The 56,254-nt window shown below is 65.5% G+C and carries 51 protein-coding genes, 1 tRNA gene and 2 pseudogenes (2 of these 54 only partly in view); 11 read left to right on the plus strand and 43 right to left on the minus strand.

Annotated elements, in window-relative coordinates; genetic code table 11:
- Together ABGN05_RS06560 and ABGN05_RS06565 are read right to left on the minus strand one after the other, a co-directional pair.
- On the minus strand, positions 1 to 926 hold the 5' portion of the coding sequence (locus ABGN05_RS06560; RefSeq protein ID WP_367953213.1) for a phenylacetate--CoA ligase family protein. The gene continues 511 nt to the left of window position 1, outside the view; only the first 926 of its 1,437 coding nucleotides appear in the window; it begins with the start codon at positions 924 to 926; its stop codon lies off the left edge, out of view.
- A gap of 11 nt (positions 927 to 937) precedes the next feature.
- A complete protein-coding gene (locus ABGN05_RS06565) occupies positions 938 to 1,339 on the minus strand; it encodes a cobalamin B12-binding domain-containing protein (protein ID WP_367953214.1) in 402 nt (133 codons plus the stop codon).
- 117 nt (positions 1,340 to 1,456) lie between these two features.
- On the opposite strand from ABGN05_RS06565, the gene ABGN05_RS06570 reads away from it, so the two are divergent.
- Positions 1,457 to 2,098, plus strand: coding sequence for a GntR family transcriptional regulator (locus tag ABGN05_RS06570; RefSeq protein ID WP_367953215.1), 642 nt, complete (start codon positions 1,457 to 1,459; stop codon positions 2,096 to 2,098).
- A 276-nt stretch (positions 2,099 to 2,374) separates the two neighbouring features.
- On the opposite strand, the gene ABGN05_RS06575 is transcribed toward ABGN05_RS06570, so the two are convergent.
- The 12 genes and pseudogenes from ABGN05_RS06575 to ABGN05_RS06630 form a co-directional block, all read right to left on the minus strand.
- Positions 2,375 to 3,421 carry an IS110 family RNA-guided transposase gene (locus ABGN05_RS06575; RefSeq protein WP_367953216.1) on the minus strand — a complete coding sequence of 349 codons (1,047 nt, stop codon included), beginning with the start codon at positions 3,419 to 3,421 and terminating at the stop codon, positions 2,375 to 2,377.
- 122 nt (positions 3,422 to 3,543) lie between these two features.
- Positions 3,544 to 4,353: pseudogene (locus tag ABGN05_RS06580) on the minus strand (IS5 family transposase).
- A 340-nt stretch (positions 4,354 to 4,693) separates the two neighbouring features.
- Positions 4,694 to 5,777: pseudogene (locus ABGN05_RS06585) on the minus strand (DUF1403 family protein).
- Positions 5,778 to 6,494: 717 nt separating this feature from the next.
- Positions 6,495 to 7,784: a tyrosine-type recombinase/integrase gene (locus tag ABGN05_RS06590; protein ID WP_367953217.1), complete on the minus strand. Its 1,290-nt coding sequence runs from the start codon at positions 7,782 to 7,784 to the stop codon at positions 6,495 to 6,497.
- A 155-nt stretch (positions 7,785 to 7,939) separates the two neighbouring features.
- Positions 7,940 to 8,029 (minus strand) — tRNA-Ser (locus tag ABGN05_RS06595).
- A 351-nt stretch (positions 8,030 to 8,380) separates the two neighbouring features.
- Positions 8,381 to 9,154 (minus strand): enoyl-CoA hydratase, encoded by a 774-nt coding sequence (locus ABGN05_RS06600; RefSeq protein WP_367953218.1) that lies wholly within the window; start codon positions 9,152 to 9,154, stop codon positions 8,381 to 8,383.
- A gap of 97 nt (positions 9,155 to 9,251) precedes the next feature.
- Positions 9,252 to 10,205, minus strand: a complete 954-nt coding sequence (locus ABGN05_RS06605; RefSeq protein WP_367953219.1) for an NAD-dependent epimerase/dehydratase family protein — start codon at positions 10,203 to 10,205, stop codon at positions 9,252 to 9,254.
- Positions 10,206 to 10,320: 115 nt separating this feature from the next.
- Positions 10,321 to 11,307, minus strand: coding sequence for a Gfo/Idh/MocA family protein (locus tag ABGN05_RS06610; protein WP_367953220.1), 987 nt, complete (start codon positions 11,305 to 11,307; stop codon positions 10,321 to 10,323).
- Between the two features lie 58 nt (positions 11,308 to 11,365).
- The gene (locus ABGN05_RS06615; protein ID WP_367953221.1) at positions 11,366 to 12,502 is read right to left on the minus strand and encodes an ABC transporter permease; all 1,137 of its coding nucleotides are present in this window, start codon (positions 12,500 to 12,502) and stop codon (positions 11,366 to 11,368) included.
- Complete coding sequence (locus ABGN05_RS06620; RefSeq protein ID WP_367953222.1) at positions 12,499 to 13,416, minus strand: ABC transporter ATP-binding protein; 918 nt, start codon at positions 13,414 to 13,416, stop codon at positions 12,499 to 12,501. The genes ABGN05_RS06615 and ABGN05_RS06620 overlap by 4 nt, the downstream gene beginning before the upstream one ends.
- Positions 13,417 to 13,611: 195 nt before the next feature.
- Complete coding sequence (locus ABGN05_RS06625) at positions 13,612 to 14,556, minus strand: HlyD family secretion protein (RefSeq protein WP_367953223.1); 945 nt, start codon at positions 14,554 to 14,556, stop codon at positions 13,612 to 13,614.
- Complete coding sequence (locus ABGN05_RS06630; RefSeq protein WP_367953224.1) at positions 14,553 to 15,224, minus strand: CerR family C-terminal domain-containing protein; 672 nt, start codon at positions 15,222 to 15,224, stop codon at positions 14,553 to 14,555. Before ABGN05_RS06630 ends, ABGN05_RS06625 begins: the two co-directional genes overlap by 4 nt.
- Positions 15,225 to 15,385: 161 nt before the next feature.
- On the opposite strand from ABGN05_RS06630, the gene ABGN05_RS06635 reads away from it, so the two are divergent.
- From ABGN05_RS06635 to ABGN05_RS06645, 3 genes are all read left to right on the plus strand, one after another.
- Entirely contained in the window at positions 15,386 to 16,228 is an 843-nt protein-coding gene (locus tag ABGN05_RS06635; protein ID WP_367953225.1) for a YiiX/YebB-like N1pC/P60 family cysteine hydrolase, read from the plus strand.
- Between the two features lie 94 nt (positions 16,229 to 16,322).
- Positions 16,323 to 18,338, plus strand: a complete 2,016-nt coding sequence (locus ABGN05_RS06640; protein WP_367953226.1) for a hydantoinase/oxoprolinase N-terminal domain-containing protein — start codon at positions 16,323 to 16,325, stop codon at positions 18,336 to 18,338.
- 119 nt (positions 18,339 to 18,457) lie between these two features.
- Complete coding sequence (locus ABGN05_RS06645) at positions 18,458 to 19,075, plus strand: 2,3-bisphosphoglycerate-dependent phosphoglycerate mutase (RefSeq protein ID WP_367953227.1); 618 nt, start codon at positions 18,458 to 18,460, stop codon at positions 19,073 to 19,075.
- A 19-nt stretch (positions 19,076 to 19,094) separates the two neighbouring features.
- On the opposite strand, the gene ABGN05_RS06650 is transcribed toward ABGN05_RS06645, so the two are convergent.
- The 6 genes from ABGN05_RS06650 to tlpA form a co-directional block, all read right to left on the minus strand.
- Positions 19,095 to 20,363, minus strand: coding sequence for an alpha-hydroxy-acid oxidizing protein (locus ABGN05_RS06650; RefSeq protein ID WP_367953228.1), 1,269 nt, complete (start codon positions 20,361 to 20,363; stop codon positions 19,095 to 19,097).
- Positions 20,364 to 20,377: 14 nt separating this feature from the next.
- On the minus strand, positions 20,378 to 20,806 hold the full coding sequence (locus tag ABGN05_RS06655; protein ID WP_367953229.1) for a phasin family protein: 429 nt from the start codon (positions 20,804 to 20,806) through the stop codon (positions 20,378 to 20,380).
- A 79-nt stretch (positions 20,807 to 20,885) separates the two neighbouring features.
- Positions 20,886 to 22,196, minus strand: a complete 1,311-nt coding sequence (locus ABGN05_RS06660) for a DUF445 domain-containing protein (RefSeq protein ID WP_367953230.1) — start codon at positions 22,194 to 22,196, stop codon at positions 20,886 to 20,888.
- Between the two features lie 367 nt (positions 22,197 to 22,563).
- Positions 22,564 to 23,046 (minus strand): GNAT family N-acetyltransferase, encoded by a 483-nt coding sequence (locus tag ABGN05_RS06665; RefSeq protein WP_367953231.1) that lies wholly within the window; start codon positions 23,044 to 23,046, stop codon positions 22,564 to 22,566.
- Positions 23,047 to 23,283: 237 nt separating this feature from the next.
- Complete coding sequence (locus tag ABGN05_RS06670; RefSeq protein WP_367953232.1) at positions 23,284 to 23,481, minus strand: hypothetical protein; 198 nt, start codon at positions 23,479 to 23,481, stop codon at positions 23,284 to 23,286.
- A 119-nt stretch (positions 23,482 to 23,600) separates the two neighbouring features.
- Entirely contained in the window at positions 23,601 to 24,290 is a 690-nt protein-coding gene (gene tlpA, locus ABGN05_RS06675) for a thiol:disulfide interchange protein TlpA (protein ID WP_367953233.1), read from the minus strand.
- Positions 24,291 to 24,317: 27 nt separating this feature from the next.
- Here tlpA and argH point away from each other — a divergent pair, with 27 nt between their 5' ends.
- From argH to ABGN05_RS06695, 4 genes are all read left to right on the plus strand, one after another.
- The gene (argH, locus tag ABGN05_RS06680; RefSeq protein WP_367953234.1) at positions 24,318 to 25,718 is read left to right on the plus strand and encodes an argininosuccinate lyase; all 1,401 of its coding nucleotides are present in this window, start codon (positions 24,318 to 24,320) and stop codon (positions 25,716 to 25,718) included.
- 72 nt (positions 25,719 to 25,790) lie between these two features.
- Positions 25,791 to 26,003 carry a lipoprotein gene (locus ABGN05_RS06685; protein ID WP_367953235.1) on the plus strand — a complete coding sequence of 71 codons (213 nt, stop codon included), beginning with the start codon at positions 25,791 to 25,793 and terminating at the stop codon, positions 26,001 to 26,003.
- 38 nt (positions 26,004 to 26,041) lie between these two features.
- On the plus strand, positions 26,042 to 27,310 hold the full coding sequence (lysA, locus tag ABGN05_RS06690; protein WP_367953236.1) for a diaminopimelate decarboxylase: 1,269 nt from the start codon (positions 26,042 to 26,044) through the stop codon (positions 27,308 to 27,310).
- A gap of 123 nt (positions 27,311 to 27,433) precedes the next feature.
- Positions 27,434 to 30,028 (plus strand): TIGR02302 family protein, encoded by a 2,595-nt coding sequence (locus ABGN05_RS06695; RefSeq protein WP_367953237.1) that lies wholly within the window; start codon positions 27,434 to 27,436, stop codon positions 30,026 to 30,028.
- 16 nt (positions 30,029 to 30,044) lie between these two features.
- On the opposite strand, the gene trmB is transcribed toward ABGN05_RS06695, so the two are convergent.
- From trmB to ABGN05_RS06745, 10 genes are all read right to left on the minus strand, one after another.
- Positions 30,045 to 30,743, minus strand: a complete 699-nt coding sequence (gene trmB / locus ABGN05_RS06700; protein ID WP_367953238.1) for a tRNA (guanine(46)-N(7))-methyltransferase TrmB — start codon at positions 30,741 to 30,743, stop codon at positions 30,045 to 30,047.
- Positions 30,744 to 30,773: 30 nt separating this feature from the next.
- On the minus strand, positions 30,774 to 32,039 hold the full coding sequence (gene metK, locus ABGN05_RS06705) for a methionine adenosyltransferase (RefSeq protein ID WP_367953239.1): 1,266 nt from the start codon (positions 32,037 to 32,039) through the stop codon (positions 30,774 to 30,776).
- A gap of 196 nt (positions 32,040 to 32,235) precedes the next feature.
- Positions 32,236 to 32,649, minus strand: coding sequence for a helix-turn-helix domain-containing protein (locus ABGN05_RS06710; protein WP_367954328.1), 414 nt, complete (start codon positions 32,647 to 32,649; stop codon positions 32,236 to 32,238).
- A 135-nt stretch (positions 32,650 to 32,784) separates the two neighbouring features.
- Complete coding sequence (gene lnt / locus ABGN05_RS06715) at positions 32,785 to 34,359, minus strand: apolipoprotein N-acyltransferase (protein ID WP_367953240.1); 1,575 nt, start codon at positions 34,357 to 34,359, stop codon at positions 32,785 to 32,787.
- Between the two features lie 116 nt (positions 34,360 to 34,475).
- Complete coding sequence (locus tag ABGN05_RS06720) at positions 34,476 to 35,378, minus strand: NAD-dependent epimerase/dehydratase family protein (protein WP_367953241.1); 903 nt, start codon at positions 35,376 to 35,378, stop codon at positions 34,476 to 34,478.
- 50 nt (positions 35,379 to 35,428) lie between these two features.
- Positions 35,429 to 36,484, minus strand: coding sequence for a hemolysin family protein (locus ABGN05_RS06725; protein ID WP_367953242.1), 1,056 nt, complete (start codon positions 36,482 to 36,484; stop codon positions 35,429 to 35,431).
- A gap of 14 nt (positions 36,485 to 36,498) precedes the next feature.
- A complete protein-coding gene (gene ybeY / locus ABGN05_RS06730; RefSeq protein WP_367954329.1) occupies positions 36,499 to 37,008 on the minus strand; it encodes an rRNA maturation RNase YbeY in 510 nt (169 codons plus the stop codon).
- 20 nt (positions 37,009 to 37,028) lie between these two features.
- Positions 37,029 to 38,018 (minus strand): PhoH family protein, encoded by a 990-nt coding sequence (locus ABGN05_RS06735; protein WP_373695919.1) that lies wholly within the window; start codon positions 38,016 to 38,018, stop codon positions 37,029 to 37,031.
- A gap of 78 nt (positions 38,019 to 38,096) precedes the next feature.
- Entirely contained in the window at positions 38,097 to 39,494 is a 1,398-nt protein-coding gene (miaB, locus tag ABGN05_RS06740; RefSeq protein ID WP_367953244.1) for a tRNA (N6-isopentenyl adenosine(37)-C2)-methylthiotransferase MiaB, read from the minus strand.
- A gap of 117 nt (positions 39,495 to 39,611) precedes the next feature.
- Positions 39,612 to 41,540: a methyl-accepting chemotaxis protein gene (locus tag ABGN05_RS06745; protein WP_367953245.1), complete on the minus strand. Its 1,929-nt coding sequence runs from the start codon at positions 41,538 to 41,540 to the stop codon at positions 39,612 to 39,614.
- Between ABGN05_RS06745 and ABGN05_RS06750 the strand changes: the two genes are divergently transcribed.
- A complete protein-coding gene (locus ABGN05_RS06750; protein ID WP_367953246.1) occupies positions 41,527 to 41,763 on the plus strand; it encodes a hypothetical protein in 237 nt (78 codons plus the stop codon). The two genes, ABGN05_RS06745 and ABGN05_RS06750, sit on opposite strands and share 14 nt — an antisense overlap.
- Here the strand turns inward: ABGN05_RS06750 and olsA are convergent.
- From olsA to tsaB, 3 genes are read right to left on the minus strand one after another with little or no spacing between them, the layout of a single operon-like run.
- Positions 41,757 to 42,563, minus strand: a complete 807-nt coding sequence (gene olsA / locus ABGN05_RS06755; protein ID WP_367953247.1) for a lyso-ornithine lipid O-acyltransferase — start codon at positions 42,561 to 42,563, stop codon at positions 41,757 to 41,759. The two genes, ABGN05_RS06750 and olsA, sit on opposite strands and share 7 nt — an antisense overlap.
- A 48-nt stretch (positions 42,564 to 42,611) precedes the next feature.
- Positions 42,612 to 43,106 (minus strand): GNAT family N-acetyltransferase, encoded by a 495-nt coding sequence (locus ABGN05_RS06760; protein WP_367953248.1) that lies wholly within the window; start codon positions 43,104 to 43,106, stop codon positions 42,612 to 42,614.
- Positions 43,106 to 43,786 carry a tRNA (adenosine(37)-N6)-threonylcarbamoyltransferase complex dimerization subunit type 1 TsaB gene (gene tsaB, locus ABGN05_RS06765; protein ID WP_367953249.1) on the minus strand — a complete coding sequence of 227 codons (681 nt, stop codon included), beginning with the start codon at positions 43,784 to 43,786 and terminating at the stop codon, positions 43,106 to 43,108. Before tsaB ends, ABGN05_RS06760 begins: the two co-directional genes overlap by 1 nt.
- 136 nt (positions 43,787 to 43,922) lie before the next feature.
- On the opposite strand from tsaB, the gene ABGN05_RS06770 reads away from it, so the two are divergent.
- Positions 43,923 to 44,357 carry a DsrE family protein gene (locus ABGN05_RS06770; protein ID WP_367953250.1) on the plus strand — a complete coding sequence of 145 codons (435 nt, stop codon included), beginning with the start codon at positions 43,923 to 43,925 and terminating at the stop codon, positions 44,355 to 44,357.
- Positions 44,358 to 44,405: 48 nt separating this feature from the next.
- Here the strand turns inward: ABGN05_RS06770 and ABGN05_RS06775 are convergent, their stop codons facing one another.
- The 9 genes from ABGN05_RS06775 to ABGN05_RS06815 all read right to left on the minus strand — a co-directional run bounded on the left by ABGN05_RS06775 (position 44,406) and on the right by ABGN05_RS06815 (position 54,963).
- The gene (locus ABGN05_RS06775; RefSeq protein ID WP_367953251.1) at positions 44,406 to 46,595 is read right to left on the minus strand and encodes a malate synthase G; all 2,190 of its coding nucleotides are present in this window, start codon (positions 46,593 to 46,595) and stop codon (positions 44,406 to 44,408) included.
- A 136-nt stretch (positions 46,596 to 46,731) separates the two neighbouring features.
- A complete protein-coding gene (gene dapB, locus ABGN05_RS06780) occupies positions 46,732 to 47,547 on the minus strand; it encodes a 4-hydroxy-tetrahydrodipicolinate reductase (RefSeq protein ID WP_367953252.1) in 816 nt (271 codons plus the stop codon).
- Complete coding sequence (locus ABGN05_RS06785) at positions 47,544 to 49,325, minus strand: ABC transporter ATP-binding protein (RefSeq protein WP_367954330.1); 1,782 nt, start codon at positions 49,323 to 49,325, stop codon at positions 47,544 to 47,546. The genes dapB and ABGN05_RS06785 overlap by 4 nt, the downstream gene beginning before the upstream one ends.
- 185 nt (positions 49,326 to 49,510) lie before the next feature.
- Positions 49,511 to 50,551, minus strand: coding sequence for a glucokinase (locus tag ABGN05_RS06790; RefSeq protein ID WP_367953253.1), 1,041 nt, complete (start codon positions 50,549 to 50,551; stop codon positions 49,511 to 49,513).
- A gap of 5 nt (positions 50,552 to 50,556) precedes the next feature.
- Positions 50,557 to 50,976 carry a methylglyoxal synthase gene (locus ABGN05_RS06795; protein ID WP_367953254.1) on the minus strand — a complete coding sequence of 140 codons (420 nt, stop codon included), beginning with the start codon at positions 50,974 to 50,976 and terminating at the stop codon, positions 50,557 to 50,559.
- 101 nt (positions 50,977 to 51,077) lie between these two features.
- Entirely contained in the window at positions 51,078 to 52,082 is a 1,005-nt protein-coding gene (mepA, locus tag ABGN05_RS06800; RefSeq protein ID WP_367953255.1) for a penicillin-insensitive murein endopeptidase, read from the minus strand.
- Between the two features lie 141 nt (positions 52,083 to 52,223).
- Complete coding sequence (locus tag ABGN05_RS06805; protein WP_367953256.1) at positions 52,224 to 53,102, minus strand: SDR family oxidoreductase; 879 nt, start codon at positions 53,100 to 53,102, stop codon at positions 52,224 to 52,226.
- Entirely contained in the window at positions 53,099 to 54,271 is a 1,173-nt protein-coding gene (gene queG / locus ABGN05_RS06810) for a tRNA epoxyqueuosine(34) reductase QueG (RefSeq protein ID WP_367953257.1), read from the minus strand. The genes ABGN05_RS06805 and queG overlap by 4 nt, the downstream gene beginning before the upstream one ends.
- Positions 54,271 to 54,963 carry a glutathione S-transferase family protein gene (locus ABGN05_RS06815; protein WP_367954331.1) on the minus strand — a complete coding sequence of 231 codons (693 nt, stop codon included), beginning with the start codon at positions 54,961 to 54,963 and terminating at the stop codon, positions 54,271 to 54,273. Before ABGN05_RS06815 ends, queG begins: the two co-directional genes overlap by 1 nt.
- 173 nt (positions 54,964 to 55,136) lie before the next feature.
- Between ABGN05_RS06815 and ABGN05_RS06820 the strand changes: the two genes are divergently transcribed.
- Positions 55,137 to 55,943 carry an undecaprenyl-diphosphate phosphatase gene (locus tag ABGN05_RS06820; RefSeq protein WP_367953258.1) on the plus strand — a complete coding sequence of 269 codons (807 nt, stop codon included), beginning with the start codon at positions 55,137 to 55,139 and terminating at the stop codon, positions 55,941 to 55,943.
- 16 nt (positions 55,944 to 55,959) lie between these two features.
- On the opposite strand, the gene ABGN05_RS06825 is transcribed toward ABGN05_RS06820, so the two are convergent.
- Positions 55,960 to 56,254, minus strand: the 3' end of a protein-coding gene (locus ABGN05_RS06825) for a complex I NDUFA9 subunit family protein (protein WP_367953259.1). The gene runs 683 nt beyond the window's last position; the window shows 295 of its 978 coding nt (coding positions 684-978); its start codon lies beyond the right edge, outside the window — the gene reads right to left on this strand; it ends in the stop codon at positions 55,960 to 55,962.

Consider the following 56,254-nt stretch of genomic DNA (forward strand, 5'->3'; position numbering starts at 1 on the left):
TGCCCGTAGGAGACGCGGTGGAAGTTCGAAGGATCGCAGACTTCGGTATAGACCACGTCCTGCCAGCAAAGCATGCCGTCGGTCTCGGCCGAACCGGCGACGTTCATCCACGGCGTCATTTCGCCCATCGAGCCGGAGTCGAAGACGCGGGCGCCGTAGAGCTCCTCGATCTTTCCCTTGACGGCGGGAATCGACGCCCCCGGTTCGCCGGAGAAGAACATTGTCCTGAGTCCAAGCTGCTTCGGATCGAGACCGTTGTCGATCGCCGTCTGCGCCAGATGCAGCGCATAGGTCGGCGTGCCGTAGAAGGCCGCGGGCTTCAAAAGGTCGAGCCATTGCGCGCATCGCGCGCTCATGCCGGCAGCGCCGGCGCCGAACGGGAACGCCTTGGCGCCAAGGCGCTCGGCCCCCGCCAACGCGCCCCAGCTGCCGACATAGAGGCTGAAGATCGCCGCCACGCAGATCGTGTCGCCCGGCCGCATGCCCATGGCCCACATGATACGTGCATGTGCGTTGGAGATTGCGCGCCAGTCATTGCGGCCGATGGCGAAGGCGGTCGGTCGGCCCGTCGTGCCGCTGGTGCCGTGGATGTGGAAGATTTCAGACTCGGGCACGCAGAGATAGTCGCCGAAGGGCGGTTGAGCGGCCTGCGAGGCGCGCAACTCCGCCTTGGCGACGACGGGGACTCGGGCTTCGAAATCCTCGAGCGACTTCAGCTGCGCGGGATGGAAGCCGGCCTGGTCCCATTTGCGTTTGTAGAAGGGTGCATGCTCGTAGGCGTAGGCGCAGACCTCTTGTAGCCGCTTCAGGACCGCGGCTTCACGGTCGCCGGCGGGCATGGTCTCGCGCGTGGGAAACCAGTAGCGGCTGTCGGCCGGGGGCAGGTAGGAATCGTCATATGACGGCGGAAAGCTCCAATTCTCCATCGGCTGACCCCTCACCGCGCGCCGCGCTGTTCGACGAGGCGGTTGAGCGTCTCGACGATCGCCTGGGGCGGCGTGTCCTGCAGCAGGATCTCGGCCACGCCCATCTGCTTGAGCTCGGCCACGTCCTCGTCCGGCATAACCCCGCCCGCGACCACAATCATGTCGTGCACCCCCTTCTCCTTGAGCAGGGCGAAGATCTTGGGGAACACGGTCATCTGCACGCCCGACAGAAGGCTGACGCCGAGAATGTCGACATCCTCCTGGACCGCCGCCGTCACCACCTCCTCCGGCGACCGGTGCAGGCCGGAATAGACGACGTCCATGCCGGCGTCGCGTAACGTGCGCGCCACCACCTTGACGCCGCGGTCGTGCCCGTCGAGGCCGACTTTTGCCAACAGCACACGAATAGGCATTCGACATTCCTCCCTGCATCTACTACTTGCATTTCGTATACGAATGTGCTGGCCTCATCAACCTATCATTCCAGAGAATGAGAAGCAGGGTGGGAGCAGTCGGACGGGGAGAAATTCATGGAGTCCATCGCGCCCTCGAAATCGCTGGTCGAGCGGACCTATGATGCACTGTTGGACGCCATCTGCACCGGTGTCTTCCGGCCCGGCGAACGTTTAGGCCAGGATGATATCGCTGAGCGGCTCAACGTCTCGCGCCAGCCGGTCAACAGCGCCATCACCATGCTCAAGTCGCAGCGCTTCGTCACCGATACGGGACGGCGTGGCGTCGTCGTGGCACCGGTTGACCGGGAGCTATTCGAGGCGATCTACCAGTTCCGCTCGGTCGTCGAGCCTCTAGCGGCCGAATTGGCGACGGCTCGCATGGATGCGGCCGCTATCACGCGCGGACGCGAGATCGTGGCGCGTGGCACCCGTCTGATGCAAGCGGGCGACGCCAAGGCAGTCCTGAAGGCGGACATTGACTTCCATAGCTTGATCTATGAATTGAGCGGCAATCCGATCATCGCAGAGACGATGCGGCTAAACTGGCTACATTTGCGCCGCTCCATGGGTGAAGTGCTGAGGTTCCCCGGCATGACAATCCAAGTCTGGAAGGAGCACAAGATAATCTTCGAGGCGATGGTGGCGGGTGATGCGGCAGTCGCCGCGGCCGAAATGCTGAGCCATATCGTGCAAGCGCCGCAGCGAGTGATCGGATAGCTTTCGGCCCTAAGAGTCCTCTCTGATTGGGGTCGGTGAGGTCAAGCTTCTCCTGCCACTTTCATTCCGGACAATGACGCTCCGTGGGTCACTCGCTTCTCTTCGCGGTCGGCGCGGGGCCGCCGCATGATGGGGTCAGGAGAGCGAGGCGTCTCAATCGTATCACGACCTTGCAAGCTATAGACCTGCGGGTTCCGGACTCTCAACGAGATCGTCTCGCCTATCGTCCCCACGGAACGATCCGGGATCGCCCTTTCGGGCGGAAGCTGCCTCTGATCAGTTTCGGTTCACATCGCCAGTGCGGCTGGCTCCTTTCCAAAGCGGAATTCGGTTGCGTCGGCCCACATGCGGTGCAGGATGACGCCCAGTTTGCGGGCCACCGCTATACGCGCTCGCGCCATGCCGCGCCTTTTGGCGATGCTCATGCCCCACGCCCTCAGGATCGACCATTTCTTCGAGCGCACGAGCAGCGAATGAGCCGCCTCGTAGAGCGCGGTGCGGGCGAGTTCGTCGCCGCAGCGGCTGATCTTGCCCTGAATGTCGGTTTCGCCGGACTGGTAGCGCCGGCGTGAGCCCCAGATGCGGCCCCACCGCTCGGCTGGAGCCGAACCGCTCCGGCCGGTCGATTGTGGCGCGGAAGGCGAGCGCCGTGATCGGTCCGACACCGGGCGCGCTCATCAGCCGCCGGCAAACTTCCTCCTTGCCCACGATGTCGAGAACCTGCTTGGTCAAGCGACCGAATTCCTTCAGCATCGCGCCGAGGATCGTTAGCAGCGGCTCAACCATCGCCATAGTCTCGGCGTCGCCGTCGGCCAACTCGCGGACCCGCCCCGCGAAGGCGGTGCGCGAGGGCGTGCCGAGCTTGATGCCGGCCTCGCGCGGGATGGCGCGCACCACGTTCTCGATCGAACGCATCTCGTTCAGCACCGTGCGGCGGGCAACCAGCAGCGAGCGCCACAGGCGACATTGCCGGCTCTTCACATGCACCTGCCGATACCAGCCGGTGCGCATGATCTGGGCCAACGCACGCGCATCGTTGCGATCGGTCTTGTTGGGCATCGTCTTCATCGCGGCGTTGGCCTGACGCGTCTCGATGCAGATCGCTGGCAGGCCCTCGGCGTGCAGGGCGTCGTGAAGCCAGGCCGTCAGCGAGCACGCCTCCAGCCCGATCCGCTCCAGCTGCAGATCGACTTTCCGCAACGCGTCGCTCAACGCCTCCGGCTCGCTCGCCGCGCGCGCCTCCCTGACGATCCGGCCGCCCTCGTCAACGATGCAGATGGTGGTCTCTTCCAATGAAACGTCCAGTCCGGCAAAATACTTCATGGCTGCTCCTTCCCGATAGTTGTGGCGCTCCAAAGCGACCACGTTCTAACATCCCGACAGGAGCAGCCGCCCGCATCTGGGCTCGGGCGAGACCCCAATCACCCCATCTGTGCCGAAACTTCTCATGAGGCTCGGGCAATGCGCCTGACGAGGATCATGACGGCGGCGGCGTAGAGGAATGCGGCGGCGGATTCGATGGTTGCCTCCGCGTCCTTCCAGAGGCGTCGGTTGCGACTGATCCACGCGAAGAAGCGCTCGACGACCCAGCGCCTCGGCTGGACGGCGAAGCCGACCTGATCGGGCTTGCGCTTGACGATCTCGACGGCGATGGAGGTGGCTTCGGCTACCCGCGGACCTGATAGCCGGCATCGGCGAAGAACTTGTGGATGAAGGGGAACGGCCGCCGTGAGGCTTGCAGCACGGGGCCTGCACCGTCGCGGTCCTGAATGCTGGCGGGGTGCGGGAACAGCACCAGCGCCCGGCCGTCGGTGTCGACAAGGGCGTGGCGCTTGCGGCCCTTGATCTTCTTGCCGGCATCATAGCCGCACGGCCCGCCGCTCTCGCACGTCTTTACACTCTGACTATCGATGATCGAGGCCGTGGGCGAGGCTTCCCGGCCGCAGCGCTCGCGGTCCAGCATCAGCAGTCGATGATTGATCTTCTCGAACAGGCACTCGTCGCGGAAGCGGCGGAACCAGCGGAACACCGTGCTTCTGGGCGGAAGTCCGACGGCAGAAGCCGCCAGCCGATACCGCCGCGCATGACGTAGAAGATCGCGTTCATGATCTTGCGTAGCGGCCATCGGCGCGGCCGCCCCGTCTTCCCGCACCCGGCATCATGGGCGCGATCAAACTCCACTCCAGATCCGTCAGGTCGGTTTCGTAGCGCAGGCTTTCACGGTTATGCTGGCAACGGGTAGCTGGCGTCCACATCAGGTCTCTCCGAGTAGGCTTCGACACCCAATTCGGAATCACGACCGCGCCAGCTACTCAACCCTTCTCTATTCGGCGTGTTCAGGTCAAGCGCTTCGAGCCTTTCCATGTGCCCGACGTCGACGTCTTTCGCAGGCCCTTGCTTCTCTACGGGATCGGCGCATTGCCCTCCCAGCATAGGATTAGGAGAATGAGGCAGTCCCATCTTTTGGGCGTCCTGACCGACATCGAGTGCGGTCGGCACGGAGTTGAGTTCGAACTTACCTCATCCATCGTCCTGCGAAGGACGCTTGTCCGCCGGGGCGGAACTTTCTGTCTCTCTCCTTCCTGGCCGTCCGGATCAGATGATCGGTGCCGTAGCTTCCCGCGTCCAGCGGAACCCCGCGCCATCCAGCCACATGCAATGCATGATGACCGCCAGGCGACGTGCGAGGGCGACGATGGCCTTGCGCGTCCCGCGTCGCTTCGCGACGTTCATTGCCCAGGCTTTCAACCATGACCATTTCGTCACGCGCGTCAGCAGCGTCTGTGCGGCCTCATAGAGCAGCGTTCTCATCATGCCGTCCCCACATAGGGAGATGCGGCCCACGCGCTTGCTCTCGCCGGACTCGTTGAGCTTCGGCGTCAGGCCGAGGATGGGACCCACCGCCTTGGAGCTTTTGAATCGCTGCGGAATGTCGATGGTTGCGGTATAGGCCAGCGCCGTAACGGCACCGACACCGGGGATCGTCATCAAGCGCTTGCAGGTCGCATCCTCCTCCGCGGACGCCAGCACCATCTTGTGAAGGCGAGCAAATCGGCGCGCAGCTTGTTTCGGGCAGAAAGCAGCGCCTCCATGAGTTCCTCGAGACCGGGCATTCCTTCACGAGTTCCCGAATACGCTCCTCGAATTTCACTGTTCCCACAACACCAACCTTGAGCCCGAAGTTGCGCAGAAGATCGCTCACGCTCTCATCGTCACGTGCGAGACCGAGATCATTCAGGATCGCGCCGATGTTCGATTCCGTCAGCAGCTTCGCCGCGGGAGTGCCGGCAAGCCTGCGCCAACCCATGAACATCCGGCCGGCGGGGCCGGCATCGCCGCCGGGCTTCGTCAACAGCACGGCGTCGCGCAGCGCCCTTTCATCCTCGAGGCGGCCGGCCTGCCTCGCCGTTGCAGCGGCCGCGGCAAGTGCCAGTCGCTGCCGCCAGGCGCCGGACCACCGCGCCTGCTGGCGGACCACCGCATCGAGCGCGCCGATGGCGGCGCCGGCGGCGAGCGCGACATCCTCAAGGGCAATTGGCCTTGCGTCTTTTCCCGCAAGGCTTTGCGCATCCGGGATGGCCCGGCGCAGCCAGGCCGGCACTGGTGCCATCGGGGCGGTCGAAGCAGCACCGCAAAGCGTGACGTGCTGGCTTGGGGTGGGTTGCGGACGTAGAATCATTAGCGGCAGCATGATTCAACGCGGCGCTTCTAGCAACGGATAAGGCAACGAACCGCCGCACCTGTCGTCACTCGATAATGAATGATAATGTTGCACTAACATTCGTTCTCATATCTCAGCATATACGACCTGATGATATTTGCGCTCTACAAATTATTTACCTTGGCGTCAGTGGCTGAGGTGCTCGAATTGCAGCAACCCTTGAACAACTTTCCGATGCACAATCTCTGAACCGGAGATGTTTTTCATCCCGCCAAGCCATGCGTGAATCACTTGGGCGGAGCGGCGGTCGCATACTGCATTGGCCTTTGAGACGGTACTGACGCTGACCCTCGCATCATGCGAGTAAGTAATTGTTTTTTATGCGTCTTCTTCGAGTGCTGGCTTGACTCACCGATGTGCTGTCGCTATGCGGCGGCTTGGGAGTTAAGGAATGAGTGCAGTTCAGTTCCGCGCAGCGGGTCCGGCCCGCCCAGTGCCGCACAGTGGTGTGAGGTCACAGGAAACGGTGCGGCCGCCATCCCGAGATCCTGAGTTGGCAAGGCTCCAGAAGGCACACGCGACCGTGGCTCAGCTCGTCGTGAGCGATCTCATCTATTCGCCCATCTTTGAGCGTCTCGAAGCCGAGATCGCAACCGAGGAAGCAAAGCGAACGGCCTCGGATCCCATCTCAGCTGCAAGAGCGATTGTAGCAGCGCGCCGCTCGCTCCGGCGCGACTAATAGGCGAATGCCTCGAGGAGATCGCGAGCTTCCTTGAGTGAAGCGCCATCTCCATACCGCTCCCGCCCCCCAAGGCTGTGGCCCATCAGATCGCGACGAATTCGTTCGTCAATCTTGGCATGCAACATCCGGTCCTCGAACGAATGCCGGAGGCTATAAAGCGTGTGCCTGTCGGTCTCGAGAAGCCCGTTCTCGCGCAGATAGCTGTTTGCCGTAGCGCTGATGCGGTCTTTGAACCGATAGTTCGGGAATCCATCCGGGTGTCGCCGCATGGCGTCGAGGCTGATGCCGACCAGCGGCATGGTTCGCTTCGAGGAGCCCGCCTTCAAGTGCTTTCCTTCCGGCAAAATCGAAATGTGTGGAACTGAATGGTTGAGGCAGATATGGGCAGGCAGGAGACTCGCAATCTCGCTCGGGCGGCAGCCCGTATTGACCATTGTGAGGATAATGTCCCGCGCCTCCTCGTTCATTCCGTCCAGCGCGCCAGCGGCAAGCAGTTTGGTGCGGATCCATTCTTCAGAGAAGGGAGGACGCTTATTGTCATCACCTTCCTCGAAGGTGAGATCATCGAGCGGCAATAGGAGGCCAAGCCTCTTCAGCCGATTGACCAATCGGAACGTGCTCCCAATGTATCCGATATCCTTGTTGGCGCTGTTGGGAGTGAGACCTTCCTTGATCAGCCGATCCATCCACCATTGCCGGAAGTTCAACATGTCGTCACCGGTGATGGAAGCCAGCTTTTTGTCGCCGACAACCTTGATGAAGTTGTTGATGGCCTTGATGCGGGGATTTCTCCATCGCCGGACCTGGTCCTCGCTCTTGCCGATTGCCTTGTCGGCAGCGAGCTCCCAGTAGAGTTCCAGCGCACGGCTCACCGTGATCCCCGGCTCCTTCGCACCTCCAAGTACGGCCGCTGCAACAGCTTTGTCGGGAGTACCATCCCTGCGGGTTGCCGCCTCAACTCTCTCGAGGAGCGCCTCGCGTGGCAATGTGGCCACCTTCGTAGCAGTCAGCCAGCGAAAGCCGCGCGCCTGCGCCAGATCGTGAGCCGCCCGAAACTGACGCTCGGCATCAGCGGTATCTCCAGCCAGTTGCGCTTCCCAGCCCTCGATGTAGCGGGCCCAAGTCTGAGCAGCCTTCTGCTTCGCCAAAGCCTCTGAATCCGACTTCAAGGTGATCCAGATCGAAGGACGCGATTCAACAGATCGGTACCGCTGCGGTACCCGCCGAACGAGGTGATACGTATCGCCGCGCTTGCGAAGCTTAATATCCCGTTTCACCGGCATCCTCTAATCCTACTGGCGCGCCGCCACGCTAGATGCATAGCACAGTGTATAGCAAAACGGGAAGCAAATGCCAGCGGCGCTCGGAGAGCGCGCAGAGGAGCAGCCAAAAATGACATATAGTTCAGTGCTTTAGGGCGATCGGGATTGACACTGGGTGGCGGAGAGAGAGGGATTCGAACCCTCGATACGGTTTCCCGTATACACGCGTTCCAGGCGTGCGCCTTCAACCACTCGGCCACCTCTCCACATGCGCCGCGACCGCCGGAGCGGGAAGGACGACGCGGCTCATCTAGTCGATCTCGCCCCCGATGCCAAGCCGTCTTTCACACTTCCGTCATGCGGAGCAGCGGACGCAACCGTTCCCGCTTCCTCCGCCCGCGGCGAGCGCGGATGCCGATCGGCGCGTGGCAGGCGCTTTCCGGTTCCGCGTCGTGCGCAATTCACGTGCTCGCAGCCGCGCATTCCGTCTCTCGGCTGCCAACCCGAGCCGGCGGGCTCGACGACGGAGGGCCGCCGCCGCCGGGAGACAGCCAAGCCGGGCGCCGAGCAAGATGTGCCCTGGTCCTTGCAGTCCGAAGCCGGACCGCCGCTCACGCTCAGCGGTGGCGGAAGTTCGGCGTGCGCTTTTCCACGAAGGCGGTCATGCCCTCGCTCTGGTCGTCGAGCGCGAACATGGAATGGAAGACGCGGCGCTCGTAGCGCAGGCCTTCGGCCAGCGTGGTCTCGTAGGAGCGGTTCACCGCCTCCTTGGCCATCATGACGGCCGGCAGCGAGAAGGAGGCGATCTTGCCGGCGGCCTTCAACGCCTCCTCGTGCAGGTCGCCCACCGGTACCACGCGCGAGACGAGGCCGCAGCGCTCGGCCTCGGCCGCGTCCATCATGCGGCCGGTCAGGCACATGTCCATGGCCTTCGACTTGCCGACGAAGCGGGTCAGCCGCTGCGAGCCGCCCATGCCGGGCATGACGCCCAACGTGATCTCGGGCTGGCCGAACTTGGCGTTCTCGGCCGCGATGATGAAGTCGCACATCATGGCGAGTTCACAGCCGCCGCCGAGCGCATAGCCCGCAACCGCGGCGATGATCGGCTTGCGGATGCGCGTCATCGCCTCCCAGCCGGCGAAGAAGTCCTCCATGTAGGCGTCGATGTAGCTCATCTGCTGCATCTGCTTGATGTCGGCGCCGGCCGCGAAGGCCTTTTCGGAGCCCGTGACGACGATCGCCCCGACCGCCGCGTCGGCTTCGAAATCCTCGAGCGCGGCGACCATCTCCCTCATCACTGTCGTGTTCAGCGCATTCAGCGCCTGCGGGCGGTTGAGCGTGATCAGCCCGACGCGCGCGCGGGTCTCGACGATGATCGTTTCGTAGGCCATGGAACCCTCCGGTGTTTCGGCTCGAAATGGAATAGAGGATCGCGCGGCGGAAGGGAACGGAGCGGGTCGCCGCCGAGAGCGGTCAGCCGGTTTGCGGCTATGGTAGCCCGAGCGCCCGGACGACCAGCGACCGCGCGTCGCCGTCGTGCCGGAAGCCCAGCCCGTCGGCGATCGGGGTGAAGAGCGGCGGATAGGACCCGTACTGCGCCTCGATCGCCGCATCGGGAGCGTAGCTGAGGCGCCCGCGCACACCGTCGCCGAAGCGCTCCGCGAGCGCATCCGCGATCTCTCCCATGGACAGCCGCAAGGCCGGCAAGGTGAACGCCCGCCTGCCCACGAGCCTCTCCGAAGAAAGCGTGGCGGCGTGAAGAAGGTTGTCGATGCAGCGTTCGCGCGACATCAGCCAGGAGGTCGAACCCGGCGAGACCGGGCAGATAAAATCCTCGCCCTCGGCGAGCGCGGTGAAGATGTCGCTCATGTAGGCCGAGTGGTGCCCGCCGGGCCGGCGCGGCCGCGCCACGATGCCGGGCAGGCGCAGCGCGATGCCGTCGATCAGCCCGCGCCGCGCATGATCGGCGATCAGCGTCTCGGCGACGAGCTTGTGCGCGCCGTAGGCCAGGGTGGGCAGCGGCAGGGTCTCGTCGTCGACCTTGTCGCGCGGCAGCGGCACGCCGAAGACGGCGATTGAGGAGGCGAAGACCAGCCGCGCCGGCTCCTTCTGGCGCGACAGGAGATCGAGGAGGCCGAACACCGCCTCGCCGTTGATGCGCCATCCGCGCTCCGGATCGGCCTCCGTCGCCCCGCCGGGCATGGCGGCGAGGTGAAAGAACACGTCGACCGGCTTTGCCAGGAAGGAGGCGCGAAACGCGGGATCGGCGACGTCGCCCTGCAGCATCTCCACGCCCGCCGGCGCGCCTGCCTCGAAGCGGGCATCCACGGCGACGATCGTCGAGATGTCCCCGGCCGGGCCCGGCAGGCCCGACATGCCCGACAAGCGCTCGACGAGGCCGGAACCGATGAAGCCGCCGGCTCCCGTGACGATGATGCGCAAGAAGACCTCCCCGGATTGCCGCGCCTCGGTAGGACGCCGCACGCGTCCGGTCAATGCTGGCGGATTCCCCCGGACTACGTAGATTCTCGCGTGGCGAGCCGAAGGGTGGGCGGGATCAGACCGCCACCCAGGCGCCACTCTCGCCGGCGCGGAAGATCGCGTCGATCACCTTCTGGTTCAGCACCGAGTTCTCCAGCGTGAAGACCGGCACGTCCTCGCCCTGCGCGGCGCGTGCGAAGGCTTCCGCCTGCAGCCGGTACTGGCGCGTGTCGGGAAAGCGGTAGACCGTGGCGCCGGTATGGTTCTGATTGTGCAGCGTGATGCGGTCGTCGCCGTAGATGCGCGCGTTGAAGGGCGTCTCGACCTCGATCCAGCCCTCCTCGCCATGGAAGACCATGACCTGGCGCGCCGCCATCTGGGTGGAGATGTAGAAGGTCAGGTCGAATTCGCCGAAATCGGCCGTCACCATCGAGTAGACGTCCGTGCCGAAGGTCTCGCCGCGCTCGATGCGCGCGGTAATGCGCCGCGGCTCCGTGGCGGTCGCGATACGCGTCGACACGGTCGGATAGACGCCGATGTCGAGCAGGCCGCCGCCGCCGAGCTCGGGGCGGTTGCGCATGTTGTCGGGGTCGACGTTGTAGTAGGTGAAGGCGCCCTGCACGTGCCGCAGCCGGCCGATGGCGCCCTCGTCGATCAGGTCGCGCACCTTCAGCCACTGCGGGTGGTAGGCGACCATGAAGGCCTCGCAGACCAGCACGCCGTTGCGGTCGCGCGCCGCGATCACTTCCTGAATGTCTTCGGCCTTGAGGCCCAGCGGCTTCTCCACCAGAACGTGCTTGCCGGCATCGGCCGCCTTGACCGCCCATTCCACGTGCTCCGACGTGGGCAGCGGGATGTAGACGCCGTCCACGGTGTCGGAGGCGAGCATCTCCTCGTAGGAGCCGAACGCATGCGGGGCACCGAGCCGCTCCGCCAGCGCCTGCGCACGCGAGGCATCGCGGCTGGCGACGGCCGTGACGAGGCCGTTCTCGGCATCCATGAGCGCGGGAATGACGTGCTCACGCGCGATCTTGGCGGTGGACAGGATACCCCAGCGAAACATGCTTCCTCCCTCTCGATTGTCGTCGCTGGAGAGGTTTAGCCGGTATCGTCCGGTTCCTCTAGTCCAGCGTGCGCCGGAACCTCACCAGGGCGAGGATCGAGAAGAAGACGACGAAGCCGAACAGCCACACCACCTCCGGCGCGATCGCAGCGAAATCGGCGCCCTTCAGCATCACGGCGCGGATCACCCTCAGGAAATGCGTCAGCGGCAGGATCTCGCCGAAGGCCTGCGCCCAGTCCGGCATGCCCCGATAGGGGAACATGAAGCCGGAGAGCAGGATCGAGGGCAGGAAGAAGAAGAAGGTCAGCTGCATGGCCTGCATCTGCGTGCGCGCCGCCGTCGAGATCGTGTAGCCGAGAAGCACCAGCGCCAGCACGAAGACCAGGATGACCGACAGGAGCATGGGCAGGGAGCCGATGAAGGGCACCCCGAACAGGAGCTTGGCCGCAACGAGCACAACCGTGACCTGGACCGAGCCTACCGCCAGATAAGGCAGCACCTTGCCGAGCATGATCTCCACCGGGCTCGCCGGCATGGCGAGCAGATTCTCCATCGTGCCGCGTTCCGTCTCGCGCGTCAGCGCCATGGAGGTCATCATCACCATCGTCATCTGAAGGATGACGCCGAGCAGGCCGGGCACAATGTTGTATTGCGAGATACCTTCGGGATTGTAGCGCCGGTGCACGATCACCTCGAGCGCGCCCTTTGCGCGTTCCGCCGCCTCGTGCTCCAGCCCCTGTTCGCGAAGCAGGGCGCGCGCGGCGAGCGTCGACAGCGTCGAGACCGCGCCCGACGAGGCGGACGGGTCGGTGGCGTCGGCTTCCACCAAGATGCGCGGGCTGTCGCCGCGGTCGACGCGGCGCGCGAAGTCAGCCGGGATCGTCACCACGAACGAGACCCTGCCGCTCGCCATCAGCTGTTCGGCCTCCGCCGCGCTCGCGGCGACGTGGTCGAAGCGATAGTAGTCCGTCGTCTGCAGCGCCGAGACGATGGCGCGGGTGTAGTGGTCGTTGCTCGTGGCGACGAGTGCGGCCGGCAGGCTCTTGGGATCGTTGTTAATGGCGTAGCCGAAGAGAACCAGTTGCATGAGCGGCACGCCGAGCATCATGGCGAACGTGATGCGGTCGCGCCGCATCTGGATGAATTCCTTCATCAGCATGGCGCCGAGCCGGCGCAGGGAAAAGAACCGGCTCATCGCATGTTGTCCCTGGACGTCGCCATGAACTGGATGAAGACGTCCTCGAGGCTAGTCTCTCCCGGTTCGACGCGGAGATCGCGGCCGGAGGCCAGTCGCTCCAGTGTCTCCCGCAGCTTCGCGCGGTCGGTGCCCACCACATGCAGCGTCGCACCGAACGGCGCCACCTGCTCCACGCCGGGCTGTCCGCCCAGCGCGGCGGCAACTTCGTGCAGGTTTGGGCCCGAGACGAGGAAGGTGGCCAGCCCCGCCTCGCGTACCACGTCAGCGACCGTTCCGGCCGCCAGCATCCTGCCGTAGGAGATGTAGGCGATGCGGTGGCAGCGCTCGGCCTCGTCCATGTAGTGGGTCGAGACCAGCACGGTCAGCCCGCCACGGGCCAAACGGTGGATCTCGTCCCAGAACTCGCGTCGCGCCTTGGGATCGACGCCTGCCGTCGGCTCGTCGAGGAGCAGCAGCCGCGGGTGGTGCATGATGCAGGCGGCCAGTGCCAGCCGCTGCTTCCATCCCCCTGACAGAGTGCCGGCGAGCTGGTTGCGGCGCGAGGCGAGGCCGAGTTCCTCCAGCGTATCGCCGACATGCGTGGCGACCGGCCTCAGCCCATAGAGCCGCGCGACGAAGGCGAGGTTTTCCGCAATCGTCAGATCCTCGTAGAACGAGAATTTCTGCGTCATGTAGCCGACCTCGCGCTTGATCATCCGGCCTTGCGTCCGGAGGTCGTAACCGAGCACGCGCCCATCGCCCTCGTCCGGCGTGAGCAGACCGCACATCATGCGGATCGTGGTGGTCTTGCCGGAACCGTTCGGTCCGAGGAAGCCGACGATCTCGCCTTCCGCCACGCTCATGGAGACTTGGTCGACGACCGTCTTGTCGCCGAAGCGCTTGACGAGATTCGTGACCTCGATGGCGTTCATGGGGTTGAGGAGGGAAGTAAGGGAGCAGGGCGGTACAGCAGTACGGCAATGCGGTGGTGGGGCAGCAGGATACGGCGGTTGCCTCGGATAGCCATGGATGGCACATCAGCCGGCAGCACAGCGAAGGCGCCATGTTCGGGAGCAATTCCTCGGCACTTCATCGCTTCGCCTCGAAGGTTCCCACTGCCCTACTGCCTACTGCCCCAGTTCCACGTCCACGATCTGCCCTGGCTGCAGCCGCGTGGCCGCCTCCTCGGGCCGCGCCTCGACGAGGTAGACCAGCTTCTGGCGTGTCTCGATCGAGTAGATTACCGGCGGCGTGAATTCCGGTTCCGGGGAGACGTAGGAGACACGCGCGGAAAGGCCGGGCGGGCAGCCGTCGCAGCGGACGCTGAGGAGGTCGCCGACCTTGATGGCGGAGAAGGCCTCCTCCGGCACGTAGAGCTTTAGCTTGACCGCCCCATCGGGCAGCAGCGAGACGACCGGCGCGGACGGTCCCGCGATGTCGCCCGCATTGCGGATGACGTCGTTGACCCGCCCTGCGGACGGGGCCGCGATCACCCGCTGCGAGAGCCGCCAGCGCGCGTTTTCCAGCGTCGCCTGCGCCTGCTCCACCTGGTTTTCTGCCGCCTTGATGGTCTCCGCACGGGCGGCGAGGCCGGCGACCGCGAGGTTCGCCTTCGCCTGCCCGAGCTGCGCCTCCGCCATCTCGTCGGAGGTCGTCGCCTGATCGAGCTGCGCCTGGGTGGCGATGCCGCGCCGGAACAGGTCCTCGACCCGCGCCAGCGTGCGCTGGGCTTCCCTGAGCTGAGCCTCCGCCGATCGCACGGCCGCCTCCAGCACCGCGATCTCCTCGGGGCGCTTGCCGAGCTTCAGGTCGGCGAGTTGCGCCCTTGCCTGGGAAAGCGCCGCTTCGGCCTGAGATACCGCGATCCGGGCGTCCGTATCTTCGAGCCTGACGACTTGCGCCCCGGCTTCCACCTTCTGGCCGCGGTGAACGGCGACCTGCGTCACCTGCGCCACTTCGATCGGGGCCAGCATCACGTAGTCGCCCTCGACGTACCCGACGGCGAGCGGCGCGGGCGCGGCGCAGGCGCCCCAGAGATAGGCGGCAAAGGGAATGCCGCAGAGCAGGCTCATTGCTTCTGCCTCCCGCGCGCGGCGAGCACGGCGTCGAGGTTGAACCGCGCGGTCGCGACGATCTTGCCGGCCTCCGCCGGGCCGATGCCGCTCCAGCCCATCCGCCGCATCACCGCCTCGCGGCCGATTCGGAAGTAGACGACCTGCCCGATCATGGTGAAGACGGTGAGCTTCGTGCGCTCGTCCTCGGCCGGCTCGCCGGTCGCCCGCTCCCAGAGCTGGCAGAACCGCCGGTGCGTCGGTTCGAAGACGCCGGAGTAGATGCGGTCGAGAGCAGCCGTCGGATGCGCGAGTTCACGCAGGATGAACTGCACGAAGGCGCCCGATTCGGGCCGGGCCACTATGAAGTCCACCATGCGCTCGATGCCCGCCGAAAGTATCCGCTGCGCCGTCTCGGGATCCGCTGCCTGGGCGGCGGCCGGCTGCGCGCCGAGCGCCTGGTCGGCGACGGTCTGGACGGTCTCCACGATGAACTCGGCGCACGCGGCGCGAAGTCCTTCCTTGCCCCCGAAGTGATAGGCGATGGAGCCAATGTTGGCCCGTGCGGCCCCGGCGATCTCGCGCGTCGAGGTGCCGTCGTAACCCTTTTCGCCGAAAAGCCGGAGGGCCGCCTGAATGAGGGCGGCGCGGGTCTGTTCGGCCGCCGGTATTGGCTGGTTGGATACCATGGGCAATTCTTAATCAATCGATTGATCAAAGTCAATCGCGATCTCCGGGCACGGCGTCGAGGGCGGACGTCTGGTGGGAAGCGCGCGCGCCAACCCTCACTACATGCGGCGGCTTCAAACGAGCGCGGGCGGAGTCCATACTGGCGGACCGGGAGCACAGGATGAGCGAAAGCGGAAACACATTGCTTGACCGGCTGGGAAAGTACCTCGCGGCGCGGCTCAGGGAGGAATCGTCGGGCTACCAGCCCTACACCCCGTCCGACCCGGAGACGCTTCGCCGTGCCCTCCAGCCCGGAGACATCCTGCTCGTCGAGGGCAACCAGCGGATCTCCAACGCGATCAAGTATCTCACGCAATCGACCTGGTCACATTCGGCCTTCTATGTCGGCGACGCCCTGCCCGAGCCGGAGGATGGCTCCGAACGGCCGCGGCTCATCGAGGTCAACCTGGGGGAAGGCTGCGTCGCGGTGCCGCTGTCCAAGTACCAGACCTACAACACCCGGATCTGCCGCGCGTCCGGCCTGCACCCGGAGGACCGCAAGCGGGTCGTGGCGTTCATGACCGGCAGGATCGGCCTGAAATACGATCTCAAGAACATCATCGACATGCTGCGCTGGTTCTTTCCCACGCCGCCCGTCCCGGTCCGCTGGCGGCGGCGGATGATCGCCTTCGGGTCGGGCGACCCGACGCGGGCGATCTGCTCCTCGCTCATTGCCGAGGCCTTCGGAGAAATCCGCTATCCGATCCTGCCCGAAGTGACGCGGGCACCCGGCCGCGCCTCCGCCCAGTCGGCCTATTCGCGGCGCGAGATCCTGCACATCAGGCATCATTCCCTCTATACGCCGCGCGATTTCGACCTTTCGCCCTACTTCGAGATCGTCAAGCCGACGCTCGAATACGGGTTCGACTACAAGCAGTTGGTCTGGAGCGAGAATGCCGCCGACGCGAATGCCGAAATGGTCTCGGACGCGACGGTTGGTGTTCCCGACGGCCCTGGATCCTGAAGCGCGGATGTCCTGCGCGGACGGCCACCGACGCGGCAGCTTGTGCTCGCATCGTTTTCGGCTAAAGGACGCCGATCGATCCTGCGGGCAATCCATGACCAACCACGAACCGAATGCCGATCCGCTCTTCCTGGGCATGGATACGGGCGGCACCTACACGGATGCCGTCCTGTGGTCCGAGGGCCGCGGGATCGTGGCGAAGGCCAAGGCGCTGACAACCCGGCACGATCTTTCGGTTGGCATCGCCGGTTCCGTGGACAACGTGCTCGCCGCGACCGGCATCGAGCCGTCCCGGATCAAGCTCGTCTCCATTTCCACCACGCTGGCGACGAATGCGCTCGTCGAGGGACAGGGCGGCCGCGTCGGGCTGGTCATGATCGGCTTCAAGCCCGAGGACCTCGCCCGCGACGGCCTCGCCCAGGCGCTCGGCAGCGATCCCGTCATCCACTGTGCCGGCGGCCATGACGTCCACGGCAATGCGACACGTCTCGACCTGTCCGACCTGGAAGCCTCGCTTCCGAAACTTGCCCGGGAAGTCTCCGCCTTCGCCGTCGCAGCCTACTTCTCCACACGCAACCCGGCGCACGAGATAGCCGCCCGCGAGCTGATCCGCGCCCGCACGGGCCTGCCCGTGACAGCCAGCCACGAGCTTTCCTCGAAGCTGGGCGGACCGCGCCGGGCGCTGACGACGCTGCTCAACGCGCGGCTGGTCGCGATGATCGACCGGCTGGTCGCGGCGACCGAGGGCTTTCTCGCCGGGCGCGGCATCGAAGCGCCGCTGATGGTGGTGCGGGGCGACGGAGCGCTTGTCACGGCGAGTTTCGCCCGCACGCGTCCGATCGAGACGATCCTGTCCGGACCGGCGGCAAGCCTCGTCGGCGCGCGCCACATGACCGGCCTGTCGAATGCCGTCGTATCCGATATCGGCGGCACGACGACGGACGTCGCGGTGCTGGACGGCGGAAGGCCCCGGCTCGACCCGGACGGCGCCACGGTCGGCGGCTATCGCACCATGGTCGAGGCGGTTGCGATGCGGACCTTCGGGCTCGGCGGCGATTCGGAGGTCTCGCTGGTGGAAGGCGGCCTCGATCCGGGCCTGAAGCTCGGGCCGAGGCGGGTGGTGCCACTGTCGCTTGCCGGAACCCAGTCGGCATCCGTGCGCGAGCAACTGGAGCGCCAGCTGCGGGCACCGAACGCAGGCCGGCTGGACGGCCGCTTCGCCATGCGGACGGGAGTACCCGAGAGACTGGAAGCGGGGCTGGGCGTTCCCGAGGCGAAACTCTTTGCCGCAATCGGGCCGACACCCGAGCCACTTGACCGGCTGCTCACCTCGAACTCGCAGAACGCCACGCTGACCCGCCTCGTCGCGCGCGGGCTGGTCCACGTCTGCGGCTTTACGCCCTCCGACGCCGCCCATGTGCTCGGGCGGCAATCCAACTGGGATCCGGAGACCGCCCGCATGGGCGCAGAACTCTTTTCCCGCAAGCGAGACGGGCGCGGGAAGGCGATCGCCACCGGACCCGAGGACATCTCGGCCCGCGTCCTGGAAGCGCTGACGCGGCGTTCCGCCGAAGTGATCCTGGAGACGGCCTTCGCCGAGGACGGGCTCGACGGGGCGGCGACCGTTGCGCACGCGCTGGTGCAGCGCGCGGTCGACGGCAGGACCGGGATCGCCAGGCTCTCGGTATCGCTCGACCGGCCGGTGGTCGGGCTCGGCGCCTCGGCGGGCCTCCACTATGCAAGACTGGAGCCGCTGGTCGGCAACGTTTGCGTTCTTCCAGCAGACGCCGATGTCGCCAATGCGCTCGGCGCCGTCGTCGGGCAGGTTCGCGTCACCGCGGAGGCGACCGTCGGACAACCGAAGGAAGGACTGTTCCGCATCAGCGCCGGCGAAACCGTCAGGGACTTTCTCTCCGAAGAGGAGGCGCTTGCCGCGGCCGAGGCGGAAATCCGCTCTCTTGCGGCCGCGCGCGCGATATCTGCGGGAACGGAGGATGCCGAGATCTCGATGACACGGGAGTTGCGGACTGCGACGGTCGAGGGGCAGCGGAGCTTCATCGAGGCACGGCTGGTGGCGACGGCGAGCGGCCGACCGCGCATTGCGCTGTGACCTTCGTGCGCATATTCCCACGGCCTCCCGTTTGACATAGAAGCGGTTCGAACCTTGGGCCAATCCGGTGTCCCCGGCGCCGGATGCCCCGCGACCAACCAGAGCACGCAGGAGCACGCATGTCCGGAACACTCGTCCTCGTCCGCCACGGCCAGAGCGAATGGAACCTCAAGAACCTCTTCACCGGCTGGCGTGACGTCGACCTGTCGGAGAAGGGCCACGAGGAGGCGAAGGCCGCCGGCCGGATCATGAAGGAACGCGGCCTCAGGTTCGATATCGCCTACACCTCCGCCCTGATCCGGGCCCAGAAGACGTGCCAGTACATTCTCGACGCCGTCGGTCAGAGCGATCTTGAGACCATCCGCGACGAGGCGCTCAACGAGCGCGACTACGGCGAACTCGCCGGCCTCAACAAGGACGACGCCCGCGCCAAGTGGGGCGAGGAGCAGGTGCATGTCTGGCGGCGGTCCTACGACGTGCAGCCGCCCGGCGGCGAGAGCCTGCGGGACACCGGCGCGCGCGTCTGGCCATACTACATGCACGAGATCCAGCCGCACGTGCTTCGCGGCGAGACCGTGCTCGTTGCCGCGCACGGCAACTCGCTGCGCGCCCTCATCATGGCGCTGGACGGGCTGACGAAGGACGAAGTCGTGAAGATGGAACTCGCGACGGGGATTCCGGTGATCTACAGGCTCAACCCGGATTCCACGGTGGCTTCCAAGGAAATCGTCGACTGACCGGCCTTCTCGGCGAAGTCTACGGTTTCTCCGCCAGGCAGCCAGGGTTCAGATCGGCGGCGCTCGTCAGGCCGCTCAGCGCCAGCGTCAGGTCGAACTCCGCGATCATGTTGCGGATGACCTCGCGGGCCCCGGCCTCGCCGGCGATCGCCAGGCCATAGACGTAGGGCCGTCCGAGCAGGACTGCCCTGGCGCCGAGCGCCAGCGCCTTGGCGACGTCGCTGCCGGAACGGATGCCCGAATCGAGCAGCACGGTGATGCCTTCCGCCGCTTCGACCACGCGGGGCAAAGCATCGAGCGTTGCGCCTTCACCGTCTACCTGCCGGCCGCCATGGTTGGAGACGACGATCCCATCCACCCCGTGATCCTTCGCCATGCGGGCGTCTTCGGCATGGCGGATCCCCTTGAGCACGATCGGCAGCTTGGTCATGCCGCGCAGCCGCGCGATGTCGCTCCAGGTCAGGTCGGGACGCGAGTAGGTTGCCACGAAATGAGCGACCGCCGCGCGCATCCGGTTCATGGTCAGCCCGAATTCGCGGCCCTTGCGGCGAAGGGTCAGCGCCGTCGAGACGATCTGGAAGCCGCGCACCTGCGTGGCGGTGGCCGGCGGATCGGCCGGAATCTGACTGCGGAACACCGGATCGGAGAGGTATTGCGCCAGTCCCAGACCACGCAGGAAGGGGAGGTAGCCGAGGTCGAGGTCGCGCGGGCGCCAGCCGAGCAGGGTCGTGTCGAGCGTGACCACGATCGCCTCGCAGCCGGATTTCTCCGCCCGGCCGAGCAGCGAGCGCACGAAGGCGTCGTCGCTCGACCAGTAGAGCTGGAACCAGCGCGGCTTATTTTCCATCGCGGTCGCGCAGGTTTCCATCGCGACGGAGGCCTGGTTGGAGAAGACCATGCCGATACCTTCGGCGGCGGCCGCGCGCGCCACCGCAAGATCGGCCTGCGGATGGACCAGTTCGAGCACGCCGATCGGCGCCAGGAGAATCGGCGCGCTGTGCCTGCGCCCGAACAGCTCGACAGAGAGATCGCGGCGCGAGACGTCCCGCAGCACGCGCGGGGCCAGCCGATGGCGGTCGAAGGCAGCCCGGTTCGCCGCAATCGTCGCCTCCGTGCCGGCACCGCCGATGATGTAGGCTGCGGCCTCTGGTTTCATCGCACGCGCCGCCTTCGCCTCGAGCGCGGCAGGCGAGACGGGAACCAGCGGCCGTGCCCCGCCGGCGCCGGGAACGTAGATTTCCATCTGCCGCAGGCGGCCCGGCGCGATCGGCTCGGTGTCGTTCGGCATCCGAGGGGTGTCCGCTACTTGCGGCCGTAGCCCTTCTGCATGTCCTCCATCGCCTCCCGGATGCGCTCGCGCAGGATATCGATGGTCTCGGAGGACGACTTGCGCATGACCTCGCCGATCTCGCTGGCGTTCTTCACCGCCGTCTCGAAGGACTTGCGCGCGAACTCCGCCTGTTTGCCGACGAAGTCCTGTGGGTTGCCGGGAGTACGTATCTGCTCGGCCATCTGCGTGATCTCGCGCAAGGTCGACTGCAGGACCTCGCGCTGTTTGGAAAAGATGTCGGAAGCGCCCGTGGAAGCGGATCTGGCGGCCTTTTCCAGGGCTTCGAGGTTCTTGCGGTGATGGTCGAGTATCTTGTCGACGTCCATGGTCGGCATGTGCAGGTCGCGCCCGAAGCTGGCGAACATGTCGATGAAGGAGTCGGATTCGGGTTTTTTTGCCATGAGGGTCTCCCTATGAAAAGGCCGGCTTCATTTTTCGCATGGCCGGCTCCTGGTCAGATTAGGCCTCGGGCGGACGGCGTCAATCGCCCAGGAACAGGACGCTGCCCGTGTGCAGCAGAAGCCCCGCGATGCCGCCGATGATCATTCCGTTGAATCGGATGTACTGGAGGTCGCGCCCGATATTGATCTCGATGAGATGCGTCAGTTGGCCGAGATCCCAGCCTTTCACCTGGTCTGCGATGAAGGCGGAGACGCCGCTCTTCTGATTTTCCACGAAGGATGCAAGGGCCACGACGAAGCCTTGGTTCATGTCGGCGCGCACGTGAGGGTCCTCCGCCAGCTGCCGGCCGATGTCGACGAACAGCAGGGCGAGATTCTTCCTGATCATCGAATTCGCCGACCTGGCATCCTGTTCGACGAACGCGGCGATGCCCGACCACATCTCGCCGACCAGACCGCTGAGTTCCGGCCGGGCGAGCAGATCGCGCTTCAGCTTCTCGGCGCGTTCCGCGTATTCGGGCGAATCGCGCAGACGCTCGATGAAACCTTCGACGAAGCGGTCGAACTCGCGCCGCATCGGATGGTCGCGATCCTCGCGCACGTCGCTCAGAAGATGGCCGGCGGAATTGACGATCCGCTTCAGGAGATAGGCGTCGGCGCGGAAGTAGCGGGCGAGCGTCGGCAGTTCGTCCCGGATCTTGTCCCGCATCATCGCCAGCGCCTGCTCGTCGCTCAGGAACTTCCCGAGCACCTTGATGATCTCGTCGAACAGGCGCTGGTGGCGCCGGTCTTCCGTGAAGGCCGACAGGAGGTCGGCGGCGAGCGGCGCAATCCTCACCTTCTCAAGCTGTTCGTTGAGGCGCTGGCTGGCGAAATCCTTCAGGCCGGAATCTCCGATGGCCCTGACCATCTGCGGCACGAGCCGGGCGACGAAGTGGGAGAGGCCTTGCGCGCGGCGTGGCTCCGAAAGCCAGTCGGCGACAAGGGCGGCGAAGTCCACCTCGCGCAGCTTTTCGCGCACAGGCCCCGGCGCCAGGAAGTTCGCCTCGATGAACTGCCCCAGATTGTCGGCGATGCGGTCCTTGTTGGCGGGTATGATGGCGGTGTGCGTTATCGGCAGGCCGAGCGGCCGCTTGAAGAGGGCGACCACGGCATACCAGTCGGCGATGCCGCCGATCGCCGCGGCCTCGGCGAAGGCGGCGACGAAGCCGAGCCAGGAATACCGCCCCGCGTAGAGCGTCGAGACCGCGAAGACGATGATGCAGAGCGCGAGCGAGACGGTGGCGGCGGTCTTCACCCGGTTGAGCGCGGCGAGCTTGGCGCGCTCGTCGGATGCGACGACGATCCCGGGACGTCCGGAATCGGCGGGGCTCGTTTTGTCGTCTGCCATCCTGCGCCTCGTGCCTGCCGGGCCGGCCAGGTCGCGGGTGCGAACCGGTGCCGTGTTCGATCTTTCCAGAACGTCGGCATGGTGGAGTTGTTTCGCAAGTGCGGTCGAGTTGCCACCCCCGATCGAGCCGTGACTGAGGGCCCACCTGACCTGTGCGTACGAGGCGAGCCACGGCCTCGCACGCGATCAGCCTATTTCGTGGCGGTGGCAGGCGTCCAGAGTCTCAGCGCCGCCCGCCCGGCCCCAGCCATGGTTCCCGCCAACCCCGCCGCGGCAAGCAGCGGGCTTGGCAATATCGGTCTCTTTTCGGGTATCGGTTGCGTTGGAAGAGTGACCGAATGGCGGAACGCGGCCATGTCGATAACCCCTACCGCCTCCTGCGACTGAAAGCAGAGCACGGCTCCGAACTTGCGGGCGAGCGCCTTCCTGCGCGGTTCTGCGGATGGGTCGTGACGTGCAGCGAGCGATAGCCGAGTTCGAGGGCCCGGACGATCAGACGCTCGAACAGCCGGGCGCCGATGCCACGGTGCTGGAAAGCGTCCTCGACGCTGAAGGCGATCTCGGCCGCCTCCCGGTTCCCTTGGCCGACGTCGTGCAGTTCCGCGGCGCCCCGGACGCGTCCGCCTTCCAGATAGCCGATCACGACGGCTCCGGACTTGACCGAACGCGCCGCGTAGGCTTCGACGAAGCTGTCGTCGGTGTATCCGTTGAACCGGTCGCGCCTGCTGGCGGGCGTCAGTCGCAGGAGATGATCGCGGAAATTCGCGAGGTCGCCCGCGACGAGATCCCGTATCTGTCCGCGAATGGCGGCGGTGAGTTTTGGTGAAGCGTTCGGCATGGCGTCAAGCATCCTCGGTTTCCTCCCCGAGTCGTCGACTCTCGCGCCGCTGATATTGTGCACTGCAACAAATAGTTCAATCGGTCTCGACATGCTTTTGCCCGCGCCGGGCGCAGGGGAGCCATGCATAAGGGCCGTGGCGGATATTTCGCCCGGGAGAGGACGGCAGTGGAGGCGATCGAACGACCGCGGTCGCGGGTTCAGACTGTCACGGTTTCCGCGCTTGCGACGGTTACCGGCCCGGCCACTTCAGAATTCGAACTTCATCCGGGAATTGCCAAACATGTTGCGGAACGGATCGCGCGGGTGCTCCGCATGCGGCGAGCCATGAAACGGCGCAGCGCTCGCGTCGCCCTGCTTTGCACCCTGATTGGCCGTCTTCTGCACGACGGAATTTCGTTCATCGGCCTCTTCGCGGCGCGACGATTGCTTGTTCAGCGTAGGCATGACCCCCTCCGAACTCCTTACAAATTCACGGTGAAGCGTCGAGATGAATCACCGTCGTCCCCAAAGCCCGAGACTAGATCAATCCACGAGAGGCGGGCGTCACAATTGGTGTCTCGCTGTTATCTTGCTTGCGCCGTCGCATCGCGTCTGGCGGCATCGACGAGACGCAGCGCATCCGGGCTATTCCATTCGGCCGGTCCGTTCATGTGGGCGAGCAGGCAGCCCTCTTCGTCGATCAGCAGCGTGACGGGCAGCCCAAGCGCCAGCGACCGCTTCTTGAGGTCGTTGAACAGCGCAAGCGTGTTGTCCCGGTAGTAGGCGAGCGATTCGACGCCGGTTTCGGCGAGAAACTTCTTCGGCTTGGTGTCGTCGCCGGTGTCGACGTTGACCGCGACCACTTCGAAGTCCTCGCCGCCGCGCTGCTTCTGGAGCGCATCCAGCGCCGGCATCTCGGCCCGGCAGGGCGCGCACCATGTGGCCCACAGATTCATCAGGATCGTCTTGCCTGCAAATTTCCGGACGCTGATGGGTGCCCCGTCCGGAGCCTGGAAGGAGAGATCGGCGACGGGCCGCGGCGGAGAGGCGGCAAGCATGGCGGCGACTTCCCCGGTTGCGACGGCCGCCACGGCGTCGGCGAATTCCTGCCTGGCCGCGCATTTCGCTTCCTCGGCCGCGACGAGCGGCGACGCGGCATTGTTGCCATCCCCCTCGCTCGTCACGTATACCGCAGCCGCGCCGGCAAGGAGGCCCGCGACCGCGGCAATCAGGATCATGCGTGATGCCGGCAGGTGCAAGTTCTTCAGTGCCATTCGAAACTCCAGGGCCCGGTTATCACCATGAGCGACGATAAGACCAGCAACCAGATGTGGGGCGGACGATTTGCCTCGGGTCCGGCGGCGGTCATGGAAGCGATCAACGCCTCGATCGGCTTCGACAGGAAGCTCTATTCGCAGGATATCCGCGGTTCGATCGCGCATAGCGAGATGCTGGCCGAGAAAGGCATAATTTCGGCGGAGGATCAAAGCCGCATCGCTCACGGCCTGAACACGATCCTGCGAGAGATCGAAGCGGGGACGTTCACTTTCTCGGCCCGGCTGGAAGACATCCACATGAATGTCGAGGCGCGGCTGGCTGAACTGATCGGCCCCGCGGCGGGCCGGCTGCACACGGCGCGGTCGCGAAACGACCAGGTGGCCGTGGATTTCCGGCTCTGGGTCAAGGAAGAGCTCCTGAGCACCGCCGAGGCGCTGAAGCGGTTGATTGCCGCCTTCCTCGACCGCGCGGAAGAGCATGCGGCAACCGTGATGCCGGGCTTCACGCATCTGCAGAGCGCCCAGCCGGTGACGTTCGGCCATCACTGCATGGCCTATGTCGAGATGTTCGCGCGCGACCTGTCGCGGGTGCGCGACGCTGTCGAGCGGCTCGACGAGAGCCCGCTCGGCGCCGCCGCGCTTGCCGGAACCGGCTTTCCGATCGACAGGTCCATGACCGCAAGGGCGCTCGGCTTCCGCGAGCCGACGCGCAATTCCATCGACAGCGTCTCGGACCGCGACTTCGCGCTCGAGTTCCTCTCGATCGCCTCGATCTGCGCGACGCACCTCTCCCGGCTTGCCGAGGAGATCGTCATCTGGTCGACGCCGCAGTTTTCCTTCGTGCGCCTGTCGGACTCCTTCTCCACCGGCTCGTCGATCATGCCGCAGAAGAAGAATCCGGACGCCGCCGAACTGGTGCGTGCCAAGACGGGGCGGGTAAACGGCCATCTCGTCGGCCTCCTCACGGTGATGAAGGGGCTGCCGCTCGCCTATTCGAAGGACATGCAGGAGGACAAGGAAGCCGTCTTCGACGCCGCCGAGGCGCTCGACCTCATGATCGCGGCCATGACCGGCATGGTCTCCGACATGACCGTCAACGCCGATGCCATGAAACGGGCGGCCGGCGCCGGCTACTCCACCGCCACCGACCTGGCGGACTGGCTCGTGCGGGTGCTCGGCCTCCCCTTCCGCGAGGCACATCACGTCACCGGGCGGGCCGTGGCCATGGCCGAGGCGAAGAAGACGGGGCTGGAGAAGCTGTCGGTCGAGGAGCTGAAGACGCTCCACCCAGGCATCACGGACGACGTCTATTCGGTGCTTTCGGTGCGCAATTCCGTCCGCAGCCGCACCTCGTTCGGCGGGACCGCGCCGTCGCAGGTCCGCAGGCAGATACGCCACTGGAGAAAGCGCCTGGCCAAAGCCTGACGGCTTCGTCCAAAACGGGTGCACAGGCGCAAAAACTCCGGTAAAGACGTCCCGGTAACGAAGAGGGTGATCATGTCCTTCCGCAAGATTGCGCCGATGCTGGTCCTTTGCGCCGTCGGTCTCTCCCTGCTGGCCGGCTGCGGACGACGCACCCCGCCGATCACCCCCTACGAGGCGGCAGTCCAGGAACGGCGCGAAGCACAGGAGGCGGGCGAGGCTCTCCCTCCGGAGCCGGCGCCGCCCGAGAAGGACCGCCGCTTCCTGCTCGATCCGCTCATCGACTGACGGCCGGACATCGATCGCTTCCATGCCGGTGAACTGACGTGAACCACTTCGAATTCCGCGACGGCGTCCTCCACGCGGAGGATGTGCCGGTTGCCGACATCGCCGCGGCGGTCGGGACACCGTTCTACTGCTATTCCACCGCCACGCTCGTCCGGCACTACCGCGTCTTCGCGGCGGCCTTCGCCGACATGGACGCGCTGGTCTGCTACGCGATGAAGGCCAACTCCAACCAGGCGATCCTGAAGACGCTGGCGGCCGAGGGCGCCGGAGCGGACGTCGTGTCGGAAGGAGAACTGCGCCGGGCGCTCGCAGCGGGCATTCCGCCCGAGAAGATTGTGTTTTCGGGTGTCGGAAAGACCGCTTCGGAGATGGATTTCGGCCTTTCGGCGGGGATTCACTGTTTCAACGTGGAGTCCGAGCCGGAACTCGAACTGCTGTCGGCCAGATGCGTGGCGACCGGCCGGGAAACCGGCATCTCGCTGCGCATCAACCCGGACGTGGATGCGCGCACGCACCGCAAGATCTCGACCGGAAAGGCCGAGAACAAGTTCGGAATCCCGTGGCAGCGGGGGCGGGCGGTCTATCGACGCGCGGCGGAACTGCCAGGGCTGCGCGCGATCGGCATCGACATGCATATCGGCAGCCAGATCACCGACCTGCAACCCTTCGACGACGCCTTCCTGCTGTTGACCGAACTGACCGAAACGCTGCGCGCGGACGGCCACGCCATCGGGCATGTCGATCTCGGCGGCGGGCTCGGCATTCCCTATCGGACGGACAACAACCCGCCCCCTTCCCCCGAAGCCTATGGGGAAATCGCTCGCAAGCACGTCTCGAAGCTCGACCTGAAGGTGATCTTCGAACCCGGTCGGCTGCTCGTCGGGAATGCCGGGATCCTGGTGACCTCGGTGATCTATCTCAAGGAAGGTGACGCCAAGAACTTCGTGATCGTGGACGCGGCCATGAACGACCTGATCCGCCCGACGCTCTACGACGCTTTCCACGAGATCAAGCCGGTCAGGATCGGTGCCGAACGCGGGCCGCGCATGACCGCCGACATCGTGGGTCCGGTCTGCGAGACGGGCGACTATCTCGGCCACGACCGCGAACTGCCGCTGCTTTCGTCCGGCGACCTGCTCTACGTCGGGACCGCGGGCGCCTATGGCGCCGTCCAGTCCGGCACCTACAACACCCGTCTGCTGGTGCCCGAAGTGCTCGTCAGCGGTGACCGTTTCCACGTGGTACGGCCGCGTCCGACTTATGAAGACCTGATCGGAATGGATTCCGTTCCCGACTGGCTCGGCTAGGCTCCGCATCCCGCGCGGGCGGCCGATCACGTTTTGTTTGTCCGCCTCGTCTTCGCCCGGTTTTCCGCTATTCTCCCGAGTCGCGACCAACGAAACGTCCGCCCACGAGGAATCGGAACTGACATGGCGAAATCCGGAGCCGTCGGCCGCCAAGGGATTGCACGACTGGCGCAGACACGGTTTGCGACGCGCTTCGCCATCGCCTTCGAACGCCTCTGGCCGCTCCTGCTGCCGCTTCTCCTGACCGGCGCCCTGTTCGTCTCCGTCTCCTGGCTCGGACTGTTCCGGGTCGTTCCCGAAGCCGTGCGCATCGGATTGCTGGTACTCTTTGCCGTCGCCGCTTTGGCGGCGCTCTATCCGCTGCGGTACTTCCGAATGCCTGCCGCCCGGGCCATCGACCGCCGCATCGAGCGGGCAAACAGGCTGGAGCATGCGCCGGTCTCGGCGCAGACGGACCACCTCGTGGGGCCGGCCGACGATTTCTCCGACGCACTGTGGCGCGAGCATCAGCGCCGCATGGCCGAGAAACTGGACCGCCTGTCCGGGGACATGCCGCGCCCGCGTATCCCCGAACGCGATCCCTGGGCATTGCGGGCGCTCGTCGGTCTGCTGCTCGTCGTTGCCTTCGCCTTTTCCGGCGGACCGCTGGGTGGGCGACTGGGCGATGCCTTCCGCGCCCATGGTTCGGCCGAAGTGCTGCCAGTACGCATCGATGCCTGGGTGACGCCGCCGGCCTATACGGGCAAGCCGCCGGTCTTCATGACCGCGGAAGCCAATCGCGACCAGCCGCTGTTCGTCGTGCCGCAAGATAGCGAGATCGCCCTCCGGGTGACCGGGGGCAGCGGTGCTGAACTGCTTGCCTTCGGCGATGCCGGCGGCGTCGAAGAGCTGGTCGAACCCACCGACGGTGCCGTGGCGGGCGCGACGGCTGAACCGCGCCGAAACACGGCAACCCGGCAATTCGCCTTCAAGCTGACGCGGGATGGCTCGCTCACGCTCAAGGAGGGCGAGGAGGCCATCCGGTCGTGGAGTTTCTCCGTCATTCCCGACACCCCTCCGGTCATCGCCTTCGCCGCGGAGCCGAAGCGGGCGCTGAACGGGACGCTCGAACTCGCCTACACCATCGAGGACGATTACGGCGCAGCTTCAGCGCGCGCGATCATCGATCCCCGCGACGATGTCGCCGCCGAGGCGCATCCTCTCTACGAAGCGCCGGAAATGCCGCTCTCGCTTCCGCGCCGCGGCGGCCGGGACACGGCGGCCAAGACGTCGCGCGATCTCACCGAACACCCGTGGGCGGGCGTCGACGTGACGCTGACCCTCTCGGCGACGGACGACGCCGGACAGGAATCGTTCAGCGAAGGCAAGCAGTTGAAGCTGCCGGAACGGCCGTTTTCCAATCCGCTCGCACGCGCGCTGATCGAGCAGCGCCGGATCCTGGCGCTCGACGCCAATCGCAGGCCGCGGGTGCTCGATCTCATGGACGCGATCACGCTGCGTCCCGAGGACACGTTCGACAACATGTCCCACTACCTCGCCATCCGCAGCGCTCGCAGCCGCCTCGCCGGCGCCTACAATGACGACCAACTGCGTGAGGTGGTGGATTATCTCTGGGAAATCGCACTCGGCATTGAGGACGGCGACCTCTCGGCCGCCGAAAAGCGCCTCCGCGCCGCTCAGGAGGCGCTCAAGAACGCGCTGGAGAATGGCGCGTCGGACGAGGAGATCGAGCAGCTCATGGCCGAGTTGCGCGAGGCGATGCAGGAGTTCCTGCGCGAATTCGCCGAGCGGGCGGCGCGCGACCCGAACATGTCCGCGCAGCAGATGCCGCAGAACGGGCAGGAGCTTCGGCAGAGCGATCTCGAGAGGATGATGGACCAGATCGAGGAACTGGCGAAATCCGGCGCCCGCGACCAGGCGCAGGAACTGCTCTCGCAGCTCCAGAACATGATGAACAACCTACAGGCGGGCCGCCAGCAGCAACAGCAGCAAGGTGGCCAGCAGGGCGAGATGCGCCAGCAGATGGACAAGCTCGGCGACATCATGCGTCGGCAGCAGGAGATGATGAACGAGACGCACCGGCTCGAACAGATGCAGCGCGGCCAGCGCCAGCGCGGCCAGAACCGCAGCGAGCAGCGAGGACCGCAGGGCGAGGATCCCGGACAGCAGGATGGCCAGCAGCCAGGCGAGGGCCCCGGGCAAGGGCAGGGAATGTCGCCGGAAGAGCTGGCGGAAGCCTTGCGCCAGCTGCAGGAAGGCCAGGGACAGCTGCAGGGCGAGCTCGGCCAGCTGATGGAAGACCTGCAGGGCATGGGCATCCAGCCGGGCGAGGGCTTCGGTGAAGCCGGCGACGCCATGGGAGAGGCCGGCGACGCGCTCGGTGAAGGACAGGGAGAACGCGCCGTCGGCGAACAGGGCCGCGCGCTCGAAGCGCTCCGGCGCGGCGCTCAGGATATGATGCAGCAGATGCAGCAGGCCATGCAGGGTGAGCAGGGCGGATCGGGCGAAGGCGGGCGCCAGCAGAGTTCGGACCGCGATCCGCTGGGCCGGCCACGGGCGACGACCGGTCCCGACTTCGGCGAGACGGTCAAGGTGCCCGACGAGATCGACGTGCAGCGGGCGAGGAGGATCCTGGAAGCGATCCGGGAGCGGTTAGGAAACGCGCTCAGCCCGGAACTCGAAAAGGACTATCTCGAACGGCTGCTGGAGATGCGCTGAGCTTGCATTGCGGGTATCACCGCCTGACGAAGGTCAGGTAGGCGGGCGTGCGGCCTTCCCGCTTTGCTTTGGCTTCGTAGCGGGTCCCGGGCCAGCCTTCATAGGGCTGGCGCCAGTCGTCAGCCGAAGCGGCGACCCATTCGAATTCGGGATGCCTCCCGATATGCATGAGCGTCCAGTTGACGTAGTGCGCGATGTCGGATGCGAAACGGAAGCGCGCGCCGGGCCGCATGACGCGGGCGAAACGCTCCAGATTTTCGTCGTTGACGAACCGCCGCTTCCAGTGGCGCTTCTTCGGCCACGGGTCCGGGTAAAAGAGATCGATGCCCGCCAATCCCGCCTCGGGCAGCCAGTCCAGGAGCCGGTTGGCATCGTCGTCGTAGAGGCGGACGTTTTTCCTCCCCGCCTCGCTTGCGGAGAGGACGAATTTCGCCATGCCTCCGATGAACGGCTCGACGCCGATGAAGCCGGTTTCCGGAAACCGTCCGCTCTCGTGAAGGAGATGCTCGCCGCCGCCGAAGCCGATTTCGAGACGCACCGCGTCGACGGGTACGTCGAAGAGATTGGCCAGCCTGGCAGGTGCGGGGCGGTCCAGGTCGAGCGAGAGGGTTGGCAGCACCTCCTCCATGGCCGACGCCTGGCGCGGCCGCAGAGGCTTGCCGTGCCTGCGGCCGAAGAACGCCCCCGCGGCGCGCGATCCCTCGTTGTCGGGCATTTTCCCGTCCGCTCGACGCGGCCGTCCTTGTCAGCCGGCGACGGCGTCCTTGATGGCCTTGACGAGGTCGGTCTTTTCCCAGGAGAAGGCGCCGTCGCGGCCGGGCTTGCGGCCGAAATGGCCATAGGCGGCTGTGCGGGCGTAGATCGGGCGGTTGAGGTCGAGATGGCGGCGGATGCCGGACGGCGACAGGTCCATCACCTTGCGCAGCGCCTCTTCCACCGCCGCCTCCTCCACCGTGCCCGTGCCGTGCAGGTCGACATAGACCGACAGCGGCTGGGCCACGCCGATGGCGTAGGAGAGCTGGATGGTGCAGCGCTCGGCGAGTTTTGCCGCCACCACGTTCTTGGCCAGATAGCGCGCCGCGTAGGCCGCCGAGCGGTCGACCTTGGTCGTGTCCTTGCCCGAAAACGCGCCGCCGCCATGCGGGGCAGCCCCGCCATAGGTGTCGACGATGATCTTCCTGCCCGTCAGGCCCGCGTCGCCGTCAGGCCCGCCGATGACGAACTTGCCGGTCGGGTTGACGTACCAGTTGCAGTCCTTGGCAATCGGCAGGTCGCCCAGCGCCTCGCGGATGTAGGGCTCGACCACCTGGCGCACCTTCTTCGAATCCCAGCTCGCGTCCAGGTGCTGCGTCGACAGCACGATCTGCGTCACCTCGGCCGGCTTGCCGTCGACGTAGCGCACCGTCACCTGGCTCTTGGCGTCGGGCCCGAGCCGGGCCGCCTCGCCCTCGCCCTTGTGGCGCGCGGCGGCCAGAAGCTCCAGGATCTTGTGGCTGTAGTAGATCGGCGCCGGCATCAGGTCCGGCGTCTCGCGGCAGGCATAGCCGAACATGATGCCCTGGTCGCCCGCCCCTTCCTCGCCCTGCCGGTCCGACGCGCTGTCGACCCCCTGCGCGATGTCGGCCGACTGGCCGTGCAGCAGAACGTCGATGCGCGCCTTCTTCCAGTGGAAACCGTCCTGCTCGTAGCCGATGGCGCGGATGGCCTTGCGCGCCGCCGACTTGAACTTCGACGGGTTGATGATGGGGAATTCCTTGGCGTCCTCGAGCACCTTGCCGTCCTTGTCCTGCTTGAGCAGCGACTTCGGCACGCGCACCTCGCCGGCGATCACCACCCGGTTGGTGGTGGCCAGCGTCTCGCAGGCGACCCGCACGTCCCAGGGGTCCATGCCGGCCTTCTTCGCCTCGCGGTAGACCAGATCGACGATCTCGTCGGAGATGCGGTCGCAGACCTTGTCGGGGTGGCCTTCGGAAACGGATTCGCTGGTGAAGAGGTAGTTCTGGCGCGCCACGGGTGTCCCCTCGAGAAAAGCGCGAAACGGCCCGATGCCGCTTCGCGCGCGCGTCTGTTAGCGGAGCCCGCCGCCATGCGTCAAGCGCGCAGGCCCCCGTATCGCCGCGCCGCGAGCTCCGCAACGCGCCGAGACCCCGACGAAAGCCGACCAACCCGGACGGCAGCCGGCGAGATCTCGCCCGTCTCGCCGCGGATCAGGCCTCCTCGTCGCCCAGCGCCTTGACGAGATCGACGAGCTTGCGGCGAACCTTCGGATCGGAGATTTTCACGAATGCCCGATTGAGTTGAAGCCCCTCCGCGCTGTTCAGGAAATCGACGACGTAGCTCGTCGAATTGTCCTCGCGGAAACCGGCGCTCGTATGGTCGGGAACGTCCGGTGCGTCCTCGAAGAAGAACGAGACCGGCACCCCCAGAATAGTCGCTATTGCCTGAAGCCTGCTGGCCCCGACGCGATTTGTGCCTTTTTCGTATTTCTGTATTTGCTGAAACGTGATACCAAGGTTTTCACCGAGCTTCTCTTGGCTCATCCCAAGCATGTTGCGTCGCAGTCGGATCCGGCCGCCGACATGAATGTCGACCGGATTCGGCTTCTTTTTATTCTCTGGCATAGTTCCTCGCCGTTGTGCACGAGTTGTGGTTATCTGCTCCAATGCAGTTCGCCCGTTGCCGCGGCCCCAATATCGCGACGACAGGGAGAAGCGTTCTTCCACGACTCCAGGCGGGGATTCGCGACTTCTGCTATCTCAGCCTGAGCGTATCCTCGCGATCGAATTCGTACCACACGCGACGATTGCAAAGAACAATAATATAAAGATGCCATTAAGATGCGGTATCTCTAAAATTCTAATAGAATTCGTCGGGAGTCGAACAACCACGTCCAGCGCCCCCACAGCGTCCTGCGCAAAGGCGTCGACGATCCTTCCCTGACTGTCGATTACCCCCGAGATTCCGTTGTTGGCGGCGCGTACCATCGGTTTGCCCGTTTCCACCGCGCGGATCTGGGCCTGCCGGAAATGCTGATATGGGCCGGGCGTATCGCCGAACCACGCGTCGTTCGTCAGGTTGACGATCAGTTCAGCACTGTTGGCCACTACTTCTCCGGGAAATATCACTTCGTAACATATGAAGGGAAGGGCGCTGACGGTGTCGGTGACCTTGATCGGCCGACGCTCCGTGCCTGCCGAGAACCCTCCGACATTGTCGGCGACGGCACGCAATCCAAGCCGATCGAACACAACCTGGAACGGAAGGTACTCGCCGAAGGGGACGAGATGGACCTTGTCCACCGCGTCGACGATCTCGCCCGTGTCGTCGATGGCGATGACCGAATTGTAGTAGCGAACCGCCGCGCCGGCGCCCTCCGAACGCACCGCTCCCAGAAAGAGTTTCTGGCCGTCCTGGAGCATCTCGCCGATCGCGCCGAGCGCGTCGGGCCGGTCGGTGAAGAGAAAGGGGAGCGCGGTTTCCGGCCACACGATCAGTTCGGGACGCGGTCTCCCTTCCTCCGGCGGCCTCGCCGAAAGTTCCAGCAAGGTGGCCAGGATGTTGTCGCGGTATTCGGGATCCCACTTGCCGCCCTGCGGAATGGAAGGCTGCACGATCCTGACGGACAGGGATTTTCCGGCCGGGACGGTCCTACCGAGTGCATAGTAGCCGAAGCCGACATGCGCGGCGGCCAGGACCAGACCGGCCACCAGCCCGACCCAGCGCTGCCGGCCGGATACCAGGAGCGCGGGGAGAGCGAAGACGAAGACGGCCAGCGCGTTCATGCCGTACATGCCGGTCACGGAGACGGACTGCATGAGCAGGGGAAGCGGCATCGCCGCGTAGCCGATCGCGTTCCACGGGAAACCGGTGAGTGCGGTGGCACGCAGCCATTCGGCGACGCCAAAAGCGAAGGCGAGCGCGGCGATCCGCCCGATGCCGTTCGACCAGCAGAGCCGCGCCACGGTCGTCGCAAGCCCGTAGAAGATCGCCAGACCGGCGGGCAGTCCCAGGACCGCCAGCGGCAGCGCCCAGGCGAATTCGTCGGCGTCGACGAGAAGGGCCTGTCCGACCCACCACAGGCCGGCCACGAAGTAGCCGAAGCCGAACCACCATCCGATCGCGAAGTTCACGCGTTGCCGGCGCCAGAAGGTGTCGCGGTCATCGGCGGTGGCCCCGTCGAGCAGCCAGACCAGGATGGTGAAGGAGACGAAGCCGGCGGGAAAGAAATCGATCGGCGCCTGGGCGAGCACTCCGAAGGCGCCGGCAAGCAGTGCCAGCAACGACCGCCGCCAACCCCACAACAGAATGATCCTGGCGGCGAGGTTTTCCATTCGGCCCTTCAGTCGCGAATCACGCGGGAACTGGTGTAGCAGCGGCCGTTCGACCTTGCCAAACATAGCTTGCGGCAGGACAGTGGCCCATCCGCAGCGGCGTTCGCGACGGGGCTTCAGCCCTGGACGTACTTGCGCCAGTCGTGGCGCTCGGAAAAGCCCAACATCTCGCGAATCTTGCGGTTGGAAAACAGCGCTTCGTTCTCGCCCAGATCACGCGTGACGGGTACGCCGGGGAAGAAGCGGCGCAGGAGATCGGCGGTCGGGATGTTCATGCCGTTGGTGTCGTTGCCGGCATTGAAGATCTGGAAGCCGAGCCCGTCCTTTTCGAGGCAGAGATCGACGATCTGGCCGAGATCGCGCGCGTCGATGTAGCAGAAGGCGTTGCGGCGGCGCATTTCGGGGTTGGCGAAGTAGCGCGGAAACAGGTCCCGGTACTCGTGCGGCTCCACCACGTTGCCGATGCGAAGGGCGTAGATGTCGCTGCTGGAGCGGCGCTGGAAGGCCCGTGCGGTCCTCTCATTCACGACCTTCGACAGCCCGTAACTATCCATCGGATCGACGTCGTAATCCTCGTCGAGCGGCAGTTGCTTCGGATCCTCCCGGCCATCCGCGAAGCAGATGCCGTAGGTCGTCTCGGAGGAAGCGATGACGATCTTGCGGATGCCGAGCTTCACCGCCGCCTCGATCACGCTGTAGGTACCGATGACGTTGACGCGGAAGGTCTCGTTGTCGGGCTTGATCAAGATGCGCGGGATGGCAGCGAAATGAACGACCGCGTCGAAGGCCGGAACCCCGTTTCCGGGCTCCAGTTCATCGAAATTGGCGTAAGAGGACATGACGTTGAACATCTGCCCCGAATCGGTGATGTCGGCCGTGAGATTGTCGACGCCCGGATGGTCGAGCGGCGTCAGGTCGACGTTGACGACCCTGTGTCCGCGCTCCGCGAGGTATGGCACGACATGGCGTCCCGCCTTGCCGCTGCCGCCGGTAAACAGAACGCGCAAACGCCTGGCCATGATCTCATCTCCCGTTTGCTCGCCTGATCGCGGAGGAGACCGTCTCCCGGTCAGGCCGCCTTGTCCTTCGTTGCCCGTCCGCGCCGGACCGGCACGCGGCCCTGGACGATCCGCACGCGCTTGATGCGCCTCGGATCGGCGTCGAGCACGTGGAACTCGAAGCCGGGGATCGCCTGCACCACCTCGCCGCGCGCCGGGACGCGGCCGAGGGCGTTGAAGATGATGCCGCCGATCGTGTCGACATACTCGCCGTGCTCGCCGGCGGTGAACTCGCTGCCGATGACCTTGGCGACGTCGTCGATCTCGGCCTTGGCATCGACGATGAAGATTCCGTCGCCGGCCTTGGTGATCAGCGGTTCCTCCTCGTCGTGCTCGTCCTCGATATCGCCCACGACCATCTCGACGATGTCCTCGAGCGACACCAGTCCGTCGGTCCCGCCATATTCGTCGATGACGAGCGCCATCTGGATCCGGCCGGCCTGCATCCGGTTCATCAGATCCGACGCGAGCATGGACGGCGGAACGAAGAGGACCGGCCGCATGAGGTTGAGATCGCCGATGGTGCGGCCGAGGTCGACATTGGCGAGGTCAAGGCCGGCGGGCTTCCCGACCGCCTTCTTCGTCGCGCGGCCTTTCCGGGCCCGGGCGGTCCGGGTGATGTGGGCCACCACGTCGCGGATGTGCACCATGCCGCGCGGATCGTCGAGCGATTCCCCGTAGACGGGCATCCGGGAATGGCCGGATTCCTCGAACAGCGCCAGGAGGTCGCCCAGCGTCATCGTGAGTTCGACGGCCTCGATGTCGGCACGCGGGATCATCACGTCCTCGACGCGAACCTCGCGCAGGCGCAGGATGTTGTGCAGCATCGCACGCTCGCCCGGCGAGAACGTCGCCACGCCGGTCTCTCCACCGGCAAGCGCATCCGCCAGATCTTCCCTCAGCGTCGAGCCATTCCGGAACCTTAGCAATCCGAGAAATCTGCTGAGAAACGACGGTCCGCCGCTGCGAGGCGGCGTGCCTGTACTTTGGCCTTCTTCCGCGGGAGCGGACTTGTCGGCCTCGCCGCTGGCGGTGCCCGCCGCTGCGGCCTGGGGGGTCTCGTTCATCGTCTTCCGGTTGGTTACCCTTCGTCAGTTACTGCATAGGGATCGGGAATGGCAAGTGCCGAAAGAACCCTGCGTTCGACCCGCTCCATTTCCTCCGCCTCCTCGTCGTTCTCGTGATCGTATCCGAGAAGGTGCAGAAGACCATGCGCCACAAGATGCGTCAGATGGTGATCGAAGGGTTTGCCTTCCAGGGTCGCTTCGCGCTCCACGGTCTCGAATGCAATCACGATGTCGCCAAGCATCGGCGGCACCACGCCTTCCCCAACCTGTGCGAAAGCCGGGAACGACAGGACGTTCGTCGCCTTGTCCTTCCCCCGCCACTCGGCATTGAGAGCGCGAATGGCTGCATCGTCGGTAAAGGTCACGCCGAGTTCCGTCGGCGAAGGCGAGCACAGATCCAGGTCGACCAGGACGGACTCGGTCGTCCGATGCACCAGCATCTCCAGTTCGCCCGGATCGCCCCATCCGCCTGCCTCGATCGAGACGACGATGTTCACATGGAGCGGCGGGGGCTTAGGGCTCATCGGTCCGGGCAGGAGGGCAGTCAAACCCTCCCTTCGTTGCGGCCACCGCTACCGTAGCGGTCGTAGGCGCGCACGATTTCGGCGACGAGCGGATGTCGCACGACGTCCTTGTCCTCGAACCGCACGGTCACGATCCCCGGCACGCCTTCCAGGACATGCAGCGCCTCGACCAGACCCGACTTGGTGTTCGGCGGGAGGTCGATCTGGGTCGGATCGCCGGTCACGATCATCCGCGCATTCTCGCCCAGCCGGGTCAGGAACATCTTCATCTGCATGGCCGTGGTGTTCTGCGCCTCGTCCAGAATGACGGCCGAATGCGCCAGCGTGCGGCCGCGCATGAAGGCGAGCGGCGCGATTTCGATGACGCCGGCGGTCAGCGCCCGTTCCACCTTGTCACTCGGGATCATGTCGTAGAGCGCGTCGTAGAGCGGTCGCAGATAGGGATCGACCTTCTCCTTCATGTCGCCGGGCAGGAAGCCGAGCCGCTCGCCAGCCTCTACCGCGGGCCGCGACAGGATGATCCGCTCGACAAGCCCGCGTTCGAGCAGCATGGCCGCGTGGGCGACGGCGAGATAGGTCTTGCCCGTTCCGGCCGGCCCGATGCCGAACACGAGCTCCGCCCGGTCCAGCGCGCGCATGTAGGCATCCTGGTTGGGCGTGCGGGCATAGATCGTGCGCTTGCGCGTGGCGATTTGGGCGGCTGCCATGCGGCCCTTCTTCTCGAGCGTCGGGAGGGTCAGCTGGTCGTCGGCGGCGACCGCCATGCGGACGGCGCCGTCCACCTCCGACCCGGTGAGTTCGACGCCCTTCTGGGCAAGTTCGTAGAGATAGTCGAGCGCCCGCCGGGTCTGCTCGGCGGCGATCGGATTTCCCTTGATAGAAAGCTGGTTTCCCTTCGAGCGGATGTCGACGCCAAGTTGCTGCTCCACCCTGGCCAGGTTCTCGTCGAACTGGCCGTAAAGCGCGCTTGCGTGCTTGTTGTTGTCGAAGGTCAGAACGATGTGGGCCATGTCGGAGGCCCCGGACGGGCTGAGTTTCAGTTCTGTAGCCGCGTTCAACCTTTTCTCCCGGTTTGACTCTCGCCGGCGTCAGACCGCTTGGGCGAAGAGACTGTTTGCACCCGTCCGCATGATTCGTACGTCGACAATGTCGCCGATTTCACCGGGCTTTTCATCAAGAATCACCGGCATCAGCCAAGGCGATCTCCCGACCCACTGGCCGTGCGAGCGCCCCGGCTTCTCGATGAGCACGTTCGTCAGTCGTCCTACCAGTCCGGCGGCGAAATCCCCTTGCTGCTCGGTCAGAAGGGCCTGCAGCCGCTGGAGCCTTTCGCTCTTGACGCCTTCATCGACGTGAGACTCCATATCGGCCCCCGGTGTTCCGGGCCGCGGCGAATATTTGAAGGAGAAAGCCTGCACGAATGTGACATTGCGGACGATGCGCAGCGTATCCTCGAAATCGTCGTCGGTTTCCCCCGGAAAACCGACGATGAAGTCGCCCGACAGAGCGATGTCCGGCCGGGCAGCGCGGATGCGGTCGATCAGGCGCATGTAGTCGTCGGCCGTATGGCGGCGGTTCATCGCCTTCAGGATGCGATCCGACCCGGACTGGATCGGCAGGTGCAGGTAGGGCATCAGCACGTCCAGGTCGCGATGGGCGGCGATCAGGCCGTCATCCATGTCGCGCGGATGGCTGGTCGTGTAGCGCAAACGTGCGATGCCTGGTATCTCGGCAAGCCGGAAGAGCAGTTCGCCCAGGCCCCATCGCCGGCCGCCCGGTCCCTCGCCATGCCAGGCGTTGACGTTCTGGCCGAGCAGGGTGATCTCGCGCACGCCGGCATGCGCCAGCCGTTCGGCCTCGGCGACGATCTGCGCCACCGGGCGCGAAACTTCGGAGCCGCGCGTGTAGGGCACCACGCAGAAGGTGCAGAATTTGTCGCAACCCTCCTGCACGGTCAGGAAAGCGGTGACGCCGCGGCCGCGGACGGATGCCTCGCGGAGCTGCGGAAGGTGCTCGAACTTGTCTTCCAGCGCGTAGTCCGTCTCGAGCACGCGGTTGCCCGCGCGGGCGCGGCGAACCGCGTCCGGCAGGCGGTGGTAGGTCTGGGGGCCGATCACGATGTCGACCGCGGGCGCGCGGCGCATGATCTCCTCGCCCTCGGCCTGAGCAACGCAGCCGGCAACGCCGATGAGCGTCTCGCGCCCCGCCTTCGCACGCTCCGCCTTGATGCGGCGGATGCGGCCGAGTTCCGAATAGACCTTCTCGGCCGCCTTCTCGCGGATGTGGCACGTGTTGAGCAGCACCAGATCCGCGTCGTCGGGCGTGTCGGTCGCGACATAGCCGTCCGCCGCCAGCGCATCGGTCATGCGCTGGGAATCATACACGTTCATCTGGCAGCCATAGGTCTTGACGAAGACCCTCTTGACCGCGTCGGGACGCTGCTGGACGAGCGCTTCCAGCCCGCCTGAAAGGTTGGTTTCGTTCATGGCGCCGCTATTAGCGTTTTTTGAATGCGAGGGACAGGGTCAATGTCTCCCGAAACGAAAAGCCGCGCCCGTTCCGGGCGCGGCATCACCGTCCTTCGTCAAGCGAGCGAGCGAGCGCTAGAATTCTTCCCAGCCGTCCGGATCGTCGGCCTGCGTCGCCGCAGCGGCGGACTGCCCGCGACCGCCGACCGTCTTCAGTTGCGGTACCGGCGCGGCCGGCGCACGACGGCCGGATACCGCGGCGGCAGCGCGACTTGCGGAAAATCCGTCTCCCACCCTGAAGCGCGCAACGAGTTCGGCGAGCTGCTCGGCCTCGCGCGCCAGCGAATGGCTGGCCGCCGTGGACTGCTCGACCATGGCCGCGTTCTGCTGCGTCACCTGGTCCATCTGGTTGACCGCGGTGTTGACCTCAGCCAGCCCCGTCGACTGTTCCTGCGTGGAGTGGGAAATCTTTTCCACCAGGGAGGACATCTCGGTCACCTGGTTCGCGATCAGTTCAAGCACCTCGCCGGTCTGGCCGACCAGCGCGACGCCTTCGTTGACCTGCTCGGTCGAGGTGGAAATCAGGGCCTTGATCTCCTTCGCGGCTTCGGCCGAGCGCTGCGCCAGCGCCCTGACCTCCTGGGCGACGACCGCGAAACCCCGGCCGGCCTCGCCGGCACGCGCCGCCTCGACGCCCGCATTGAGCGCGAGGAGGTTCGTCTGGAAGGCGATCTCGTCGATGACGCCGATGATCCGGCCGATCTGTTCGGACGACTTCTCGATCTGCGACATTGCCTCGACAGCCTGCCTCACCACCTTGCCGGACTTCTCCGCCCCGGCCTTGGCCTCGTTCGAAACCCTGGAGACCTGGCGCGCGCCGTCGGCGGTCTGCCTGACGGTCGAGGTGATCTCGTCGAGAGCCGCCGCCGTCTCCTCCAGGCTCGCAGCCTGCTGCTCGGTGCGGCGGGACAGGTCGTCGGCCGCCTGGCTGATCTCGCCCGAGCCCGTCTTCAGTGCCGAAACCGCCCCGGTGACGGAGGACATCGTCGCCTGCAACTGCGCGATGGCGGAGTTGAAGTCGTCCTTCAGCTTCTGGGTCTTGGATGAAAACTGGGCTTCGATGCGATGGGTCAGGTCACCGCTCGCGAGGCTTGCCAGGCCGGCGGCGAGCGCCGTCACCGCGACATGATCCTCCTGAGCCTCCCGCGCCTTCTCGGCTTCGGTGCGATTGCGTTCGGCTTCCGCTCCCTCGCGGATCTCCACCGACCGCGCCTCGAGGCGCAGCTTCTCGATCGCCGCATCCTTGAAGACCTGCACCGCCTGCGCCATCCGGCCGATCTCGTCCCGGCGGCCCGTCGCGGGGACCTCGACCTCGTGGTCTCCCTCGGCCAGCCGGCCCATGGTCCCGGTGAGACCGCGGATCGGGGTGGCGATCATGCGCGCGAGAAGGAAGCCGACTCCGCCGGCCATCAGCACGGAGACGATCAGCCCGACCCACAAGGCGAAGCGCGCGTCGTCGACCGACGATGTCAGCGCCTGCGCAGCGAGCGCGTTCTTTTCGACCTCCTGCCCGATCACGAGGTCGATACCATCCTCGATGGGGGCAATGAGTTCGTCCGCCTTCCCGTCGTGACCGACCATTTCGATGGCCTTGAAGCGGGAGGCGGGATCGCGCATCAGCCGTTTGCCTTCTTCGAAGACCTCGGTCCGGTAGACATCGAGGGCCGACGTCACCTTGTCGAGTTCGGCCGCCGTCTCCGGGGCTGCGTCCAGTTGCTTCAGCTCGCCGATCCTTTGGCGAAGGGTGTTCTCATGATGATCGAGGCGCCCGAGATAATAGTCGTCCTGCGACAGGAGGTAGCCGCGCCAGGAATTCTCCACGCGGGCCAGCGCCATCCGCGCGTTCATCGCCGCGCCTGCCATCAGCTTGGACTGCTCTGCAGCGGCGGCGGCATTGCTGATCTTTCCCAGATGCGACAATGCCGCGGCGCTCATCGCCACGATGATCGCCACCACCGCCAGGAAACCCAATCCCAGCTTGCCGGATATCTTGAGGTTCTTCATCGATCCCAGTCCCCGTTGCGGCGGTCATCGCGCTGCCGCAAAACCCTCGTTCTTGCCGGCTTTTCCTCGAAACACCCCCGTGTTCTCCCCGATCGTCAAAGGCGAACCGGAGACGGAAGAAAAGCCGCTCGAAAATGGCTACGTGTACCAACTAAAATTTGAGTTAATTACGTTACGTCATGTTGTTGTTTGCCGCGCCGGCCGTCTTGCGGAAGCTCAGTGAGGACTGCGCAGGATCTCTGCCATCTTCGCGCGGACGACTGCTTCGATCTCCAGCGCCACGTTCTTGCGCTTGCTGCGGACCGTGAAGGGGACCGGCTCGCCGAAATGTACCTCGACGTCCATCGCGCCCTCCCGGATCAAGGCCCCGAGATGCGGAACGAGGTCGCTTTCGCCGATCCAGGCGGCATGGGTGCGGTGAAGTCGTCCCATCGGCATGCCCTGCAGCCGCGTGTAGGCGATGGTCACGGGCTGGATGTGGACCGTCTCGATCTCGAGACGCTTGCCGGCATCGCTCACGAGGGCCGCCTGCGCTGCGCCGAAGAGGGTGCTCTTGAACGGCATCACGATGTTTCCGTCCGACGTCGTGCCTTCGGCGAAAAGCACCATGACCGTTCCCTCGGCAAGCCGATCGCCCAGTTCGTTCGCCTGCTTGCGAGAACTCCTCGTCCGGTTGCGCTCGACGAAGACGCTGCGCTGGAGCTTCGCGAACAAGCCGAAGACGGGCCAGTCCGCCATGTCGGACTTCGCCACGAAGCTCATCGGCGCGAGCGAACTGAGGACGACGATGTCAGTCCAGGAAACGTGATTGGCCACGAGCAGCAATGGCCTGTCGGCGGCCGGACGGCCGGATACGCGAACGGAGATTCCCAGGAGACGCCGGGCCATGCCGTGGAAGAGCCGGGGAATCGTTCCGGGGTGCGGTATCCCGGTCCGCAGCGCCACGATCTGCACCGGAATCCCGATCAGGCTCGCAATGGTCACGCAGAGCAGAACCAGCCCCGTCCTCGTCCATCCGATCATGCCTGCAGCTATCCCCGCCGGATCGAACCCATGCTCCGCCCTGTGGACCTAGCGAAGATCGCGGCGCATGACGAGGGCCGTCGTCGGCGCGGCACCCGGATGCGCGTAGTAGGCTGGACGCCTGGCCACCTCCCGGAAACGCATTCGCCGGTAGAGCGCCAGGGCAGCGAGATTGGTCTCGTCGACCTCGAGGAAGAGCGCTTCGGCTCGCTGGTGATAGAGTTGCCGCAACACGGCGTCCATGAGAGCCCATCCCAGACCGCCGCCGCGGAAGGAACGCGCGACCGTGATTGTCAGGATCTCGGCCTCGCCAGCCGCCTGGCGCGCGAGCACGAAGCCGGCCGGGAGCGCGGCAGGGCGGCCGATTTCCCGCGCGGCGAAGCCGAACACCGGCTCCTGATCGAGAAGCCCGGCGAATTCGACGGCGGTCCAGGGCCTGGAGAAATCCTCCTGGTGCAGCAGCGCCATCGCCGTGGTGTCGCGGACCGCGAGCGGATCGATCAGGAACTCCCTCTTCCTGCCATTGATGAAGGGCACCCGCATCAGGCGGTCCTTCTCGGCAATGCGAAACCTTCCTGGGGGCGGGCATCCGCGCCGCGAAGATAGAGCGGCCGGGGCTTTTCGGCAGCCAGACCGCCGGTCGCCGCGAGCGCGGCATAGCTGGCGATGTCGGCCGTCCGCTCTCGACCGGCGATGTCGAGTGGAACGCGCGCGGCATCGCGGACGATATCCGCGCCGGAGCCGGAGAGGACGAACCCATGCTCGTTCGCCAGCCGCGCCGCGTCCTCCGCGTACATGATCGCCGGCGGGACGAGGACCGCGCCGTCGAGGCCATAGATCGCAACGTAGAGTTCTTCGCGCCTGGCGTCGAGAACGGACATGACGCTCCGCGCGGGGAACGTTTGTCGCGCCTCGAGCGCGATCCCCGCCAGCGTGGTCACGCCGACCGCCGGTACCTTCAGCGCCAGTGCCAGCCCCCTGGCGGTGGCCACGCCGATGCGGACGCCGGTGAACGATCCCGGTCCGACCGACACCGCGATCCCCTCCAGATCATGGTAGCCGGTCTGCGCGGCCGCGAGCGCCCGTTCGATGACGCCCATGAGGGTTTCCGCATGGCCCTTGCCAATGTCGAGCACTTGGCGGCCGAGTTCGCGCGCGCAATCGCCTTCATAGACGCACGCGGCGCAGAGTTCGGCGGCCGTGTCGATCGCGAGGAGCTTCATTTTTCGACCCTTAGGCAAATGGCCGGGCTTGGACAAGCGCTACGAAAGTGCCTGTCTCGACCGCCGCGGCAATCGCCTTGCAATTCCGCCATGGGACGTATTGGATTTGCTGCATATGAAAATCCGGGAGGAAGCAATGAAGACTTTCCATTTCGTCGCCGTAGTCGCGCTTGCCCTGACGACGTTTTGTGCGCAGGCGGAGGAGGCGGAGCACAGGCTCGCCATACATGTCGACCAGAACGATCCGGCTGTAATGAACCTGGCTCTCAACAATGCCCAGAACGTGAAGGCCTACTATGCGACGCAAGGCGAGGACGTGGCGATCGAGATCGTCGCCTATGGGCCGGGTCTCAACATGTACGTCGCCGATAGTCCGGTGAAGGACCGCATCTCGGCGATGGCGAAGGAGAGTCCGGACGTGGAGTTTTCCGCCTGCGGCAACACGCTCGCGGCGATGACGAAGAAGGCCGGCAAGGACATTCCCCTGCTTTCGGAGGCGCACATCGTGCCTTCCGGCGTGGTTCGCCTGATGGAGTTGCAGGAGCAGGGCTGGTCCTACGTCCGTCCCTGACCGAGGCGGCACCGGGTCGTCGGACGGCGCCCTGTCTCGCCGGGCGCCTCAGCCCGCCCGTTCGCGCGCCTTCAGTTCCAGCCTGCGTGCATGCAGCACCGGTTCGGTGTAGCCGTTCGGCTGCTCGCGCCCCTTGAAGACGAGGTCGCAGGCGGCCTGGAAGGCGATAGAGCTGTCGAAGTCGGGCGCCATCGGGCGGTAGAGCGGATCGCCGGCGTTCTGGCGATCCACGACGGCAGCCATTCGCTTCATCGTCTCCATCACCTGTTCCTTCGTGCACACGCCATGGTGCAGCCAGTTCGCCATGTGCTGCGAGGAGATGCGCAGCGTCGCGCGGTCTTCCATCAGGCCGACATCGTTGATGTCGGGCACTTTCGAGCAGCCGACGCCCTGGTCGATCCAGCGCACGACGTAGCCGAGAATGCCTTGCGCATTGTTGTCGAGTTCCTTCTGGATCTCCTCCGGCGTCCAGTTCGGCCGCACTGCAACGGGCACCGACAGGATATCGTCGAGCTTCGCTCTTCCCCTCTTCTTCAGCCCCGCCTGCACGTCCACGACATCGACCTTGTGGTAGTGCGTGGCGTGCAGCGTCGCCGCCGTGGGCGACGGCACCCAGGCGGTGTTGGCGCCGGCCTTCGGATGTCCGATCTTCTGTTCCAGCATGGCGGCCATCAGGTCGGGCATGGCCCACATGCCCTTGCCGATCTGGGCATGGCCGGCCAGGCCGCATTCCAGCCCGATGTCGACGTTCCAGTTCTCGTAGGCCTGGATCCAGGCGGCCTGCTTCATGTCGCCCTTGCGAATCATCGGGCCGGCCTCCATCGAGGTATGGATCTCGTCGCCGGTGCGGTCGAGGAAGCCGGTGTTGATGAAGACCACGCGATCCTTCGCCGCGCGGATCGCCGCCTTGAGGTTCACCGTCGTGCGGCGCTCCTCGTCCATGATGCCCATCTTGATCGTGTTGCGCTCCATGCCCAGCACATCCTCCACGCGGGCGAATATCTCGACGGCGAAGGCGACCTCGTCAGGCCCGTGCATCTTCGGCTTGACGACGTACATGGAACCAGCGCGGCTGTTCTTGCGGCGTCCGTTCGGGCCGCCTGGACGACCGACGTCGTGCAGCGCGATCGCGGCGGTCATCATGGCATCCATGATGCCTTCCGGCACCTCGTTGCCGTCGCGGTCGAGGATGGCCGGATTGGTCATCAGGTGGCCTACGTTGCGCACGAGCATCAGCGAGCGGCAGATCACCTCGAAGGTCGAGCCGTCCGGCGCCGTGTAGTCGAGATCGGGATTGAGCTTGCGGACGAAGCTCTTGCCGCCCTTGGCGACCTCCTCGGTCAGGTCTCCCTTCATCAGGCCGAGCCAGTTGCGGTAGACGACGACCTTGTCCTCGGCGTCGACGGCGGCGACCGAATCCTCGCAATCCATGATCGTGGTGATGGCCGATTCAAGCCAGACGTCGGAGATATTGGCCGGATCGGCCTTGCCAATGGCGGAACTCGCGTCGATCAGCACCTCGACCAGCAGCCCGTTCTTCCTCAGGAGGAACTGCGACGGCGCCGAGGGCGAGCCGAGATAGCCGGCGAACTGGGCGCCATCTGTGAGGCCGGTCATGCGTCCGTCGACCAGCGTGACGGCAAGGCGGCCCATGGCGACATCGAACGACTTCGCCTCCGTCCAGGACGCGCCGTCCAGCGGCGCGCTCTCGTCGAGGAACGCTCTCGCCCAGGCGATGACCTTATCGCCCCGCTTCGGGTTGTAGGCCTTGCCCTTCTCCGCGCCGTCGGCCTCGGAAATGGCATCGGTGCCATAGAGCGCATCGTAGAGCGATCCCCAGCGCGCATTGGCGGCATTGAGCGCATAGCGCGCGTTCATCACCGGCACGACGAGCTGTGGCCCGGCGATGGTTGCGATCTCCGGGTCGACATTCGCGGTCGAGACGGAGAAATCCGGTCCTTCGGGCAGCAGATAGCCGATCTCGGAGAGGAAGGCCTTGTAGGCATCGAGATCCGAAGGGGCGCCGTTCTCGCGGTGCCATGCGTCGATCCTGGCCTGCATGTCATCGCGCTTTGCAAGCAGCGCGCGGTTCTTCGGCGCCAGATCGTGGACGATGGCGGACAAGCCGGACCAGAATTCTCCGGCATCGACGCCGGTGCCCGGAAGCGCCTCGCCGACCATGAAATCGTGCAGTTCGCGCGCGATCCGAAGGCCGTCGATCTCGATGCGGTCGGTCATGAAGCGTTCTCCCGGTCAAAAGCTCTGTCGCGGTCGCCAGCCGGACCGCGTGTTCCCCTTCAGGTAGCGTTCACCACAAGGGAGCGCGGGCGTCAATCTCCAGACCGAGGCGGGGTCCGGAGATGGACCGGACGAGCTACGCGGCCGAAATCCCGAGAACGTCGAACATGGAGTAGAGCCCGGGCTTGCGACAGCGCGCCCACAAGGCCGCCTTCACGGCGCCGCGGGCGAAGATCGTGCGGTCCTCGGCAAGATGGCCGAGCACGATCCGCTCGCCCTCGCCCGCGAAAATCACCTGGTGTTCTCCCACCACAGAACCGCCTCGCAGGGTGGCGAATCCGATCGACCCCTGCGGGCGCGGCCCCGTGTGTCCGTCGCGCGAGCGCACGGCGTTGTCGCGCAGATCGACCTTACGGCCGCTCGCCGCCGCCTCGCCCAGCATCAGAGCCGTCCCCGAAGGGGCATCCACCTTGTGCCGGTGATGCATCTCAAGAACCTCGATATCGAAGCCAGCATCGAGCGCTTTGGCAGCCTGCGAGACGAGCGCGCTCAAGAGATTGACGCCGAGGCTCATGTTGCCCGATTTCACGATGGCCGCGTGGCGCGCCGCGGCTTCGATTGCCGCGTCGTCCTCGGGCGAGCAACCCGTCGTCCCGATCACGTGAGCGATCCGGGCCTGTGCCGCGTAGCCCGCGAATTCCACGGAAGCCTTCGGCACGGTGAAATCTAACACGCCGTCCGCCTTGGCGAAGGCCGGCAGCGGATCGTCGCCGATCGCGACGCCGATGTTGCCGATGCCGGCGAGTTCTCCGATGTCGCGGCCGACGGCCTCCGATCCGGGGCGTTCGATCGCGGCCGCAACCCGCGCACCTTCGATCTGGTGGATCGCGCGCACGAGCGTCAGTCCCATACGCCCGGCGGCGCCCACCACGACGAGGTTCATGTCGCTCATGCCTTCCTCCGCGTCTTGCCGGGAGTGCGCTTGACCGGCACCTGAGCCGCATCGTGCACCAGATCCAGGCTCCGGCCGCTCTGCATCTGAAAGAACCGGTGATAGACGCCGTGGCGGTTCGCGAGAAGTGCGGCGTGGCTGCCCTGCTCGATCAGATGCCCTGCTTCGAGGACGACGATGTGGTCGGCGTTGACGACGGTGGAGAGACGGTGCGCGATGACGATGGTGGTACGGCCCTTCATCACCGTCTCGAGCGCTTCCTGGACGCGCGCCTCGGACTCGTTGTCGAGGGCGGACGTGGCTTCGTCGAGCAGGAGGATCGGCGCGTTCCTTACGATCGCGCGAGCAATCGAGAGCCGCTGGCGCTGACCGCCGGAGAACGACATGCCGTTCTCGCCGACCGGCGTGTCGTAGCCCATCGGTTGGGCCCGGATGAAGTCGTCGGCCTGCGCCTTCACCGCCGCCGCCTCGATCTCCGCGTCCGTCGCATCGGGGCGCCCGTAGCGGATATTGTCGCGGATCGTTCCTTCGAACAGATAGGGCTGTTGCGAGACGTAGGCGATGGAGCGCCGCAGGGAGTTCTTCGTGACGTGCGCGATGTTCTGCCCGTCGATCTCGATCGAACCGTCCCAGACGTCGTAGAAACGCTGCAGCAGTGAGATGATCGTCGACTTGCCCGCGCCGGACGCGCCGACGATCGCGGTCGTCCTGCCCGCGGCGGCAGTGAAACTGACACCGTTGAGAACCGGATGGTCCTTCACGTAGCCGAAGCGGACGTCGGCAAACCGGATCTCGCCTTCCCGCACGGATAGGTCCACTGCATCCAAGGGGTCTCGCTGCGCCGGGACGATGTCGAGTATCTCATAGATCATGCGGGCGTTGACCAGGGACCTTTCCAGCCCCACCTGCACCCTGGCCAGACGCCGCGCGGGGTCGTAAGCGAGAAGCATCGCCGCAATGAAGGAGAAGACCGCGCCCGGAGGCTCCCCCGCCACTGCTGAGCGATAGCCAGCATAGGCGATCACGCCTGCGATCGCGAAACCCGCGAGGATCTCCGCGATCGGCGTCGTGCGCTCCGACACCCGGGCAATCTTGTTGGCGCGCACCTCGGCGCTGGCGATCAGCGCCGACAGCTTGGTGGAAAGCTGCTCCTCCATCGTGAAGGCCTTGACGATCGCGACGCCCTGCGTGGCCTCCTGCATGGCGCCGATCAGCCGCGAATTGAACTCGACCGATTCGCGGGTGACGCGCCTCAGCCTGCGCATGAGCCGATTGACCGTGAAGATGAGCGGCGGCCCGATCACGAAGGCGATCAGCGAGAGCATTGGATCCTGGAACACCATGACGCCGATCAGGGCCACCAGCGAAATGGCGTCGCGGGCGATCGAGGTAATCGTGATGTTGAGGAGGTCGCGGACCCCGGCGATGTTCTCGTTGATGCGGGCAGCCAGTTGGCCCGATCGCAAATCGGCGAAATAATCCACCCCGAGCTTCATCAGATGGTCGAAGACGCGCTTCTGATAGCGGGCGACGAGATTGTTTCCGACCTTCGCCAGAAGCACCGCCTGTCCGTAACTCGCCAGACCGCGGATGACGAATGCCGCGGCGATGCTTCCGGAGATTACGGCGATGAGATCGTAGCGCTGCTCATAGAAGATGCTGTTGATGACATCGTTCATGATCCATGCAGTGAAGGCCGTCGTCCCGGCGACAAGCACGAGGCACGCGATGGCGAAGACGTAGTGCCAGACGTACTCGCGTCCGTTCTCGCGCATCATCCGGCGAATGAGCGCGATCACCTCATCCGGTCGGGTCGTCGGGCTGGCTTTTTCCTTCGGATTCAATTCCCGGTCCGATCGCAGCGCTTTTCCACGCGGTTTGGCACGAAGGCACGGGGCGTCTTAACGCCGCGCGTATGATATGCCTATGGCCTGAGCGCAACAGTGCCGATTATCGCGCCGTTTCAGGTGGCGGCTCTTCGGCCCGATCGCCAGCGGCGGCCTTCCGTTTCGACACCGAAGCGCATGGGCGTGCGGGCGTAGGCGGCGAGGCCGGCAAGCGCGGCCAACGGATGGGTGATGACGTAGACAGGCATGGCGCGCAGCAGCGCGCTGTGGGGCGCCTTGTCCTCGAATGCTTCACGGAAACGAGGATGCTGCAACGCGTTGACGATTTTTTGCGCGATGCCTCCGGTGAGATACACGCCGCCGCGGCTCATGAAGACGAGCGCCAGGTCGCCGGCCAGACGGCCAAGACAGGTGACGAACATCGACAGCGCCTCCTCGGCCACGTCGTCCGATTGCGCCAGTCCGGCGGTCGTGATTTCGGCCGGCGTGGTGAAGTGAGCGGGTCTGGAGTCGGCCTTGGCAATGGCGCGGTAGATGTTGACCAGGCCGCGGCCGCACAGAAGCTGCTCTCCGGATATGCGCCCCTCGATGCGCTCCAGATGGGGAAACACCTCGAAATCGCGGGGAGAGCGCGGCCCCATATCCATGTGTCCGCCTTCGCCGGGAACGGGGATCCAGGTGCGGCGGGCGTGGATCAGCCCGGCAACGCCGAGACCGGTGCCCGGGCCAAGCACGATCCGGCTCGCGGCGGACTCGGCCTCTCCGTCGCCGATCTTGATCATGTGCTCCTCGCCGAGCGCGACGACGGCGAGCGCCTGCGCCTCGAAATCGTTGAGGAGCACGATGTCCTCGAGCCCGAGCGATCTGGACATTTCGAGCGGGCGCACGACCCAGTCGCAGTTGGTGAGGTCGATCTCGTCGCCGTCGATCGGTCCCGCCACGGCCAGAACCGCGGATTTGGGCATGATCGACGTCCGGTCGAGAATGCAAGCCTGGATCGCTTCATCGATGTTCGGATAGTCGGCCGTCTGCACGATCGGGAATTCGCGCGGTTCGGCATAGGAATCGATCAGCAGCGCGAATCGCGCGTTGGTGCCTCCGATGTCGCCGATGAGGATCGGGAACTTCAGGATCGTGTCGTCGCTCGCCTGTGCCATCCGGTTCAGCCCCGCTCCGCCGACAGATACCGTTCATGCTCCGCCGGCCCACCCATCCGATCCAAGACGATCTCAGCGGTCGCGCGGTTGAGCGCCATGGGAATGTCGTGGACGATCGCCAGCCGCATCAGAGCCTTGACGTCGACGTCGTGCGGCATGGGCGTCAGCGGGTCGACGAAGAAGATGAGCGCATCGATACGGCCTTCCGCGATCAGGGCGCCGATCTGCTGGTCTCCGCCGAGGGGACCGCTCTTCATTCGCGTCACGTCGAGCACCGGACAGGCCTCCTCGATGCGCCCGCCGGTGGTGCCGGTGGCGTAGATGATGCAACCCTCCAGAAAGACCGCATGCGAGCGGACGAAGGAGACGATGTCATCCTTCTTCTGGTCGTGTGCAATCAGGGCGAGACACAATCTTTCCGGCACTTTGGGTCCCGCGGAGATCAGGCTGTCGTTGCGCCTTCCTAAAACGGTTCAGGTGGCGCCGCAACGCCGCCGCCGGCAAAAAGCGCTTGCCAAGGACGATCTCACGGGTCGGGGCGCGGCCAGGGGACCGGGATTTCACGGCCGGGCGGCGTCGGCAGGAAGGCGTTGGCCGTTGCGGGCATAGTGGCGACGTAGCGGGGACCCCCGACCGTGACGGCGGCTTCCGACACCGGAGACGGCGCTTCCAGCACCTGCCGGCAGGCGCGTGGCAGACTCGCCAGGGTCATGATGTCGCGTGCCTTGGGCGCATCTGGGTTCTTGTTCGGGCGCCAGGGCTCTTCGGTGAACCACCACGCGAGCGACCCGTCGCAGCCGTCGCCGGGTGTGGTGTCGCGCTGCGGCTTGCATCCGTCGGAGCCGGGCTGGCATCCGATGCGGATGTGGAAATGCGAATCGTGACCCCAGAACGGCCTGACCTTTTCCAGCCATGCACGATCGCCGGTCACCGTATCGCAGAGCTTCTTCTTGATGCCGGGATGGACGAGGATACGCTCGACCTCGCCATATCCCGCGGCGCGTTTCAGAAGGGCGGCATGCGCGGGCGTCCAAAGACGGTCGTCGACATTGAGGCTCCCATCCTTGATCAGCGAACGTGCGCCGACGTTTTCCCTCTCGTTCGTCGTGAACCGGCGGTTCGGCATCGGCGTGAACCAGATGTCGGCGTCGAGCCCGATCTGATGGGAGGCATGGCCGGTCAGCATGGGGCCACCTCGCGGCTGCGAAATGTCGCCGAGCAGAAGCCCCGGCCAGCCGTCCTGCGCCGCTTCGCGCGAAAGCTTCTCCAGGAGCGTGATCATGGCCGGATGGCCCCAGCGGCGGTTGCGCGAAACCCGCATCGCCTGCCAGTGCGGCCCGTCGACGGCGATCGCCACACCGCCCGCGAGGCATCCCTTGCTGTAGAAACCGAACGACTGCGGCGCGGTGGCGCTGGGCAGCGTCTTCGATCCGAAGAGCGTCTTTGCGAGTGGTTCCGCGGCGGCCGCATAGCCGGCGATCAGCGGAAGCAACAATCCGCCAAGCACTGCGAGATATCTCAGAGACCGCATGACTGGTCCTTCTCGTTCTCTCCGGCCGGAACCCCACGATGGTTCCTGGCTGGTTTACGATTCCTTAACTGCAAGCGACTTGAACGTCGAGGTCAGCATCAAGTACCGACCGTGTATGCGAAGCCGGGAAACACTCCCCGCTCAGTCCGCGCCTGTCCAGGTGCCATCGGCCCACATGCGCGACAGCGCCACGCGATAGTCCGGATAGGCGAAACCGAAGCCGCTCCGCCTGATCTTGGCGTTGGAAACCCGCTTGTTGTCGCCCCAGAAACTCAGCGCCATCGGCGACATATCGGCTTCCTCGAACGGGACTTCCGGCGGCGGTTCAATGCCCATCAGGGATGCGGCGAAGGTCACGACGTCCTGGGGCGGCGAGGGTTCGTCGTCGGTCACGTTGAAGACGCCGCCCAGCCGCCTGGCCGCCAGATGTTCCAGCGCACCGGCTATGTCCTCGACGTGGATGCGGTTGAAAACCTGGCCTTCGCGGATGACACGCTTTGCCGTGCCCTTGGAGAGGTTGACCAGCGCGTTGCGGCCCGGACCGTAGATGCCGGAAAGCCGAAGCACCGCGACGGGAATTCCGATCTCCTCGCCGAGGGCGAGCCATTCCGCCTCGGCTGAGACGCGCGCCTGGGACCGCTGCGAACCCGGCCGGCACTCCGAATCCTCATGCACCCATGCCCCGTCGTGCCCCCCATAGACCCCCACCGTCGAAAGGTACCCGATCCAGCGCAGGTCCGGCATGGCGCTATGGATAATGTCGCGGGCAGCCGCCAGCACCGGATCGCCGCCAGGGCCGGGAGCAGCCGACGCGACGAGATGCGTCGTTCGGGCGAGCGCGTCGGCAGCCTCACCGGAAAGGTTCTCTCCGTCGAAGACCAGCGGCTTCATGCCGGCATCTGAAAGTCGCTCGAACTTGTCCGGCGAGCGGGTGGTTCCCACGATCCACTCCGCCTGGTGCCGGATCCGGCGGGCGAAGGCACTGCCGGAATAGCCCGCGCCGAAGATGAAAACCCTCATGCGTCCAGTCTCTCGGTCCGCCGTGATGCCTGCATCCCCCGCGCCCATTCCCATTCCCGCTCATCCTCCGGATCGATCACGCGACCCGCATGCCGTTGCTCGAAATCCTCCGGCGCCAGCAGCCGCCCGCAGGCCCATATCGCCGCGCCGCGGACCAGCGTGGACGGGTCGTTGATCAGTTGCCCGCATCGGTCCGCCAGCCCGGCATCTCCCGAATTGCCGGCCGCGATCAGCACGTTGCGCAGGAAGCGGTCGCGTCCGATCCGCTTGACCGGCGAACCCGAAAACATCTCCCTGAACGCCGCATCGTTCAGTTCGAGCAGCGCGGCAAGTGCTGGCGCCCTCCGGTCTTCTCTTGCGGCCAGCTTCGTTTCCGAAGCGGCCCGCGCGAACTTGTTCCACGGGCAGACGGCGAGGCAGTCGTCGCAGCCGTAGATGCGGTTGCCGATCGCTTCGCGGAACTCGCGCGGGATCGGCCCTTTGTTTTCGATGGTGAGGTAGGAGATGCAGCGGCGCGCGTCGAGCTGATAGGGGGCGGGAAACGCATCGGTCGGGCAGACATCCAGGCACGCGCGGCACGATCCGCAGTGATCCTGCTCTGGTTCGTCCGACGGCAGTTCCGCCGTGGTGAAGATCGACCCGAGGAACAGCCAGGAACCGAGGTCGCGGCTCACCAGGTTGGTGTGCTTTCCCTGCCAGCCGAGACCGGCCGCTTCCGCCAGGGGTTTTTCCATCACGGGCGCGGTATCGACGAACACCTTGACGCCCGCCCCCGTCCGCGCGGCGAGTTTGGAGGCGACGAGCTTCAGCCTGCCCTTCATCACGTCGTGATAGTCGCGGTTCTGGGCATAGACCGAGATCGCTCCGGCGGAGCGTCGGGACAGGACGGACAGGGGATCGTGCGAGGGGCCGTAGTTCATCCCCAGCATGATGATGCTCCGGGCGTCCGGCCAGAGCCGGGCGGGCTGAGCCCGGCGCTGTGCGGTCTCGGCGAGCCAGTGCATCGATCCGTGCCGGCCTTGTTCGATGAACTGCGACAGACGTTCCGGTGCGTGCGGTGTGGCGGCGGGATGGGTCACGCGGGCGACGTCGAAGCCGGCCTTCGCCGCCTCGCTCTGGATGAAGGCCCGCAGCCGGCCAGTATCGGCCTGCGCGGCGGTCGGAGACATCAGAAATCCAGATCCGCGTAATGCGATACCGGCGAAAGCCCGGCCGTCCGGTCCGACAGCAGCGGGCGAAACGACGGCCGTGACTTGATGCGCACATACCATTCGCGCGCCTCCGGATACTCGCGCCATTCGATCTCGCCGAGATAGTCCAGAACGGAAAGAGCGCCGGCGGCTGCGAGGTCCGCGTAGCTGATCCTCGATCCGGCGAGCCAGTGACGGGTTCCGGCGAGCCAGTTGGTATACTTCATATGCGGCTTCAGGTTTCCGCGCGCGACCCGGATCGCCGCGGAATCCGGCGAGCCGCCGCCCTGCACCGACGACATCATCGGCTTGAAGGCACGTTCCCTCACGAGATGCCGTGTCACCTCCGAATCGGTCTTGCCGAGATACCACTCGACCAGCCGGCGAACTTCGGCACGCAGGAACGGATCTTCGGCGAACAGGCGCTTGTCGCGCTTCAGCGCCCCACGGGTCTCGTCGATGTACTCCGCGATGACACTGGCTCCCACGATCGGCGTGTCACCTTCCGCAAGCAGGACCGGCAGGCTTCCGGCCGGGTTGAGCGCCAGGAATTCCTTCCGGCGCATCCACGGCTTCTCCTCGATCAGCGCCAGTTCCTCGCCGAATTCGCCGAACGACAGCCGCACGAAGCGGCAGGAGGCAAGGAGAGGGTGATGGAAAAGGGTCAGCATGGTCCCGGACAATGGTCATCCCTGTGGCCTTTTCGCGGCGGCGGCGCTAGAAGCGCGGCGGCGCTCGAAGCCACCCGGTCTTGCCTGAGCGAAGGCGGTGCAGACCTATAGGGGGACTTGGGCATCATGACAAGCAATGCCCCCTGCGCGGCCGGCGCGAACGGAAAATCCGAATGGAACAGCAAAGCATCGTGGAAGCGCTCCTGCTCGGCCTTCTGGAGGGCCTCACGGAGTTCATCCCGGTCTCCTCGACCGGCCATATCCTTCTGGCGGGCCATTTCCTCGGCTTCGAATCGACGGGCAAGGCCTTCGAGGTCCTGATCCAGCTCGGCGCCATCCTCGCCATCCTGTCCGTCTATTTCTCGCGGCTGTGGAAGCTCCTCGTTGATTTTCCCCGCGACCCGAGGACGCGAAGCTTCGTCTTCGGCATTCTCGTCGCCTTCTTTCCCGCGGTCGTGATCGGGGTCATCGCGCACGACTTCATCAAGACCGTGCTGTTCGAGACGCCGATGCTGATCTGCGTGATGTTGATCCTCGGCGGCGTCGTGCTCCTGTGGGTCGACAGCTGGAAGCGGGAGCCGATCTATCGCGACATCATGGACTACCCGCTCGGCCTCTGCCTGAAGATCGGCCTGTTCCAGTGCCTCGCGATGATCCCCGGGACCTCGCGCTCCGGCGCCACCATCGTCGGCGCCCTCCTGATGGGGACCGACAAGCGCTCGGCGGCGGAGTTCTCCTTCTTTCTCGCCATGCCGACCATGGCCGGCGCCTTCGCCTACGACTTCTACAAGAACCGCAACATCCTGTCGCCGGACGACGCGGTGCTCATCGCCGTCGGCTTTCTGGCGTCCTTCGTGGTCGCCGTCTTCGTCGTGCGCTCGCTGCTCGATTTCGTCTCCAGGCGCGGCTACGGCCTGTTCGGCTGGTGGCGGATCATCGTGGGCGTGGCCGGGATGGCCGCGCTCCTGATCTGGGGCTGACGGCGGTTCGCGTCGCTCAATACTGAACGTTTCCGGTGGCGTACTGGCCCGCGCGGCGAAAGCGCCAGAGATAGGTCGGCAGGATCGCCTCCAACGACTGCGGCCTTATCCCGATGCCTTCCAGCGTGCGCCCCTCTCGGATGGCGTCTTCCGACACGACATTGTCGACCTTCAGCTGCTTCACCTGATCTCTGGTCAGCAGCGAGCCGGGCAGGACCTGGAGGACGCTCGCCTGGAGGTCGGCCAGCCACCAGGGAATGGTGACGAGGTATCGCTTGCGCTCGATCACCTCCAGCATCATTTCCATGCAC

Origin of the sequence: Aquibium pacificum (assembly GCF_040839445.1) — a bacterium.
GTDB classification, from domain to species: domain Bacteria; phylum Pseudomonadota; class Alphaproteobacteria; order Rhizobiales; family Rhizobiaceae; genus Aquibium; species Aquibium pacificus.

Excerpts from the sequence above, each read along its gene's own strand:
- ABGN05_RS06565 (WP_367953214.1), bottom strand. The coding sequence starts at position 1,339 with ATGCCTATTCGTGTGCTGTTGGCAAAAGTCGGCCTCGACGGGCACGAC.
- ABGN05_RS06570 (WP_367953215.1), top strand. The coding sequence starts at position 1,457 with ATGGAGTCCATCGCGCCCTCGAAATCGCTGGTCGAGCGGACCTATGAT.
- ABGN05_RS06575 (WP_367953216.1), bottom strand. The coding sequence starts at position 3,421 with ATGAAGTATTTTGCCGGACTGGACGTTTCATTGGAAGAGACCACCATC.
- ABGN05_RS06590 (WP_367953217.1), bottom strand. The coding sequence starts at position 7,784 with ATGCCGGTGAAACGGGATATTAAGCTTCGCAAGCGCGGCGATACGTAT.
- ABGN05_RS06600 (WP_367953218.1), bottom strand. The coding sequence starts at position 9,154 with ATGGCCTACGAAACGATCATCGTCGAGACCCGCGCGCGCGTCGGGCTG.
- ABGN05_RS06610 (WP_367953220.1), bottom strand. The coding sequence starts at position 11,307 with ATGTTTCGCTGGGGTATCCTGTCCACCGCCAAGATCGCGCGTGAGCAC.
- ABGN05_RS06615 (WP_367953221.1), bottom strand. The coding sequence starts at position 12,502 with ATGAGCCGGTTCTTTTCCCTGCGCCGGCTCGGCGCCATGCTGATGAAG.
- ABGN05_RS06620 (WP_367953222.1), bottom strand. The coding sequence starts at position 13,416 with ATGAACGCCATCGAGGTCACGAATCTCGTCAAGCGCTTCGGCGACAAG.
- ABGN05_RS06625 (WP_367953223.1), bottom strand. The coding sequence starts at position 14,556 with ATGAGCCTGCTCTGCGGCATTCCCTTTGCCGCCTATCTCTGGGGCGCC.
- ABGN05_RS06630 (WP_367953224.1), bottom strand. The coding sequence starts at position 15,224 with ATGGTATCCAACCAGCCAATACCGGCGGCCGAACAGACCCGCGCCGCC.
- ABGN05_RS06635 (WP_367953225.1), top strand. The coding sequence starts at position 15,386 with ATGAGCGAAAGCGGAAACACATTGCTTGACCGGCTGGGAAAGTACCTC.
- ABGN05_RS06640 (WP_367953226.1), top strand. The coding sequence starts at position 16,323 with ATGACCAACCACGAACCGAATGCCGATCCGCTCTTCCTGGGCATGGAT.
- ABGN05_RS06645 (WP_367953227.1), top strand. The coding sequence starts at position 18,458 with ATGTCCGGAACACTCGTCCTCGTCCGCCACGGCCAGAGCGAATGGAAC.
- ABGN05_RS06650 (WP_367953228.1), bottom strand. The coding sequence starts at position 20,363 with ATGCCGAACGACACCGAGCCGATCGCGCCGGGCCGCCTGCGGCAGATG.
- ABGN05_RS06655 (WP_367953229.1), bottom strand. The coding sequence starts at position 20,806 with ATGGCAAAAAAACCCGAATCCGACTCCTTCATCGACATGTTCGCCAGC.
- ABGN05_RS06660 (WP_367953230.1), bottom strand. The coding sequence starts at position 22,196 with ATGGCAGACGACAAAACGAGCCCCGCCGATTCCGGACGTCCCGGGATC.
- ABGN05_RS06665 (WP_367953231.1), bottom strand. The coding sequence starts at position 23,046 with ATGCTTGACGCCATGCCGAACGCTTCACCAAAACTCACCGCCGCCATT.
- ABGN05_RS06670 (WP_367953232.1), bottom strand. The coding sequence starts at position 23,481 with ATGCCTACGCTGAACAAGCAATCGTCGCGCCGCGAAGAGGCCGATGAA.
- tlpA (WP_367953233.1), bottom strand. The coding sequence starts at position 24,290 with ATGGCACTGAAGAACTTGCACCTGCCGGCATCACGCATGATCCTGATT.
- argH (WP_367953234.1), top strand. The coding sequence starts at position 24,318 with ATGAGCGACGATAAGACCAGCAACCAGATGTGGGGCGGACGATTTGCC.
- ABGN05_RS06685 (WP_367953235.1), top strand. The coding sequence starts at position 25,791 with ATGTCCTTCCGCAAGATTGCGCCGATGCTGGTCCTTTGCGCCGTCGGT.
- ABGN05_RS06695 (WP_367953237.1), top strand. The coding sequence starts at position 27,434 with ATGGCGAAATCCGGAGCCGTCGGCCGCCAAGGGATTGCACGACTGGCG.
- trmB (WP_367953238.1), bottom strand. The coding sequence starts at position 30,743 with ATGCCCGACAACGAGGGATCGCGCGCCGCGGGGGCGTTCTTCGGCCGC.
- ABGN05_RS06710 (WP_367954328.1), bottom strand. The coding sequence starts at position 32,649 with ATGCCAGAGAATAAAAAGAAGCCGAATCCGGTCGACATTCATGTCGGC.
- lnt (WP_367953240.1), bottom strand. The coding sequence starts at position 34,359 with ATGGAAAACCTCGCCGCCAGGATCATTCTGTTGTGGGGTTGGCGGCGG.
- ABGN05_RS06720 (WP_367953241.1), bottom strand. The coding sequence starts at position 35,378 with ATGGCCAGGCGTTTGCGCGTTCTGTTTACCGGCGGCAGCGGCAAGGCG.
- ABGN05_RS06725 (WP_367953242.1), bottom strand. The coding sequence starts at position 36,484 with ATGAACGAGACCCCCCAGGCCGCAGCGGCGGGCACCGCCAGCGGCGAG.
- ybeY (WP_367954329.1), bottom strand. The coding sequence starts at position 37,008 with ATGAGCCCTAAGCCCCCGCCGCTCCATGTGAACATCGTCGTCTCGATC.
- ABGN05_RS06735 (WP_373695919.1), bottom strand. The coding sequence starts at position 38,018 with ATGGCCCACATCGTTCTGACCTTCGACAACAACAAGCACGCAAGCGCG.
- miaB (WP_367953244.1), bottom strand. The coding sequence starts at position 39,494 with ATGAACGAAACCAACCTTTCAGGCGGGCTGGAAGCGCTCGTCCAGCAG.
- ABGN05_RS06745 (WP_367953245.1), bottom strand. The coding sequence starts at position 41,540 with ATGAAGAACCTCAAGATATCCGGCAAGCTGGGATTGGGTTTCCTGGCG.
- olsA (WP_367953247.1), bottom strand. The coding sequence starts at position 42,563 with ATGATCGGATGGACGAGGACGGGGCTGGTTCTGCTCTGCGTGACCATT.
- ABGN05_RS06760 (WP_367953248.1), bottom strand. The coding sequence starts at position 43,106 with ATGCGGGTGCCCTTCATCAATGGCAGGAAGAGGGAGTTCCTGATCGAT.
- tsaB (WP_367953249.1), bottom strand. The coding sequence starts at position 43,786 with ATGAAGCTCCTCGCGATCGACACGGCCGCCGAACTCTGCGCCGCGTGC.
- ABGN05_RS06770 (WP_367953250.1), top strand. The coding sequence starts at position 43,923 with ATGAAGACTTTCCATTTCGTCGCCGTAGTCGCGCTTGCCCTGACGACG.
- ABGN05_RS06775 (WP_367953251.1), bottom strand. The coding sequence starts at position 46,595 with ATGACCGACCGCATCGAGATCGACGGCCTTCGGATCGCGCGCGAACTG.
- dapB (WP_367953252.1), bottom strand. The coding sequence starts at position 47,547 with ATGAGCGACATGAACCTCGTCGTGGTGGGCGCCGCCGGGCGTATGGGA.
- ABGN05_RS06785 (WP_367954330.1), bottom strand. The coding sequence starts at position 49,325 with ATGATGCGCGAGAACGGACGCGAGTACGTCTGGCACTACGTCTTCGCC.
- ABGN05_RS06790 (WP_367953253.1), bottom strand. The coding sequence starts at position 50,551 with ATGGCACAGGCGAGCGACGACACGATCCTGAAGTTCCCGATCCTCATC.
- mepA (WP_367953255.1), bottom strand. The coding sequence starts at position 52,082 with ATGCGGTCTCTGAGATATCTCGCAGTGCTTGGCGGATTGTTGCTTCCG.
- ABGN05_RS06805 (WP_367953256.1), bottom strand. The coding sequence starts at position 53,102 with ATGAGGGTTTTCATCTTCGGCGCGGGCTATTCCGGCAGTGCCTTCGCC.
- queG (WP_367953257.1), bottom strand. The coding sequence starts at position 54,271 with ATGTCTCCGACCGCCGCGCAGGCCGATACTGGCCGGCTGCGGGCCTTC.
- ABGN05_RS06815 (WP_367954331.1), bottom strand. The coding sequence starts at position 54,963 with ATGCTGACCCTTTTCCATCACCCTCTCCTTGCCTCCTGCCGCTTCGTG.
- ABGN05_RS06820 (WP_367953258.1), top strand. The coding sequence starts at position 55,137 with ATGGAACAGCAAAGCATCGTGGAAGCGCTCCTGCTCGGCCTTCTGGAG.